The following is a 57,671-nucleotide window of genomic DNA, read 5'->3' on the forward strand; positions in this document are numbered from 1 at the left end:
GAGCAATTAACATTTGAGCAGGTAATATCTGTCTCCTCTTATAACTTTATATTAGAAGCTCTTTTCTATGCAGCTTCATATTAAATTGGTATAACAAACAGCTAACACAGAATAAAAAACTTGAGAAGAGTTATCTGCTAAAATATAGTCAAAATGTCTAAAATAGTCAAATTTGCTATGCAGACCTACACTCTCACAGATGCTCGTAACAAACACGGTGAGGTTTTTGATAAGGCTGCTACTGAGCCAGTTCACTAACCAAGCAATCACGGCCTAGTCATGTGATTATTTCAGCCGAGAGCTACCAAAAATTAATTAATCGGCTGGAAGATTTAGAGGATATGGTTTTCGGTCAAGCTGCTGAAGTTGCTCTGAGTTAGTCCAAAATGATTGGTACAGATGCTTTTACATCTGCATTAGAGCATTTAGCTAATGGCGAAGCTTGATGGGCTAGCAACTGTTCTTGATTTTCTGAACGGTTTACAGCCTAAAATAGCAGCACAGATTGCAAAAAAGGTTTTGGCTTTGAATGTTGAGCCTTTACCCGCTGATAGTGAGCAGCTATCTGGTTATCAGGGTTTATATCGAGTTGATAGTGGTGAATATCGAATTGTTTACAGGTATTTTCTTGATCAAAATTTACTAGAAGTGATTTTAGTCGGTAAGCGCAATGATGATGTCTACAAAACATTAAAGCGTTTACTAGCATAAACTTCTGTTTTCATTAAAATGCTAAAATCGCTCCAGCACAAATGCTTTCAGGCATATTTGATGACTTTCGACCTTCCCGACTCTCTGATTCTCGATACAGCGCTTTCAGTATCTGGACTAACTGACTATATCCGCTTGCTGTTAGAGCAAGATGAACAATTGCGGCAAGTTTGGGTAACTGGCGAAGTTTCCAGTGCTAACCATCATCGTAGTGGGTTATTTTTCACGCTGCAAGATACCGATCGCACCGCCGGAATTAAGTGTGTAGTATGGAATAGCCAATTGCCAAAACTCGCCCAGATACCCGTTCCCGGTGAGCAGATAATTATTTTGGGTAGTATTCGCCTATATCCGCAACGGGGAGAGTATCAGTTATCAGTTTGGCAGACTCTACCTGCTGGTGTTGGTTTACAGGCGCTGCGCTATCAACAACTAAAAAATCGCTTGCTGGCTGAGGGGTTGTTCGATGCTCAAAGAAAGCGATCGCTCCCTATCCACCCCCAAACGATCGCTGTCGTCACTTCACCAACGGCTGCTGCTTGGGGTGATATTCAAAAAACTCTCAAGCAAAGGTATCCAGGTTTACACGTTTTATTTTCCCCGGCTACCGTACAAGGTGAACAAGCACCGGAATCTATAGTCAAAGCAATTGAGCGGGTGGAAAGAGATGGACGCGCCGAAGTGCTAATTTTATCGCGGGGTGGTGGCGCGGTGGAGGAATTGGCTTGCTTTAATGACGAACGAGTGGTGCGATCGCTGGCTAGTTGTTCTATACCGATAATTACTGGTATTGGACATCAACGAGATGAATCTTTGGCAGATTTAGTTGCAGATGCTTGTGTGCATACACCCACTGCGGCGGCGGAAATGGTTGTACCAGCCCTTTCAGAGTTGTATACTGAGCATCGGGGGCGAGTTGTGGCTTTACGTGAAGCGGTGCATGACTCTTGGGAAAATGCTGAAAATAAACTGCAAGGATTGCAGAATCGTTTGCGACGTTTGCGGTTAGATCGGCAAGTGCAGCAGGAGGTGGAAAAGCTAGCTTGGAAGCGTCAGCAATTGGTGCAAATTACCACGGGGCGATCGCAGCAAGCAACGCAGCATCTAGAATTATTGCGGCAAAAGTTGGCTAGTCTTGACCCGAAAGCGGTGTTGCAGCGTGGTTATGCGGTGGTGAGAAGGGAAGATGGGGCGATCGCTCGTTCTGCGGGAGAGTTGGCTGTGGGAGAAGATTTGTTGATTCAGTTGGGGCAGGGTGGGGTTAAAGTGAAGGTTATGGAAATGAAGGATTAACGAACCACAGAGGCGCAGAGGACACAGAGAGTTGAATGGTTAAACGTAAAAGTGCTTCTAGTTCTGAGGAAGGTTGGAATTATGAGGCGAAGGTTATTGAAATAGAGGGAATTATCGCTGGTATTGAGGCGGGTGAGTTGGAATTGGAAGAGGTTTTTGACCAATTTGCTAAGGCTGTAGAGTATTTGCGTCAGTGCGAAAGTTTTTTGCAGCAGCGACAGCAGCAAGTGGATTTGTTGATTGAAACTTTGAGTGATAAGTAGAAGTTAGAGTCTGCTGGCTTAAATATTTATATCATGTCCGCTTGATTGCTTATTAAACCCGAATAACCCCACCCCGCCAAAGCTATGTTTTGGATTAAGTGGCTTATCTTGGGCTAAGGTAAAAATATTATCTGAAGAAAATTTGCTATTGCAGATTTTGGAAAATGGAAATCACGAAATCATTGTTTTAAACGATCAAAAGAACAAAGGCATTTGTCTTTTAGAAGAAGAATATTTTTGGAAAATGTATATATTATCAATTTAGAAAAAATGTCACTAATCCTTATCAAATTAGTTTGTTGAGAATGCCTTTGGTAGTAGAGTAGGAACAATTATTAATAATATTAAAACTGCGGCTCGTGGTGCAAATCACGGCTAAAAATGGATTCGTAGACGAAGTACCAGGAGCACCTCAATGATTAGAGACATAACTAACGAAATAAATTCAGCTTTCTCCTGTTCATTAATTTGGGATCGAGATAAATTCTTTACGTATTTAAATCAGCTTTCCCATTCAATTCAAGGAGGTATTTTGGACTGGGATGAATATGCTGGTGAAAACTGGGGAAGAGTCCTAATCCAAGAGGAACCTATTATATACTTCTACAGAAACTCCCCCTTAGTTTTTGTTCAAGAACAATTTCGAGATGCAGTCTTAAAATACAGCGATTTGCATTGCATAGTCTTTTCTAATCCAGATGAAGAGAGTTATTCTCTTGACGCAAAGTTTTTTGAGCAATGGTCTAAAGGAGGTTCTAAAACAGGAGGATTAAAAAATAACTCTTTGTCAGTTAGTGACATATGGTGGGCAACTGTACTGTAAATCTGCTTTAACTTCTCCCACTGTTTATAGCTTTTCCTAATCAAATCAGGTACATCATAGCCCCCTCCTCGCTTGCGGGGAGGGGGTTGGGGGTGGGGTTCTTGTATCTCACTCAACTGAGAAGTGCAAAAAGGACATAAACTTTTTGATGGTAAAGCGAAGCATAAGAGGTGGTTATGGCTAAATTTCTTTTTGTAACAGACTTAGATGACACGCTTGTATATCGCACCGTGGGCGATGACAGCGCTTTACCAGAACTAAATCAACTGCTAAGTCAACATCGCCAAGAATACGGCACTAAAATCGTTTATTCTACCGGGCGATCGCCTGTACTTTACAAAGAACTCCAAGCTCAAAAAAATCTTTTGCAACCGGATGCCCTTGTTCTTTCTGTAGGTACAGAAATCTACTTAGATGGTAGTGATACTCCAGACTCAGGTTGGTCAGAAATCCTTTCTCCGGGATGGGAACGCGAAACTGTATTATCTATAACTAAAAAATACCCAGAGTTAGTTCTGCAACCAGATTCAGAACAGCGTCCCTTCAAAGTGAGTTTTTTCCTACAACAAGATTCATCTGCAAATGTTCTACCACAGCTTGAAGCCCAGTTGCAGAAATATCAATTAAATGTAAAGTTAATCTACAGTAGTGGGATTGACCTTGACATTGTGCCCCATAGCAGCGATAAAGGTCAGGCAATGCAGTTTTTACGCCAAAAGTGGAAATTTGCAGCAGAACAAACAGTTGTCTGTGGTGATTCAGGTAATGATATTGCTTTATTTGCTGTAGGCAACGAACGGGGAATCATTGTGGGGAATGCCCGAAAAGAGTTACTCCAATGGCACAATGAGTATCCCTCTGACTACCACTACCTGGCTTCATGTTTTTGTGCAGGTGGAATTATCGAAGGATTAAAATATTTTGGTCTCTTAGAATGATTAGTTATCTAAAAGGTATAGTCGCTGGTATCCAAACAATTGGCGCTAATCGCGTCATCCTGACTCTGGAAGTGAATGGCTTGGGGTATGATTTGCAAGTTCCCCAACGGTTAGCAAACCAGTTACCAGAGTCGGGAGGAGTAACGCAAATTTTTACCCATTTCCAAATTCGTGAAGAAGTGCCGTTACTATATGGCTTTGCTTCGCCATCCGAACGCGATTTATTTCGCCAATTGCTAAGTGTGTCTGGTATTGGTGCAGCCTTAGCGATCGCACTATTGGACACTCTGGAACTACCAGATTTAGTCCAAGCGATTATCGCTGGTAATACACAAATCTTAATTCAGGCTCCTGGTGTGGGCAAGAAAATCGCCGAACGTATCTGTTTGGAACTAAAAAGCAAATTAGTCGAGTGGCGCAAATCAGCCGGGTTCTTCGTCGCCACAGGTGGCCCAGCACCGGGAATTCTTGAAGAAGTGCAAATGACTCTCTTCGCTTTGGGATATACTGCCCATGAGGTCAGTCACGCCCTGCATGTGGTGAGTGAAGACATTGGATTACCCAAAGATGCCTATGTCGAAGATTGGATTAAACAAGCGATCGCTCATCTCAGCAGCGAACAAGTTTAATAGTCATTTGTCATTAGTCATTTGTCATTAGAAAAACAACTGACATACTCCACTCCTAACTCCTAACTCCTAACTCTTAACTCCCCTCATGCCCACTGACCCTTATGCTTGGATAGAACAGTCCTTAGCAACAATTCATCAAGCAGATTGGTATCGTTCAGTACAAACAATCCACGGTCTTCCGGGTGCAACTGTGGTTTTAGCTGGACAAGAGGTAATTAATTTTGCCAGTAATGATTATTTGGGACTTGCAGGGGATCAGCGATTAATCGCAGCCGCGATCGCAGCGATCAAAGAGTTTGGCACTGGTAGTACTGGTTCTAGATTACTCAGTGGGCATAGAGAATTACACAGGGAATTAGAACAGGCGATCGCATCTACCAAACAAACAGAAGATGCCTTGGTATTTAGTTCCGGGTATCTAGCCAATTTGGGTACAATTACCGCTCTGGTTGGTAAGCGTGATTTAATTTTATCTGACCAGTACAATCATTCCAGTCTGAAAAATGGAGCAATTCTCAGTGGTGCAGCAGTTGTGGAATATCCGCACTGTGATCTTACAGTCTTAAAAACCCAGTTGAGTCAACAGCGCCAAAACTACCGACGCTGTTTGATTCTGACTGATAGCGTCTTCAGCATGGATGGCGATTTATGTCCAATACCCGCACTGTTGGATCTCGCTGATAAATTTAGCTGTATGCTGCTAGTTGATGAAGCTCATGCCACTGGGGTGCTAGGAAAAACTGGCGCGGGATGTGTCGAACATTTTGGATGTACCGGAAAGCAGTTAATTCAAATTGGCACATTGAGTAAAGCCTTGGGTAGTTTAGGCGGGTATGTGGCGGGAAGTAGCGCCTTAATTGACTTTTTACGGAACCGCGCACCCACTTGGATTTACACCACTGGGCTTTCACCTACTGATACGGCAGCGGCCTTAGCAGCAATCAAGATAGTGCAACAAGAACCGCAACGCCGTGCCCAATTGTGGGAAAATGTACATTACTTGAAAAATTTGCTGCAACAACAGTTACCTAATCTAAAATTGCTGCGATCGGAATCACCCATATTATGTTTTCAATTGTCCAGTGCCACAGATGCCCTTAAAGCTGGAAAACAGCTAAGAGATGCTGGGATTTTTGCCCCAGCAATTCGTCCCCCCACAGTCCCCACAAGTCGGATCAGAATATCTTTAATGGCAACTCATGAAGCAGCACATATTGAAAAATTGGTAGCAGTGCTGAAAGATATCTGTTAACTCGTGAGTTTCCAAATACAGCATTTTATTAATTTGTAGGAGATTCTCTGAGTGATCCTACTCTGCGGTAACGTTTAAATTTAAACCCTCAATTGCCACGATTTTACGCAAAACTGTATTAAGTAAGTGGGCTTGAACCACATCTGTCGTAAGGGCACAGCAATGCTCATGCGTGTCAACTAAGCCCAAACCCTTTTAAAACCTCGTTTACAGCCAGAGGCTGGAAATGCTTTTTCATTGCGGCTCTGCCGCAAGTCTTGAGGCGGAGCCTCACATAGGCATTCCCAGTCTCCGACTGGGAACGAGACAAACTATAAAAGCTTTGTCTAGACTGGTTTTTACGTTAAGTTGACACGTATGAGTAATGCTGTGCCCTTACTGCGTGGTCTATTTACCTGAAAATAGCCGTAAGTAAGTGGGCGTCAATATTAAAGGTTTCTAGTAAAGGCTTCAGCCCGGAAAATATGACTGGAGATGATTACTACGAGCCAATTTAATTAATTTTATATTGGGTAATATAGTTTGATTTATTCTTGCCCACTTACTGATAGCAAGGGTGCATCTCACTCACTTTTGTAAAAATATCCTTAGACCTAACGAATGGAATTCCCGCACCAGTTGCTTCAAGTTGCGGATTTTTGGCTTTCAATTTTTACAAATCAAACAGGATTGCTATATATAAAATTAACCATAAATTTTTACCTTTCATAGTACATTGTTGAGAAATTAGCTTCTAACAAAAGGAGTTTTTAAAACTAAAAAAAAATCTATCTGTGGATAAGTTACTAAAATTTACAAACTAGCTTAGGGTATGTACAGCCTCTGCAATAAGTATTGCTTCTTCCAAGACATTTCATGCCCTATATTCATTATTCCCAGTTACTGCGTTACGGCATTGTTGTATTAATTGTCGTACTTGCATTAGTGCTAATGTTGATACTAGACCCCTGGTTAAGCATGAATGGAACTCCTTTTCTGCTGTTTTTTAGCGCTGTAATGGTGAGTGCTTGGTATGGTGGTTTGAAGTCAGGGCTGTTAGCAATCGGCTTGTCTGCGTTACTGAGCGATTACTTCTTTCTCCCCACAGCTTATCATCTGAGTTTTGACTTATCCAATTTTGTGCGAATTGGGTTGTTTGCATTACAAGGATTGCTCTTTAGTATCCTATGTGATGCATTAAAGACTGCTAAAAGACGCGCTGATGAAAATCTCCAAAAACTGAGAGTTAGTGAGGAGCGATTTCGATTAGCGTTAAGTAGTTCAGATATCGTGGTCTTTCAGCAGGATCGCGATTTGCGATACCAGTGGATTCATAATCCTCAAGGTCTAGATACTACTGAGGAAATGTTAGGTAAGTCTGATGATGAAATATTTCCAGTTTTAGTAGCAGAACAATTGAGGGCGATTAAGCTGAAGGCACTAGAAACTGGTGTTTCAACCCGTGAAGAGGTTTATCTAACAATTTCTGGAGAAGACCGTTACTATGATTTGCTGGTTGAACCACTAAAAAATGCAGACAATAGCATTCAAGGTGTTACTTGTGCGGCTGTGAATATTACCGAGCGCAAGCAGGTAGAACTAGAAAAAGCCACATTGCACCAGGAACTCCAGCAAGCTATTGGGCAAAAAGACGAATCCCTGGCGTTACTCAATGCTTGGCTTACTAGTTCACCAGTAGGGCTGGCTTTTCTCGATACTGAACTGCGCTACATTCATGCTAATGAAGCCCTTGCCGCTATCAACGGTGTACCTCAAAGTCAACATATTGGCCGCACCATTAGGGAAGTACTACCGGAATGGGCTGGGCAAATTGAGCCTGTATTTGAGCAAGTGATGCAAACTAGGCAGCCCTTGCTTAACCAAGAAGTTAGCGGTGAAACTTATCCGCCTGGTATATATCGTTATGGTCTTGTCAGCTATTATCCGGTGTGTTTACCGGATGGGCAGTTGTTGGGAGTAGGCATTAGTTCAATTGATATTACGCAACTGAAACAAACTGAGCAAGCACTGCGGGAAAGCGAAGCGAAGTTTCGCAGCGTGGTTGAGTCAAACATGATTGGTATTGGCTTCTGGGATAGAGACGGCAGCATCATAGATGCTAACGATGCCTTGCTGAATATGGTGGGTTATTCTCGTGAAGAATTAGTTTCTGGAAAACTTAACTGGCAAAACTTGACTCCTACAGAATATCTGCCACTTGATGAGCAAGCACTGACTCAATTTCAAGACAGCACCTTTTACACACCCTATGAAAAGGAATATATCCGTAAAGATGGCTCACGCTTGCAGATTTTGGCAGGTGGTAGCCATTTTGAAGGGACTGTAAATCGAGGAGCTTTTTTTGTTCTAGATATTACAGAACGCAAGCAAGCTGAGGAAAGACTCGGATATATCGCTCAAATTAGTAGTTTATTCTCTACTTCGCTAGATTATGAACAAACCTTAGAACAGATTGCCAAAATCTCAGTTCCCCAGCTTGCTGATTGGTGTAGCATTGACATTTTAAATGAAGATGGTTCCATTCGCCGCTTACCCATTGCCCATGCAGACCCATCCAAAGGAGAGTTGGCGCGTAAACTTGAACAGTATATCCCAGATCCCAAGGGTGCAAATGCGTTGGCTTTGCCCACCTTCGGCATCGCTAAGGTACTGCAAACTAGGCAACCAGAATTAATTTCAGAAGTATCTGACTCGCTATTGGTGGCGACTACTCAGAATCACGAACACTTAGAACTAATTCGGCAAATCGGGATCAAGTCTTTGATGATTGTGCCTTTAATCGCACATCAACAAATACTCGGCTGCATCACCTTTGCCACAGCAGAATCAGAGCGTCACTACGATCGCTCTGACTTAACTTTAGCAACAGATATTACCCATCGTGCTGCCTTAGCAGTGCAAAATGCCCAACTTTATCGAGATATCCAGCAGGCTTTTGTCCATTATGCCGAATCTCTATCTCTTCTAGATGCGCTACTAGGAGCTGCTCCTGTTGGTGTATGCTTTTTGGATCGGGAACTCCGATATATCCGAATTAATCAAGTTTTCGCTGACATTAATGGTTTGACTATAGAAGAGCATCTAGGACGCAAATTTGGGGACGTGTTGCCAAAAATGGCGGCTGAGTTTGAGCGACAGTTACAGCGCGTGTTGGATACTGGAGAACCCCTGGTAAATAGGGAAATTAGCGGTGAGACAAGGGGACAACCCAAGCGTTACGGCTGCTGGCTAGGCAACTATTACCCAGTCAACAACGCAATGGGTGAAACGGTAGGAATTGGAATTATTTTGGCCGATGTGACAGCAGCAAAGCAAACAGAAGTTGCCTTGCGGGAAAGCGAAGAAAGGTTTCGGGCAATGTTTAATCAGGCCGCTGTTGGCATTAGTCTAGTAGCGTTGGATGGACGATTTATTCAGGTTAATCCTGCCCTATGCGAGATTACTGGATATAGCCATGAAGAGTTAATCGAGATCAACTTTCAGGAAATTACCCACCCTGACGACTTAGAAGTTGATTGGGAGAATTCTCGGCGAGTTTTGGCAAAAGAAATTAGTGGTTATTCTTTGGAGAAGCGCTACATTCGCAAAGATGGTTCGATTGTTTGGGTAAACCTAACTTCATCAGCAGTTTGGGATGCTAAGGGACTTGCAAAGTATGTATTAGGCATTATTGAAGATATTAGCGATCGCAAACGAGTTGAAGCCACACAAAACTTTTTAGTCGAAGCTAGCACCTTATTAGCTGCCTCATTGGATTATGAAATCACCTTGGAAAGTGTGGCGAATCTCGCAGTTCCTACCCTAGCTGACTGGTGTATTGTAGATGTTTTCCAGGCAGATTGGTCAAGTAAACAAATTGCGATCGCAATTGCCGATCCCACAAAACTAAATACTTTAGACGAAATTCGACGGCGTTATCGACCCAAAAGCAGAGCCAAACATCTGATGCAGCAGCTACAGTTGGGAATATCTGTCTTTTATCCCGAATTATCTGAGTCTCATCATGTACAGATGGCTCAAGATGACGAACATCTGCAATTGCTGCGAAGTCTGGGTATTCATTCTCTAATGGTGATTCCAGTTCGTTCCCGTGGGCAATTGTTTGGAGCAATCTCTTTTTTTACAGCCGAGTCAGGTCGCTACTACCAACAAACAGACTTGGCTTTAGCAGAGGATATTGCTCGTCGGGCGGCGACAGCCATCGACAACGCCAGACTTTACCAGGAAACTCAACAAGCAAAACAGGCGGCTGAACGGTCTGTCAATCGCACAGTACTTTTACAAAGAATAACTGCTGCCCTCTCCGAAGCCCTAACTCCCCAACAGGTAGCTGATGTGGTGGTGAACCAAGGAATTGCCGCCTTGTCAGCCACTGCTGGTTCTGTTGTCTTACTCGCCGGAGGTACTACCCTGAAAATTGTGCAAGCAATTGGCTATCCGCAATCAGTCATAGATACCTGGGCAAGTTTTCCGATCACTACACCTAACCAAATAGCAGAAACAGTCAGAACTAGGCAGCCGATTTTTTTAGAAAATTTAGCAGCCATGATTGCTAAATATCCCAACTTAGCAGATGTTGTGACTCTCACAGGGAATAATGCCTGGGCTTCCATTCCCTTGATAGCAGAAGGCAAAATAATTGGGGCACTAGGATTAAGCTTTGCCACTGCCCAAATATTTAACGAAGAAGACCGGGGATTTATATTGACAATTGGGCAACAGTGTGGACAAGCGATCGCCCGCGCTCAACTTTACGAAGCCGAAAAGACTGCCAGGGCACAAGCTGAGACAGCCAACCGGATTAAAGATGAATTCCTCGCTGTCCTTTCCCATGAACTCAGAACTCCGCTGAATCCGATTTTAGGGTGGGCAAAGTTACTCAGAACTCGCAAATTTGACGAAGCCACTAGAATCCGGGCTTTGGAAACAATCGAGCGGAATGCTAAGTTACAAACTCAACTGATTGGAGATTTACTTGATGTTTCGCGGATTTTACAAGGTAAAGTCAGGTTAAATCTGTATGCAGTGGATTTGAAAGTAGCGATCGCATCTGCACTAGAAACGGTGCGTTTAGCAGCAGAAGCCAAATCAATTGAAATAAAAACGGTACTGAGTAATGATATCGGCAAAGTTCTCGGCGATAGCGATCGCTTGCAACAAGTGATGTGGAATCTCCTCTCCAATGCCGTTAAATTCACACCCACAGAAGGACATGTAGAAGTGCATCTAGAGCAAGTTGGCTTAGATGTCCAAATTCAGGTGATTGATACAGGTAAGGGAATCAACCCGGAATTTTTGCCCTACGTATTTGATTACTTCCGACAAGCAGATGCCAAGACAACCAGAGTATTTGGCGGACTGGGATTAGGACTAGCAATTGTGCGTCATTTAGTAGAACTTCACGGTGGTACAGTTCAGGCAGAGAGTCTGGGAGAAGGACAAGGGGCTACTTTTACAGTCAGGCTACCTTTACTCAAAAATTCTGAGTTGCGAGTCAGCAGTGATGAGGCTTCTGAACCAGAACTCACCACTGAGGACACATTACTTGCTGGAGTACAAATTCTGCTTGTGGACGATCAAGCTGATGTGCGAGAGTTTTTTAGCTTTGCACTGGAACAATATGGAGCGACTGTAACGGCAGTTGAATCAGCAACCGAAGCGCTGGAAACATTAGCCCAATCAAAGCCAGATATTCTTTTAAGCGATATTGGAATGCCCTTGATGGATGGGTATATGTTGCTGCGCGAGGTGAGAAAATTACCGCCAGAGCAAGGTGGACAAATTCCCGCGATCGCTTTGACTGCTTATGCTGGAGAAATTAACTACAACCAAGCAATGGCCGCAGGATTTCAAAAACACCTACCCAAACCCGTCGATCCTGTAGAATTAGCTACAGCGATCGTTAATCTCATTCCGCACAATCAACCTTGATCTGACTTTTCACGTCAGAAAAACCAACGCGAAACCTAACCCCATAATACAACACGGCGTAAATAAACCACCCATTCCAAATTCATGAAACGCATCAGCTGTATACCTGTTTGAATTTTTATTTGCTCAGTCTTGGGAACGATTTCGAGGAAACAGGTAGGCGATCGCAGCGTAACCCGAAAGACTGAGTAAACCAACCAAAAAAACAGCCAGAATAAAAGTAGACATAATGTTATACTCTCTGCATTTCCAAAATCTCGACATCCATCAAAAAAATAAGATTTCGGATACTTTCAAATTAGCAATTGGGTATGACACAGCCGTGACTACCTTATGTCAATCCTTAACAGAGCAGTATTGGATGGCGTTGAGAGCAATAAATTCCAACCCGCTGCCCCTTGCCCCCTTTGCCTCAGATCAAGCTAAAGGCAGGAAAAACCGAAACGTACTACCAACTCCCAAGTCACTTTCTACCTGAATCTGACCGCCTTGTAGTTCAATCAAACGACGGGAAATAGTTAAGCCAATACCAGTGCCTCCCGAATGGCGATCGCGCGATTGGTCGGCTCGCCAGAAGCGCTCAAACACATGAGGCAAATTTTCTGGAGCGATCCCAATACCTGTATCCATAACCGCAATCCAGAGTTGAGATCCTTCAATCCCAGCATGAATGGTAATTAAGCCTTCAGTAGTATAACGCACTGCATTACCTAGCAGATTAACCAATACCTGTTCTGTGCGGTCAATATCTGCCAATACAGGAGGTAGAACAGATGGACATTGTAAGAGCATAACTGGCCCATCTTCTAACAGTTGGTCGGTAAATTTCTCTACTAATGACTCTAACAACGGACGCACATTTACCCGTTGGATATTAATTGGTAGATAACCAGCTTCTGCTTTCGACAGTTCTTGTAAATCGTTCACTAACCGCTCTAAACGCCTAGTTTCTCTAGCTAAACGCCGATATATTTCAGGAGACGCTTCAATTTGTCCATCAGCCAGTTCTTCCAAGTAACCGCGCACAACTGTTAACGGTGTTCGTAGTTCATGGGTCATGTCTCCAATCACTTCTCGCCGCCGCGCTTCAACCCCTTCTAAACTAGCTGCCATCCGGTTGAAACTAGCACTCAGTCCACTGAGTTCTGGAATGTCAGACACAGGTAGTCGGGCATCCATCTGACCAGCAGCAAATTTTTGAGTGATTTGTTCCATCTCCGTCAATCGCTGCATAATCCGTATGGACACCCAGTAACTCAATCCCCCGGCGGCGGTGGTGCCGACTAAGACTGACCAAATAGTGCTTCGCTGCCAAGCAAGCTCAAATCCTGCAACCAATTCAGTACGGACATCGATTAAGTCGAATCCCTGATTTTCTAATCGCTCCAAATGCAAGACAAACAAGCGGGGAGAAGAGATTTTGCTGATGCTTACCAGACTAGCTACCCCCACGAGCATTACTACTAAGTGGGAGAAAAATAGGCGCGTTCTCAGCCCCATCTTCATAATATTTACGCTATCGGAGGATCTTCAAATTTATAGCCAACCCCAACAACAGTTTTAATAAAAGTAGGATTTGCCGGATCAGGCTCAATCTTTTTTCGCAACCGAGCTACATGAGTATCCACCACTCGTTCATCGCCAAAAAAGTTATCTCCCCAAAGTTTATCAATTAGTTGAGTGCGGTTCCAAACTCGACCAGGATTACTGACAAAGGTGGTTAGCAAGTTAAATTCTAGGGTAGTTAAGTCCAAAATTTCAACTTCCTGAGAATTCAGCTGACGACTGGCAGTGCGCTGATCTACATCGACAATAAAGTGTTGGGTACGATTGACTTGATTTTGTCCCCCTTGGCGGAGACTACGCCGTAATAGTGCCCGCACCCTAGCTACCAACTCTCTGGGGCTAAAGGGTTTAACCATGTAATCATCAGCACCAGTAGACAGACCAATGACGCGATCGATTTCTTCACCCTTAGCCGTAAGCATCAAAATGTAAGGATCTTTTGCACCTGGTTTCTGGCGAATTCTGGCACAAACTTCTAACCCATCCAAACCAGGAATCATTAAATCTAGAATGATTAAATCAGGTGGTTGCTCCTGAAACATCCGCAAAGCATTTATGCCATCGCGGCTAGTGCGGCAAAAAAATCCTTCTTTTTCTAAAGAGAGTTCGATCAAATGAGCAATTTCTGGTTCATCTTCAACTATTAAAATATCCATTTAAAGATTTGAATTTGACGACGTGCGATAACTATAGCCAAGATGAGAATCTTTTTGAATGTGTACTTTAATACTATCGAGGTCAATGAAGCAGTCAGCAACATCAATCAAGCTTTCACTAGTGGACGTTTGCAGACTGACCACTTCCACTCGAACTCCCATTCTACTGACAGCGTTTACAGCATAGGCTAAATCTCCATCCCCACTGACTAAAACCGCAGTATCATAATAAGGAGCTAAAGTGATCATATCTACAGCAATTTCTACGTTCAAATTTGATTTTTTGAAATTCTCTGCTGCCAAAACGAGTTCTTTTGCCACTACACGATAGCCATTACGACGCATCCACAATAGAAAACCCTGTTGCTTTTCATTGCTGATATCAACCCCAGTATAGAAGAAAGCCCGCAACAGTCTTGAACCGTTGGTTAAATGACAAAGCAATTTAACGTAGTCAATTTCTATGCCGAGTTGCAAAGCTGTATGAAATAGGCTTAAGCCATCAATAAAAATAGCAACTCGGCCACGATTAAACCTATTGAAAATCGAACTATCAGGTGCAGTATCTTGCATCTTCTTAGTATCTTTACCTTTGACAGCAGCATCGCTCAAATTTTGCCCTTGCCAATGTGGTTTAGCTTTGAGAACTTTAGTTTCCTTAAATTCATTTCTTTGTTTGCTAAAATTAGTTATAATCATTGATACCTCTGATTTTAAAGCTGGAAAGAGTTTTGAGTAAATTGTCTATAGTATAGTCTTGGCTGATTTATAACCGCTTCTCAATACTCCTTTTTTAAAAAATGGTGTAGCCTTAGCTGACTTAATCCAACATTCCTTGAATAGTTGGCATTAGGAGATGATTATTTTGCTCAACTACTGGTACAAACATTTACAATAAATCCTATTGCTAGGTGTATATTTACCATCGCTACTGACTGCCTAAGAGGTTAAAAACTTGGGAAGCATTCTTAACCTTTTGTGGGCTACCACGCCCAGACAATTCAGTAATGGTTGTGAACCTGTAAGCTAGATACTGTTTTAGTCTTGCATTTGAAAGGTGGTAAGTCTTTTTCTTGCAAGCCCTGTGTCTTCTCCCAAAGGGAGATGCCCCGCGAACAGACGGGGTTTGTGACCTATCTATATTTTATTTTACCTCTCTATTTTGATAACTTTACAGCCAGAAAATTGAGATTTACGCAGGCTAAGGACACTAAAATACTTACAGAGTTAGAAACATTATTGACGAAAATACCAGATTCCCGACTTCATTCAAAAGTCGGGAATCTCAATCTTAGCCTTTAGCTAACTTATTCTTAGATGTGTAGTAAACCTTACTACCAATATCAGGTACAAAATGGCAGATGATAGATGAATTCCATAATGACTTCCAAATCGGTTCTTCCGATTTATGGAAATATTCACCCATCACTGGTTTTATTGCCTCAGTTGCCTTCAGCAAATTGTAGTGAGGGATGTTAAGGAATATATGGTGAGCAACATGAGTACCGATATCATGATGGATATGATTGATCAAACCATAATTACGGTCAATGCTAGAAATTGCGCCTTTCAGGAAAGTCCAATCTTCTCCACGATACCAGGGAAGGTCTGACTCAGTGTGGTGCAAGAATGTCACTAAATCTAGCCAAATTACGAACACAAGGTAGGGTACAGCGTAATATTTCAGCAACCACATCCAACCCCATTGGTAGGTAAGGAAACCGAGCAAACCTACCATGCCAATCAATAGTACAGTACTAGTGATAACATCCCATTTTTCCGATGGTTTGAAAAGTGAACTACTGGGCAAAAAGTGGGAGCCTTCCTTATTAGGAGAACGCTTAAATAAATACAGAGGATAAGCCAATAGAAAAACATAATATCTGCCGATCTTTTGGGCTAAAGGCATCTCCTCATATTGTGATTCTGTCACAGGATACCAGCTTTCATCGTTATCGATATTGCCAGTATTTTTATGGTGGGTTCTGTGGCTAATCCGCCAACCATGATAAGGAACAAGTATTGGTGTGTGAGAAAGATGTCCAATCAAATCATTGAGCCATTTATGCTTAGAAAAAGATTGGTGTCCGCAGTCATGTCCTACTACAAATAAAGCCCAAAACATCGTTCCTTGCATTAACCAGAAAATCGGGAAGAAAAGCCAAGAATCCAGGTAGTAAGCAACTGCATAAAGCAGACCGATAATCAGAATGTCACGGAAGAAGTAAAAAAGTGATTTTGTCACATTTGGTTGAAAGCATTCAGCAGGAATTGCAGCTTTTAAATCCTGAAGAGTGAAAGGTAATTTAGTCTTATCCTCAGAGGTTTCACAGCCAGGAGGATTATTGAAGGCGATAGTATTTGATTGCACTGGATTCTTTTGTTGGATATAAATCGGAACTTTATTTGAGAGAAGATGATCTCACTTCTAGGATGCCCACAAAATTAGCGATCGCTAACAGACAAGAGGATAATTTCTGACAATTTACCTAAAATTTTAGTCAGTAAACAATTGCCAGATTTTATTTAAACACAGCATGATAAACGCTCTCGTCGGTGCAAGAGCGTGAGTCTAATCACAGCGATATTTATCGATCTGTGTAATATTCATTAAAAGTCTTATAGCCAACATCATTTGTGTACAATTGACACTGGCCTGTAATCTGCTTCATTAAAGACCAAGAAAACTGACACTCATCATGGAGATAAGGCTGCCAATTTTCTTTGATGCTGCTGTAAGCTAGCCGCAAATTATAAGAAGGAATCGCAGTGGAAATATGATGAGGGACATGAACATTGATATCGTGGCACAGGATTTCTACCCAACGGGGATAATCGCAATGGATAGTGCCAAATAGCTGTGCTAGAGCCTCATTCCACTTGTTCGCTGTCACAAAAGGAACATCTGCGGCAGTATGGTGAACAATAGTAAAAGTACTCATCCAAAAATGGTAAATCATCCAGGGTACTAGCCAAAACTTGACAAATCCCCAGATACCAGTTGTGGCGATCAGAATCGGGAAAGCGATCGCTGCAAACACAACTACTACAGCCACAGAAAGCTTGATACTCGATTGGTCTTTAGTTTTGAAGTTCCGCCAATCAAAATGCACCACAGCCCAATGTCCAATGGAACCTACCCACCACAAGCGTTTACGCATGAACAGTTCAAAAGCAGACTGCCGGGTTTGATCCCAATTTTCAAAAACTTGCGGTGTGATTGGATGCCAAGCGTTGTCCTCATCCACTTTGTTGGTATGAGTATGGTGATAATTATGCTTAATGCGCCAACTGTGAAACGGGTAAATTAACGGCATCATGAAGAAATGCCCCACCAAATCGTTTACCCAACGACGTTTGGCAAAAGACCTGTGACCACAATCATGAGCAATTACAAAAAAACCTGTTAAAGCAGTGCCCGTAAAAATCCAAGCTAGGGGCAAAAGAAACCAAGGAGTGATAATCAGGCTGTAATAGCCTAAAGCAACTGCCAAGACACTGATTATTACTTGTGTCCAGGCTTTGCGACGGTTCTGCTGAAAACATTCCCGTGGCAGGGTTTTGACAATATCTTTGAGCCTCAGATCGGAATTACCAGGCTCGTCACTTACTTTCTGGCTGTTAATTATTGATGTAGTCATGAACACCTGAAAAACAACAAACTCCTCCACCAAGTCACCAAAAAGCAACTGGCCACAAACTATTTTTCATATTAGCGCTTCGGATTATAGCAATCTAACGGACACAAGCGCACCCGTAAATAGACTTTTGAAAAGTGAGGAGTTAGGAGTCATGAGTTAACAGTTTAAATTCTTAACTCACGTCTGATGTTAATTAGAAACGCTCCTTGTCCGGTAAGGATTTGTGGGTCTACCTCCTGTACAGACGCGATTAATCGCGTCTCTTCTAACTAATTTTCGTTGGGGCTAACTTGACATTAGTCGCCAGACCAACTGCTTGCAGCAATTGAACAGTCATCCACGTTAAATCGATTTCCCACCATTCCAGCCCATGACGAGCTGAGTATTGAAAGGCATGATGGTTATTGTGCCAGCCTTCACCGAAAACTAGTACGGCTACCCACCAGCAATTAGTCGATCGATCACCAGAATCATAGCTCTGATAGCCAAATTTGTGAGTGGCGCTGTTCACTAACCAAGTGCAGTGGTAAACCCAGACAATCCTAACAAAAATTCCCCAAACAACGAACGGCCAGCCACCCAGAAGCAAAAGCAATACACCCAGAGCAACCTGGATCAAAATGAAATATTTTTCTAAAAACTGATAAACTGGGTCTTCGGCAATGTCTTTGGTGAAACGAGGAACATCAGCGTGAGCGGGACAGTAGTGAATCAGCCAATCCATGTGGCTCCACCAGAAGCCTTTATTAGAATCATGGGGATCAGCGTCAGTATCAGAGTGCAAATGATGGATACGATGTGTTCCTATCCACTCAATTGGGCCTCCTTGACAGGAGAGTGTCCCGAAGAAAACTAGGAGATACTCTAGCCACTTGGGAGTTTGAAAACTGCGGTGGGTAACAAGGCGGTGAAATCCCAGAGTAACGCCTAAACCACCAGTTATCCAATACAGCAAGAAACCCACACCAACTGCCGTCCAGCTAAAGTTACCAGGAACAAAGGCAAACAAAGCGCCGATATGCAGTCCAATGAAAAACAGGGTATTAACCCAGTTAATTTGAGGTTTAGTTGAAGTAGCAATTGTCATGCATTAACCTGAATTTGAATTTTCCAACCTAGTCTGTGGGATCTAGAAATCCGCATATCTATAATTTTATTTTGAACGAGGAACTGATGAACAGCTTAGAACAGCTGCGGCAAGCAGAACAGGCACTATTAGAAATTTTTTCTGGAATTGACGCTCAGGTCAAGCATAATCTAAAACGGGTGCTGGATGCCTTTCGTAATCACCGTGTGGGCGCACACCACTTTGCGGGTGTAAGTGGCTATGGTCACGATGATTTAGGACGAGAAACTTTAGATAAAGTTTTTGCTGAAGTTATGGATGCCGAAGCTGCGGCGGTGCGAGTGCAGTTTGTTTCGGGAACTCATGCGATCGCTTGTGCTTTGTTTGGTGTCCTCCGTCCTGGAGATGAAATGTTAGCAGTAGTTGGTTCTCCCTACGATACGCTTGAAGAAGTCATTGGTTTACGGGGTCAAGGTCAAGGTTCCCTTATCGAGTTTGGCATAAAATACCGACAATTGGAGCTAACCCCCCAAGAAACTATAGATTGGCAAGCAATAAGTACTAGTGTGGCTGAAAACACGCGTTTAGTGTTAATTCAGCGTTCTTGTGGCTATTCTTGGCGTCCGAGTTTATCAATTGCCGATATTGAAAAAATTGTCCACTTAGTCAAACAGCAAAACCCGAACACCGTTTGCTTTGTAGATAACTGCTATGGCGAATTTATTGAAACCAGGGAACCTACAGCCGTAGGTGCTGATTTAATCGCAGGATCATTGATTAAAAATCCTGGTGGCACCATTGTCAGCGCTGGCGGTTATGTCGCCGGTCGCGCCGACTTAGTGGAAGCATCCGCCTGTCGCCTGACTGCTCCCGGTATCGGTAGTTATGGTGGTGCGACTTTTGATCAAAATCGTCTCCTGTTCCAAGGCTTATTTCTCGCGCCGCAAATGGTCGGAGAGGCGATGAAAGGGACTTATCTTACTGGTTATGTATTTGACAAACTCGGTTATCCAGTGAATCCTGCACCCCTGGCTCCCCGTGGGGATGTAATTCAGGCAATTAAACTCGGTTCTGCCGAAAAGCTAATTGCTTTCTGTAAAGCCATACAACAGCATTCTCCCATCGGTTCCTACTTAGATCCTGTTCCAGATGAAATGCCGGGGTACGAGAGCCTGGTAGTAATGGCTGGGGGGACATTTATTGAAGGGAGTACTTTGGAATTATCAGCAGACGGACCAATGCGATCGCCGTATGTGGTTTATTGCCAGGGGGGAACTCACTGGACTCATGTGGCGATCGCCTTAGAGGCTGCGATTGATGCAGTAGGAAGCAGTGGTTTATAATCATAGCACATATTCCGCACCGCATGAGGTTTATTGAGAAATTAATGAAAGCGATCGTATTACTTATTTTGTGACAAGTCAGAACGTGATTCTTATTTATCCTCTTTATCCAATTTGGTAGAGATTAGGATAAATTTAATTGGAAGATTGGGGCTTTCTCTGCTGAAGCTTCTGGATTTTGTAAATAATTTTTTTGTACTTATCTGTTGCTCCTTGTTTTTTGTAAAGACTCGCTGCTTTCTGATAACTTTTAATTGCTTCTTGTTTATTTTGTAAGTTATTCTCATAAACCAAACCTCGATTTTTGTAGGCTTGATCTGAGTCAGGAGAGAGGCGAATAGCTTTGGTATAGTCGTCGATTGCTGCCTGGGATTCTTTTAGAGAAGATTGAGCATCACCACGTTTTATGTACGCATTAACATTTTTAGGAGCAATTTGAATAGCTTGGTTATAATCTTTAATTACTGCCTGATAATCTTTGATTAAATGGCGGTTCTGACCACGTTTTATATAAGCGTCAACATTTTTAGGAGCAATTTGAATAGCTTGGGTGTAGTCTTTAATTGCTATTTTATAATCTTTGAGTGAATAGCGGGCTTCACCACGTTTTATATAAGCGTCAACATTTTTAGGAGCAATTTGAATAGCTTGGGTATAGTCTTTAATTGCTGCTTTATAATCTTTGAGTGAATAGCGGGCATCACCACGTTTGATGTACGCATTAATATTTCTGGGAGCAATTTTAAGAACTTCAGTATAGTTTTCTGATGCTCCTTGGTAATCTCGTTTACCAAGCTTATCTTGTCCCTGGGTTAATAAGTTATTGACCTGCCTCTCTGGTGAAAAATTACAAAATCCTAATAACGCCGCAACTCCAATAACACTAGCAGCGATACCAAGTGAGAAAGTCGGTACATTTCTACCTCGAATAATTCGGTTTAAAGAGTGGTTGGAAATCAAACGGTTGATAGATGCAAAAAATTCAGCTTTTTGTTGTTCTTGAATCAGTTGTCGCTGTCGCTGATCTTCTTGTATTTTCTCGACTTCTTCCCTAATTTTTTCAACAATATTTACAAATGCATCATCCTGTCTTGGCCAAAACCTACTAGTTATAGGTTCACCATTATAAGGTAAACACTGTAGATGCCCGAATCGTGTAGCTTGCCAGTTATCAATTGGGCGGAGTTTAACAGGGATTACATAGGCTTGTCCAGCGTTCTGCCGTTTCATCGCCCACCTCGTAATGTTCTTACAATCATCTGCCGCCAAAAAGTCTGGACTAACTAGCAGTACAATCAGTTGAGATGTATTCAGGTGTTGGTAACTTTCCTGTTTCCAGTCTCTTCCAGTCAGCGTTTGACTTTTATACCAGTTTATAATGACTCTTAGTGGTTCCAAACTACTAAGATGCGGTTCTAATTTTTCCCGCAGTTTTTTATCATCACGAGAGTTAGAGTGGGCAAAAAAAAGTTTTATAGTTCTAGTAGATGTCAACAATAAAGACATAAAATCAGATTTACGTAGCTTTTATGCGAAGACTTTCAATATCCGTATTTAATGTGATTCGGCTGATATTTGATTGACTGCTTCTGCAAATTCCTCAGCCATTTTTACAAATGCTTCATTCTTATTTTTCCAAAATCTACTGTCGTTTATAAATTTACCATTGTTGGGTAAATACTGGAGGTTGCCAAGCTGAAAATTTACCAATTTTATACTCTTCCAACTGGCAACAGGAATAAGTAGAATGGGAATAACATTAGTTCCTTCTGCATGGCATCTTTCTATTGCTTCTTTAACCTCAGAGCGGTGGTAATACCCCAGAAAAGTCGGACTAATAAGTAGGAGAATTATATGGGCTGAATTCAGTTTTTTCTTAATTTCAATATTTCTAGTTTTTCCTGGTCTTATTTTGCTTTTATCCCAAATATTAATATCGCCTTGTATCTCCATATTATGGAGACATTTTTCTACTAGATCATTTCGGAGTTTTTCATCTTGTTCAGAGTAATATAAAAAAACTTGGATGGCTTCACCGCTTGATAGTACTTCACAAGTTGGATGTACTTTTACCTGGGATATACTATCTGGGATTATTTTTGTATGAGAAAGCGATTGCAATTCCGGTTCAATATCATTTAACTGCTGATCAATATCGTCTAACTTAGCCTCTTCATATTGAATCTGCTTTTCTAGTTGAAATTTTACCGCCGTCCCTACCTCAATAGCCCAATCCGCTCGTAAGCACTTTAATTTTTCACTTCGCAGTTCCCACTCAGCATGAAGCGTCTTCCACCGTTGCTGCAAGCGCTGCTGCTGTTCAGGACTCAAGCTTTTAGCCATTTTGGATGTTAGATTTTAGTTTTTGTATTAATCAGACATGACATTTCAGACTAGTAGAAATACCGTCTTAAATAATTATATAAAATTACTTGTCAATAAGTGACGAGAGAATAGGACTTTGGCATAGCGTTTAAAGGAGCGATCGCATCCTATCAAACTACCAAGTGACTGCTAGCTAGCTGATACATGTTCATCTGGCAAAAATCCCCCCAACCCTCCCTTACAAGCAGAATTGAGGGAATCAAGTATTATTAACAATACCTTGTCCTAAAGGACACGCTACGCGAACACCAATTTCCGAGGCTGAGTTGGTGTATTAACTCTTTTTTCTCCAAGGCTTGGCAAAAACAATAAGTCCTAAAAATTCCTTCAAGGTTTCCCGCAAGGTTTTTTAGCGTATTACCTGTAGTATAAGGAGTTTGAGACTCCAAGCTAGTACTTCTGTACGCCACTTTGCCGTTTATAGTCAGCCGAAGGGCTGACGATAGACGCACCTGCCCCAGTGGCTGGGCGTGATTTCAGGACTCGATCTCAGTGCATTTCTGCTGTCACCCCAGCGTTTGCAGCGATCGAGTCCAGATCGGCGATCGTTTCTGGAGTCAGCTCCAAAGTCGCGGCTTTAAGATTTTCGCGCAGATGCTCGACCGACGACGTGCCTGGAATGAGCAAGATATTAGGGGAGCGCTGAAGCAGCCATGCAAGCGCAACTTGCATGGGTGTAGCTTTCAACAAGGCTGCGGCTGCTTCAAGTGCTGAGGATTGCAGGGGCGTGAACCCACCAAGTGGAAAGAATGGCGTGAACGCGATATTGAGCCGTGCAAGTTCGTCGATCAGCGGATCATCGTCGCGGTGCGCTAAGTTGTATTGATTCTGGACGCAAACAATCTCAGTGATCGACTGAGCCTCTGCGAATTGCTGGGGTGTGATGTTGCTGAGACCAATATGGCGGATAAGACCCTGACGCTTCAGGTCAGCAAGTACCGTAAGGGGTTTTTCGATGAAAACTTCAGCCGATTCCTGTTGGTCTGGGAGGCGGAGATTGACGACATCGAGCGCTTCCAGTCCAAGATTTTGAAGATTATCGTGAACGGCATCAATGAGTTCCTTGGGCGAGAGGGCTACTTGCCACGATTTATCCTCGCCCCGGCGAGCTCCTACTTTAGTGACGATCGCTAATCCCTCTGGGTAGGGGTGCAATGCCTGCCGAATAATCTGATTGGTAATGTGGGGACCGTAGAAATCGCTGGTATCGATGTGATTGATTCCGAGCGCAACAGCTTCGCGCACAACAGCAATGGCGGCGTCAACATCGCGTGGGGGTCCCCAAACACCAGGCCCCGCGAGTTGCATAGCGCCATAACCCATACGCTTGAGAGACATTGAAGTGCCTGGGAGTGTAAAACTGCCGCCAAGGTTCGTTTGATTAGTCATCTTGTCTTTCCTTCAGTGTTTTTGAATGTGGCATACATTGATAATTAGCTCTATCAGTTTCATCTTTTCTTAGTACCATTCGACTATGGGTATTTTATTACGAGTTTGTACCTTACTAAACTAGATAACAAGTCAAAGTAAGCCTTGCGATCGCCTGACATTTTGGGCAATTGTTTCTCAGCTGCAAAGCACAGTAAAAAGGGGAACAAAAATGTTGTTCCCCTACGAAGGTTCTATATTTCATGCAATTGCAAGCGGCTAGAAATTTTTAGCGATCGCCAAATTTAAGATAACTGCAAATCAGCTTTCATCTCGCCCGTGAACTTGAGCGGGTGGACTGGTTGCCTCAACAGCAGTGAATGGTTCTAAAATTTTATAGGTGTGGCTGGCTCCTTTTGGTACTACCCAAGAACTCCCAGACTCTAGTAAAATCGTTTGTCCTTCAATATGTAATTCTGCACGACCAGTGATTACATAACCAACAGTTTCATATTCTCGCGCTGTTAGCTCTTTAGGTTCGTTCGGTTGCTCATTCTCCCACAGGCGCATGGAAATACTTTTACCTGATGCAAGATATTTTTGACCAAGTTCACCTTTAGGGGAATGGTTAGAGTCTACTTTAATAATGGTTGTATCAGACATATTTTTTGCCTCTTTTAATTTTAACTATCAAGATAAATACTCGAATTTACCTGATTTTGAGACGCGATAATTATCGCGTCTCAGTAACTGCTTAAAGCTTGTTAAACAATGTATGAGTCAAAAATTTAGACTCAAAATTTGCTGCTTCTATCTCTCAGTTGTTTGGTAGGAGGATTTTGGTAATAACCTTCTTTATCTCCAGCTTTGTTTTTTGCAGGATCAAAAAACTCTTTTGTAGCTTTAGGAGCTTTTTCATCCAAGTTTAACTTTTCGCGGATATTATCAGCAGCGCTTTTTAATGGATTTTGAGCGTTTCTTATTTGGGTATCGTTTTTAATTTCACCTTGATCATTTGGGGTTATTTTATAATAAGTCCCTTCTGGAGTCTTAACATCAGCTTGTGCTACATTAACGTAGCTAAAAGCCTGACCCAATAAAAACATAAATCCTACCAGAAAAACTACAAGGATTTGGGAGATACGAATATTTTGCAGCCATGAAATTACTCGATTCATAAAAAACCTCAATTGCATTATGTTGGGTGTACAATTCAAAACACTGAATGACTATTCAGCATTCAGGGTTTTAAGAACAACTTTGATGCAGCTATCCTTTTTTTGTTGAAAAATATGATACCCGTGGGGTATTTCCTCTAAGACTACAGCGGGAGCATCCCTCTTTGGCGAAAACATCAAATAGCGAGTGTTCCGTTGAGGTAAGCACAACGAACAGAAAGTACTGAATTAACGTTGTCAACTTTCGACTGCGCTCCAGAAATTTTCATCCTTTTACCAAGAAGCATAATAGCAGATTCCACTGCTCCAGAACCTACAAAACAGACTTCTTCAGCTTGGCAATAGCCGTAGTTGACAATTCTTTGGCGATGGCGCTCTAGATAAGCACAAAAATTCTGTGCTTGCTTACCTTTACAATTGGTAAACAAAGCCTGGGTTGCTTCCACCTGCCCTTGCCACAATAGCACTTCAGCTTTTTTCAGCCGCTTTAAGAAACCACCAACTTTATATAGATTTTCTTTGAGATGAAACCAATCTAAAATTTCCCACCTTTGGTTGGCGATGTCTACGACGGGCTTCGCCTACGCAAACTCTCGAACTAAATTCCATACTCTTTCATGACCATCTCCTAAACATACAAGTGGGTCGATCAAGGGTTGACTGTTGAGGTAATCAATCAATGATTGATTTGAGTCAAAAAACGCACCATAGTATATGCCTTGTAAATGCACAGCTTTATAGTCTCGCCAGTAACAACCTTCTTTTGGTTTTCCCCGTAGTCGAACTTTTCCCCCATTCACACTTACTTCTGAGACGGGTTCAAGTGCTTGTGGCAATTGCAAATCTTGCCAAAGCACTAGTCGTTGCTGAGTTGAGTGATCCACGGCTACCCCCGTCAATGCCTCTATCTCGGCTTCGGCATTTTGATATGACTCGTTTGCAGACAGTCGTAAGCAACATTTTTCTAATAAGGGACTGAGTTGACTACGTGGCTTCAATCCTAATCGTTGTGCTTGTTTGGTTTTCAACTTCAGCACCTCCACACAACTTTTTACTCTTCGGAGTTTACCTGTTTTGGTTCCTGTTGTTTGTTCAATAAAAAAAGGGCGATTTCGGGACTAACTTATTCTAACATCTGAGTTCGCACTGTTTTTTCAATGCTTTCAAGGTCGCTTAGTTTACTCTTGTCTGTCTGTTCATATAGCAGGGTTGCTAGTTCTTTTAAGCAGGCTTGTAGACGTGCTTGTTTTTCGAGGGTCATGTTTTGGGCGGTTTAGGTATTTCCCTACATTCTCCCAACAACTGGTATATTTGCCAAAGAGGGATGCTCTTGAAAGGTAAGTAGCATCGCCACTAACTAATGCAGTTGGCTTTGCTAGTTTATTACATTCTGCAAATGCAGGCATGATTTCTTCTAGTGAAAGTCTGCCAAGTCCGACGATCGCAAACCCCAAGCGTCGCTCAGGGGGTAATGCAGTTGGTGGCCCCCCTGTCTCAACTTCGGTTGATGCAAAGATGGGCGGAAACTGAATCTGAGGCGGCAAGGGTCCTTTGCGTGGCGTTGGTTGCTGAGTTGGCACTTGAGCAGCAACCTCTTCGCTTATACTACCAATTGCGGTGGTTGAAATGGCTCCTAACCCAGCAGTAGTTAGAATCAGACGACGAGAAAATTTTCCTTTAAACAATTCAGACATCGTGGTTCTTTAATGATGAAATTTTGGACTGATATCAAGTCCGCTTAAATAAGTTATTGTTACCGTCGCTCTTAGTACAGCATTCGATTAATTTGTAGCAAATTAAATTTGGCAATAGGTTGCAATGTTAATGTGTCCTCCTGCAATGCCAATGCATCCTCATACAATACCAATGCGTTGGCTGCATTGTTAATGCGTTCCCCTGCAATGCCAATCCACGCCGATACAATCGCAATGCGTTTTTTTGCAATGCAATGCATCCCCATACAATCCCAATGCGTCAAATGGCACTAAATTAAGATACAGCCCTTGCCCTAACTGTTTGACTGGTTCCCAGCCTTGAGACTGGGAACTCATTCTCCGAGGCTCCGCCTCCTCTTTCTTGATCAGAGGCAGCAGCCCTCTCGGAATACATTCCCAGTCTTAAGACTCTTAACGAGGTGACACCTTTGGACTTTTTTTAGTGCCATTTGTTAATGCGTCGGCTGCATTAACAATGCTACGCTTTTACGCAAAACTGTATTTAGCGTTCTCGCAGGGTAGGGAGGCAATTCTAAAAACCCTGCGATCGCGCCGTTTCACTCGCAATTAACTAACTACGTGTAATTTGCCGGACATCATATTACGGGGTACTGCTTGGAGTTGAGGTACTGCTTGGAGTTGGGGTACTGTCTAAAGTTGGGGTACTGGTTGGAGTTGGGGTACTGTCTGAAGTTGGGGTACTGGTTGGAGTTGGGGTACTGTCTGAAGTTGGGGTACTGTCTAAAGTTCCAGGACTAACAGGACTCTCAGTTGCTTGCACAGACTTAGCAGGTGGAGTTTCCGATGTATTTTTATCTTGTTGAGTAGTTGGTGTGCAACCAGTCGCCAGAGATAAAGCGATCGCCACTAGACCAGTAGAAAGTATTTTGAAGTTGGACATAATCAATGTTCTCCTTGGATAAAACTATATCTTGCAACGTCGGGGACTTCTAACAAATAAATTATCTAATATTGTGGGGTACACATCTTGCCATTGATGTCAATTTCAGCGCAAACCTTTTTAAAACCTCGTTTCCAGCCTCTGACTGGAAATGCACTTCAATTGCGGCTCTGCCGCCAGTTTTGAGGCGGTAGCCCTCACATCAGGCGTTCCCAATCGGAGACTCTTGACGAGATAATCTATAAAAGCTGCTTATAGACTGGCTTTCACGTTAAGTTTGCGATTGCTGATTGCGTAGATAAAACTCTTAAAGATAGTATTAATATTTACCCCAACCAAGCTGGATTCATTGCTGTACTATCATTTTGGGTTGTAGTCTTATATCGTTCGTACTGCCCTTTAGCTGCTGCCTCACGGGTACGCCCCAATAATGCTGTAACTTGTGCCTGATCCATTGGTTTAAAGGTGCGGACTGCTTCAAACGCCTGATCTAAAATTCTCATGCTGTCAATGCCCGTAATTACAACTGAGGTTGGCAAATTCATGGCATAGTGCAGGCACTCGATCGCACTGACCGTGTTGCTTCTAAGAATGTAAGACTCCCCGATCGATTTCATTGCCAGCACACCAATGTTGTTTTTCACTAACACAGGTAAAACATGATGTTCAAAGCTTCTAAAATGAGCATCCATCACATTCAAGGGCATCTGCACAGTATCGAAATGGAAACCATTTTGTGCAGCCGTTTCCAGCATCTGAAGGTGAATCTGAGGATTTTTGTGTCCTGTAAAACCAATATAGCGAATTTTGCCCGCTTTCTGCGCCTCGACAACTGCTTCCATTGAGCCGCCAGGAGCAAAGACGCGATCGGGGTCTTCAAAGCGCAGTATTTCATGATGCTGCAATAAATCAATGTGATCGACCTGCAAATCTTTGAGCGATTCATCAATTTGCATCTTAGCAGCGCCTTTGGTGCGACCGTCGATTTTTGTCATTAGGAAAACCTTTTGACGATAACCATCTTTAAGAGCATTTCCCATCCAACGGTGGCTACGACCGTTATTATAGTCCCAAGAGTTATCCATAAAGTTGATGCCGCGATCGATAGCACTGCGGATCAGCTTGATACTTTCTTGCTCCTCTTCAATTTTTCCAATGTGATAGCCACCCAAGCCAATTACAGATACTTGTTCTCCGGTGCGTCCGAGATTGCGATACAACATTTCGCCGCGTCGAGTTGGAGTGGGTAAACTTTGGGCTAGCAGTTGAGTATTTTCATCAACAGGTTCTGTTTGGGCTAAAAGCGGCTGCAAAAATCCTTCCGAAACTACAAGTCCTGCCGCTACTAATCCCGAAGCAGAAGCAGTTTTTAACAAGCTGCGTCTACTGATCTCCATAATTGTCTCCTACAAATAACAACAAGAATGAGCCGTATAGTATCACGACAATCTGGCACAGGGACTCTAACTAAGGTATGTTTTGAAACATACTTCGTAAGAGGCATTCACAATGCAAGCCGATGCATTCATAATGCAAGCCGATGCACTCACAATGCAAGTTGAGGCATTCACAATGCAAGTTGCTGTATTCCCAATGCAAGTTGAGGCATTCACAATGCAAGTTGCTGTATTCCTAATGCAAACTTAGGCATTGGCAATGCTTACTTTTTGTTTAAACTTGCCCGATTTAAAACTTTATCTTACTGATAGATTTTTAGTTGTAATGGGTACATTAAATATATGTATCCTATATTAGTAAATACATTTATGACTATCCAAGATACAACACGCCGTTTGCGCCCTCAAATCATTAGTCAAGATATTGGCTCATTCCACGGTTTGCAAACCGTCAGCACCTACAACACGACTCGTGCTGATGCTTCAGATGCTAAGTTACACGAAGTTTATCAGTTGATGTTGATTTCTCAACAAACTGAAATTGAGAAACTAGCTTTATACCGTGCTGCTTCTGATGCTGCCCGATTAGGAGAATGGGAATTTCATAATGCTGTATTAGCAATGAAAGAAGTCGTGCGCGGGCAATATGGTTCAGATAGCGATCAAGCTCAAGCCGTGGGACTGAAGAAAAAATCAGACCGCAAGCGTCCTTCCCGCAAAAAGCTAGTTGCGTAGGCGTAGCCCACCGCAGGTATCGCCAGTTAATAAACTTTGATTGAGTCTAAAAACGAGCGATCGCAATGTCTACAAAAGTTTGTCTAATGTAATTGGCAAATCACGGATGCGCTTACCTGTGGCATGAGAAACAGCGTTAGCGATCGCCGCCGCAGTTCCGGTAATCCTAATTTCACCAATTCTTTTAACACCAAGCGGGTTGATATGTGGATCGTGTTCATCGACAAACAACACCTGAATATCGGAAACGTCTGCATTCACTGGTACGTGATATTCAGCTAAATCGGCATTGACAACACGCCCCCGATGAGGGTCTGTTACCGTGTGTTCCATTAACGCCATGCCAATACCATAGACAATTCCACCGATCAGCTGAGTGTTGGCTGTTTTAGCATTGAGTACACGTCCAACGCCAAAAGTTCCCACCCAGCGCGTTACTCGCACTTCGCCCAAGTCAGGGTCAACGCGCACTTCGGCAAACTGCGCTCCAAATGCGTGCATTGAAAACTTCTTTTGTTCCTCTCCAGGCTTGGCATCTGCACGCGCTTCGATCATTTTCATTCCATGCCGTGCCAAGATTGCCTCATAAGTTTCGCTTGCTGACAATTTGTTTTTTAAGAAAAAGCTGCCATCTTGGGCAATCACATCCTCAGCGTTTGAACTCTAAAGCGGCCGGCGTCTTACAACAAACCTCACTTGTTTACTCCATTCTGTTTTTGTTGGTAATAATATTGAGTAATTCTCTTGATTTAAATTCTTTATAGAAAAGTACTTTTTATGAGAAGCATTTTTCTCAAAATGACATTGTTAATAGAATACAATTTCATCTTGCGATCGTCTCTCTATCAGAAGATTTATGCCATAAATATCATTTATAGTTAAAATATCAAATCTAAAATTAGCATGGTGAAAGGAAAAGAGGAGCGATCGCCCCAGCCTTTAAGCTAAGGCGAAAAGACAAATCACCCGAATGTGCCGCCCTTTATAGAAGAAAAGGGGAGCAATGCCTACGCTCATCAAAAGCAGAATCAGAAAAAATACTCCAGCACTCAGATGGATCAACGGTTAAGAGTACTCATGTCAGGGTAGCGATCGCCTGCTGCTATATCTTTTGGTGCAACTGCTTCAATTCGATTCAACTCTTGTTCAGTCAGAGTGATTTCGGTAGCTGCAATATTCTCCTCCAAATAAGTACGGCGTTTTGTACCAGGAATTGGCACAATATCTTCTCCTTGAGCCAAAAGCCATGCTAGTGCAAGCTGACTAGAAGTTACTCCTTTTTCGGCGGCAATTGCCTTGACTTGCTCTACTAATTGCAGGTTCTTATAAAAATTCTCACCTTGAAAGCGAGGAGAATTTCTTCGATAGTCATCAGGTGCAAGATCATCAGGGCTGGTGATTGCACCTGATAAAAATCCTCTTCCTAATGGGCTATAGGGAACAAACCCAATTCCTAATTCCCGCACAGTCGGTAAAATTTCATCCTCTGGGTCACGAGTCCAAAGAGAGTATTCTGTTTGCAGTGCAGTAATGGGGTGAACTGCTACAGCCCGTCGAATCGTGGCAGGAGCAGCTTCGGAAAGCCCTAGATAGCGCACTTTTCCAAGCTTGACTAACTCTGCCATTGCCCCGACAGTATCTTCAATGGGTACGGTTGGATCTACACGATGTTGATAATAGAGATCAATCACTTCAACTCCCAGGCGTTTTAGCGAGGCATCGCAAGCTGTGTGGACATATTCTGGTCTGCCACTAATCCCTTTCCAACCGCCGTCTTCAGTGCGGACATTGCCAAACTTGGTTGCTAATACTACTTGATCTCGGCGATCTTTAATTGCTCTGCCTACTAGTTCTTCATTGGTAAACGGCCCATACATATCAGCAGTATCAAGGAAATTTAGCCCAAGTTCTAATGCCCGATGGATAGTAGCGATGGCCTCAATTTCATCACGACCACTATAAAACTCAGACATTCCCATGCAACCAAGTCCAATACTTGAAACTTTCAAGCCTTGTTTGCCTAGCTTTCTGGTTCTCATAAAATAATCTCCTAGTCAGTAATTGGTGAGAGAAAATTAGGTCTTTCAGCATTATGCCTTTCCCAAACAAAAAGTCATCTATTATCAGAAGTATTTACGAGCTATTTTCAGCAGTAAGGGCACAGCATTGCTGTGCCCCTATGACAGATGTGATTCAAATAGTTGAATTCTGCTGTAAATCTTATGAGATGACAATTTTAGGCTAAAATTCTTTGAGGAATGATAATGTAGCCAGTGGTGCGACACCGAATAGCCCGTCGTAGACATCGCCTAATACGAGGTTGCGTTGTTCTCCCCAATACCACCAATAAGCAGCAACATAAGCGCAAATTAGGCTATCTAGTTTATCTTCGGTTGCTTTGAGGGCTGCGCCTGTAGGTGGGATATTTCAAGAGTAAACGAACCGCAGAGGCGCAGAGGACGCAGAGGAGGAGAGAAGGAGGGGAGGAGATCGAGAAGATAATTTTGGAGTTTGATTAGTTCTAGGCGGCGCTCATTCAGACGCCCTTTTTTGTATTTGAGGATGCGTTCTAAGTTGAATAGGTTAACGATTGCTGGGTGGGGAAAGACTTCTATTTGATATCTGCCAAGTTTTTGCGGTTCAATGGTAGGTGCGTGTGCAAAACCGCGTGATTCTAATTCTAAGCCAAAGTTGATGGTGCGATCGGCGAAGGGTAGGTTTTTATTAGCTGGGTAGCATCCCGCATGATATTTGCCAAAGTGCTTATGGCTGAGTTTGTCGGCAAGGCGACTCCCGCTAGCGTTGGGTATGAGGGTAGGTGCATCTACGGCAATAATCGCTGGTTCGTCTGGTTGTACCCTCAGATCGATCCAGGTGAAGATGTCTGCAATGGCTTCTTTGCGATCTAAATCAAGTAGTTGCAGTTGTCCATCTATCCATTCTAAGCAGCATAATCCACTTGGTTGCGATCGCCAGCCTAAATCAATGCCAATAAATTTCATGGTCATAACACGAATTTGCGATTATTTTGGCATTTTGCGGCAACAATTCACCTAAATTTATTTGCCAAAAATCGGGGAAATAATCTTATAATCTGGAAAAGTTTGTCTTAATTTATTTTATCTGGCAATAAGTTAATCAAGATTATTCCAATGCAGATTTTATTTTTACATCCCAATTTTCCCTCGCAATTTCGCAATCTAGCGACAGTTTTAGGTAAGGATAAGAATCACAAAGTCGTCTTTGGAACAAATCGTCGTGAAGGGGAAATACCTGGCGTTTATAAGGCTCTTTACACTCCTTCTCGTGAAGCTGCTCCCCAAACCCACCACTATGTTCGCAACCTAGAAAATGCTGTTCTCACCGCCCAGGCTGTCTATCGGGTGGCAGAAAAATTAAAAGCCGAAGGTTTTTTTCCAGATATAGTCTATGGTCATTCTGGTTGGGGACCAACTTTATTTATGAAAGATGTTTTCCCTAAAGCCGAATTATTGTGTTATTTCGAGTGGTTTTACCATGCTTACGGTTCGGATGCAGATTTTGATCCCAATGAACCACTTAATGCTGATGATCAATGCCGCATCCGCGTAAAAAATGCGCCGATTTTGACTGATTTATATAGCTGCGATCGCGGTCTTTCTCCGACCAATTGGCAACGGCAGCAGTTTCCTAAAGAATATCATAACAAAATCACTGTACTTCATGATGGTATTGACACCAAATTTTTTGCTCCCAAACCTGGCGCAAAGTTAGTTTTACCAAGAATAAATCTTGATCTTTCCCATGTGGAAGAGTTGGTAACTTATGTGGGACGGGGGATGGAACCTTATAGAGGTTTTCCGCAGTTTATGGAAACGGTGGCGCTAATTCAGCAGCGAAGACCTAAGTGCCATGTAGTAGTTGTGGGCGAAGATCGGGTTGCTTATGGTAAAAATCTCCCTGATGGTCAGACTTATAAACAATTAATGCTAGAAAAATTATCTTTAGATTTATCGAGACTGCACTTTACAGATAGGCTTCCTTATAATGAATACCTTCAGGTTTTGCAAGCTTCTTCTGCTCATATTTATTTAACCCGTCCTTTTGTTTTATCCTGGTCAATGTTAGAAGTAATGGCAGCAGGATGTTTACTAGTAGCTTCTAAGACTGCGCCAGTATTGGAAGTCGTACAGGATGGGGTAAATGGATTGCTGGTAGATTTCTTTTCTCCTCATAATATTGTTAATAGGGTTGAAGAGGCGCTGAATAATCCTCAAGAGATGAACGCAATTCGGGCAAATGCGCGAGAGACAATTATCAAGCGTTATGATTTGGCAAAACTGTTACCACAGCATTTACAATGGATGTTCGCTGGTAAAAGTTCTAATAGTTTGAAAAAGCACTCACCCTCTAAAGGATTTGGCAGAAATTAGATGACATTAGTCATTAGTCATTAGTCATTAGTTACAACCAACAAAAGACAAATGACAGAAAAATATAAAAGCGATATTTAAAATGCGAATTATTTTTACCATTGCCCATTTTTTCAAACCTAGCAATGAGGGTCGTCATGCTTCGCAGCGCAAAGACCCACAACCGCGCTTGGAGGCGTTAACTAAAAGCCTTGTCGCCTTACACCAATTATTTGGCAAATCTCAAACTATCATCAATATTGCTCAACGATTAGCTTTTCCTGCTAATCAGCCGCAGTCTCACGAACTAGATATTGTTATTTGCACAACCAAGGATAATCATCTTCTGAATCAGCTTCCCTTACCATCTCATTTATATAAGCATCATTCTACTGATATTGAACCTCTACTTTTAGGGTTTGAGTGTCAAGCTATTCTGCAAAGTTGTCTCAGTCAGTATGATTACTACTGCTTTCTTGAAGATGACCTAATTATCTATGATCCTTGGTTTTTTATAAAATTAAACTGGTTTACCCAACAAGCTGGTGAATTAAACTTGCTCCAGCCAAATCGTTATGAAGTTTCCCCACACGGGTTAGTTCAGAAAGCTTACATTGATGGAGATTTAGCTTTACGAGTAACGGCTCCCTTTCAAAATGTGCAAGAGCAACAGGAACTCAATGGTACAATTATGAATGCACCAATTACCTTTCGTCGCGCCCTCAATCCTCACGCAGGTTGCTACTTTTTGAATGCAAATCAGATGGCTCATTGGGCTAATCAAACTTATTTTATCGACCGAGATGTTAGCTTTGTTGGTCCTCTAGAAAGTGCTGCTACTTTGGGAATTATGAAGACATTTCGGATTTACAAAACCTCACCGGAGCAAGCCAGTTTTTTGGAGATTCAGCACTTTGGAACAGGATTTCTGGGGTTAATTGGAAAACAAGTGGGTTTAGCAGAGAAGTAAGACTAGAAGTAGAAGTTTTATTGAAGTATTAAGGTATAAGGTATGACATTTTGAAGTGGGGAATGTGGGATAGATAGGGAGCATCTCAATGAGTGTAAAAAGCCTTGTAAAACCTCACACCAACCCTCTCCGATGCTTTGGAGAGGGAACAAGAATCTTGTTTCTCATCTGGTATATTTGCAAAACTGAGATGCTCCCGATAGATATAACCAATTACAAAGATTTGGAAAATATTCAGGTTCATATTAAGCGCAAGCATAGTAAAGCCTCAAAATCTTATCTAGATGTTACTTTTAACTATAAAGATGGCATTTTATGGGAAGGATATCAGAGGATATCATTTTGGCAAGCATCAACTTTATTTTTAGTGTTAATAGCAATATCAGTTAGATAAGGAATAAGCGCGTAGCCAATGCATTCTGCTAAACGTGGTGGTACAGCATTTCCAATTTGCCACATAGCTTTTTTCATAGAACCTTCAAAAATAAATGAATCTGGAAATGTCTGTAATCTTGCCATTTCACGCGCTGAAATAACACGGTTTAGATATGGATGAATATGAGTACCACCGTGATTTTCTTTAACAGTCATACTTGGTTTACCAGGATATTGTCGTTTGAAAGCATCAACGTATTTTGTATATAAAGAACCACCAGGAGGCACTTTAGCAATTCGTTCCATATACTCAGGTGAATGCTTTGTCCACTGATGGTTTATCTCTGGTATTGGGGTATATGCTGGTAAATCGGAAATAGCTGATTCAATAGGTTTATATTCTTCAGGTAACAACTTAGCCTTGGGATAGGGATTTGCCATTCCAAATCTGTTAGCTATAAAGATAGCTCTTGGTCGAATTTGTGGCACTCCATAGGCAGCAGATTCAAGAATTGCAACAGATATATTAGGATAACCAATAGATTCAAAAGCTTCAATAATTGCTTTTTTTACATCTCCGTTTTGGATAGTCAGAATACCTGGAACGTTTTCCATAATAACATACCAAGGACGTACTTCTGAGACAACACGCACAAATTTATAAAATAAACGATTGCGGGGATCTTTATGGTCACGTTTTCCTGCTACTGAGAAACCCTGACAAGGCGGTCCGCCTATAACAAGATTTACTTCAGGTAAGCCGATTTCTTGTAGCCAATTACGGGAATCAAACTGTTCGATATCTCCACAAAAGTGATGACATTGTGGAAAGTTATTTTTATGGGTAGCAGAAGCGATTGGGTTGATTTCAACGCTAGCTAAGGGTTTAAATCCAGCTTGAACTAGTCCTTGTGTTATTCCCCCTGCTCCACAAAACAGATCAATGAAGGTGTAATTAGATGCTGTATTTGGTACAGAATTAACATCAATGAATATTTTGTATGGATCGGAGTCATTTTGATCTAATTCTCTTTTGATACGTTCATAACGTCCTAATTTTGGTTTTTTTTGCTTTATAGTAGAGTGATTCTCCTCGTTAGGAAAAAAAGAAAGTTGGGTTCCTTGCATTTTTTGTTTGATATTGATCTGCTTCTAATTGCGCTTTCACTTGATGACGGAAGCTGAAGAAGTGTTCACCAAAGCTCAATGCTACGAGGTAATCATACAATCAATGCGGTTTCTGGAGAGCGATCGCAACCAACTGCCAGCAGAAAAACCCAACGAACCAAAGATGTAGGGGAGTTCATCTGCTCGGCTAGGGTGTATCTGCCACCATTAATAAATATTTGGCCAACGATATCATATATCAGATCAATTCCGTATTGTCTCTTCAACAATATTTTTATATGTATGTTAACATTTATTACATTTTAGTGTAAAAAAACTAAAAAAATCCATTTTTATACTATATTAACCTTATTTTAATGCTTGTTAGGAGTTATGACGATGACTAGTAGTACCCTGCTGCAAGAAATAGAAAAGTATATCCCGATTGTGGGAGATATAAATATCAAGAGTCCATTAGCATACCAAGCAACTCGTGGGGTGGTTGAGGTAGTCAACACAGTCCAAATGGCAGTAGCGGAGGCTTATATCAACGGATTAGAAGTTCCTGATTCAGTTCTAGAATCGCTTTTCGATACCTGTATGCCGATTTTCTTTCAGTATTTACCATCCCTCCTGGCACCGTATGAATGGGTATTAAAAGAAACTGATCATCTCGCCGAAGGATCGCGGGAACTAATGAAAATTCAGTACGACTTGCCTCAAGCCATGCTGAATACTATGTTATGGGACGGGAAAGTTATTTATCCTAAGTACAGCATGGGATTGTGGGAAAAAGGAGCATTAAACCTTGAGCAATCCCAGATGCACATGATTGATGATCTGATTGAAAAGTTCGACATCAAGGACGGAGACAATATCTTAGACTTTGGCTGCGGGTGGGGATGTGTTCCTAATTATATTCTTTCTAAGTTTCCCAACGTTAAGTTTACAGGTCTTAATTTGAGCCATCAGCAATGTGAATATATCCGCCACAAAATGCAAGATCCTGACAGTTATCTCAGTTCAGATCGCTTTACCCTATATGAAGGTGATTTGAATAATGCAAATTTCGAGACAAAGTTTGATAAAATCCTCTCGATTGGTGTTTTTTGTCATGTTGGTAACTTAACGGGAGCCTTTAAAAAATTAGCTTCGTTTCTGAAGGATGATGGCAAAGTTTTTATTCACATCATCACAGTCCGCATCCCTAACAATATGTCTAGCGTTTACACTCACAAATATATTTTCCCACACGGTCGGTACTGGAATTACGATGCAGTTCCCAGCCATCAACAAGACCTCAAAACAATTCAAAAATGGTATCTTAATGGCTCTAATTACTCTAAAACACTAACTCACTGGTTACGAAATTTTGACGACAACCAGGCAACAATAAAAACATTAAACTATGGCATGGACTATGCCAAGTTTCGCCGGATATGGAGGTTTTATTTGATCTGGTTTATTCGCAATTTTGCTTGTTGTGATGGAGAATATAATGGTAATGGTCAATTTTTAATGGTTCATGCTTAACCGGACAAAGGTAGAGTTTTGCCTGTTAGGGGTTGAATGGCATAGTCGCAATTGTCAACCAGAATATTAGACGGATGTCTCCACTTCAGCTTTGAACACTGAGTTCTGACAGTTTTGGTTTCTGGCGCAAGCGAGAAGTTCTGTTTCAGAAGGCACTCTAATCTTTGACGCTAGCTTCAAGAATTCAAGCATTTTGATGAACCAAAATGTTGGGTCTAGAAGATAGGCAACCTGGCCTTCTCGCACGGTTATGCCATGTCGGGCTGAGGACTGGAATGCATGATGAAGATTATGCCAGCCTTCACCCAGGGTCAGAAACGCGACGAGCCAATGGTTTCGACTGTAGTCGTTGGTTGTGAACGGTTGCTCGCCCAGTATGTGACTGAGTGAGTTGACGGTGGCGACACAGTGGAAAAGGATAGTCGTGCTGAGGAAAAAAGCGCCGAGATATTCAGTTCCGCCGATGTAGTAAGAGATAGCACCGAGAGCAATGGTAGGAATGAAGTGCAAACGGTCAACAATCTTCAAAACCAGATTACTCTCAACATCGGTGGGAAGCTTCGATGGAAAAAACTGTGAGGAGAATAGCCATCCAGCTTGAGACCACCAGAATCCTTTGATTCCCTTGAAAGGCATATAGGGGGAATGAGGATCTTTTTCCTGGTCTGAGCATTGATGATGGGCTACGTGGTGAGCTTTCCACCAACTTGGCCCCATCTGTCCGGCTGAAGCAGCTATAATGCTTCCAACCAATAGAACTGAGGTTGGAGCCTGGTAGCTCTTGTGGGTGAGTAGCCTATGATAGATGCCAGTAGTTGCAAGCATTCGTATTATATATAAGAACACAGCCCACAAGGCAGCACCCCACGATAAGCCAGTAACAATAATGAGTAGTGATCCTAAATGACTCACCACGATCAAAGTAGGACCTAGTATGTAAGAAATAATCGTGAGTTGAGAGTACTGCTTCATTAGTGTTCTAACGTCCTTAAGCTTCAAAATAGAAATGCACCAAATCCTCGCCGCAGTTAAGCTCGCGGATAGCAGAATGCCCACTGTTGCCAGCGTTAACACCACAAGCATATCTTGGCACAATTCGCTTCATTGGAATATGAAAAACAGCTTCAAACACAAGCGATCGCAAAAAAGCAGTAAAATTGAGTTCCTTTGTGAGCTTTGTTAATGCATCGACTTTTTATTTACCGAAAAATTGGGTAAAAGCCCCGTCATAAAGGACGGCTTTATATTATATTTCCTGAGATATTTGATAATCTTATGATAGATATGTTCTTATAAGATAAGTAAAACAAGAAAGATATTCATGCTAGTTTTTGAGTTCAAGACCTACGGTAAAGCCTTGCAGTTCCAAGCAATTAATGAGGCGATCCGAACGACTCAGTTCATTCGGAATAAAGCTATCAGATTGTGGATGGACGGGCAAGCTTCGTCATGGATTGAACTTTCACGGCATTGTGCATTATTAGCTGCATTGTTTCCTTTTGCGAATAAGTTAAACTCAATGGCTAGGCAAGCCGCAGCAGAACGAGCATGGGCTGCTATCTCTCGATTTTATGACAACTGTAAGAAAAAGATATCTGGCAAAAAGGGATTCCCCCAATTCCAGAAAGACTGTCGGTCTGTTGAATATAAATCATCAGGCTGGAAGCTTGCAGATAATCGTAAATCGATAACTTTCACCGATAAAAACGGTATTGGTAAATTAAAGCTAAAAGGCACTCGTGACCTACATTTTTATCAAATCAACCAGATAAAACGAGTGAGATTGGTAAAACGTGCCGATGGCGTGTACGCCCAATTCTGTGTTGATGCAAATCGGACGGAGAACACGCAACCAACTCATCAAACTGTTGGTTTAGATGTCGGGTTGGAGAGCTTTTATACCGATTCACTTGGAAACAAGGTTGAAAATCCTCGATTCTCTCGAACTCTTGTACGCAAGATGAAACGGTCACAAAGACTGGTTTCTCGCAAAGTTAAAGGTTCTAGCAATAGACGCAAAGCACGGAATATATTAGGTAGAGTTCACCTCAAAATAAGTAGACAGCGCAAAGACCATGCATTGATTTTGGCAAGGTGCGTAATCACATCAAACGATGTAGTCGTCTATGAAGATTTGAGGATTAAGAACATGGTCAAAAATCATTGTTTGGCGAAATCAATCAATGACGCTGGATGGTATCAATTTAGAGTTTGGTTAGAGTATTTTGGGAAAGTATTTAAGAGGATTACTATTGCGGTAAATCCCTCATATACCAGTCAGGAATGCTCTAACTGTGGGGTAATTGTGAAAAAATCACTATCTACTCGCACACACGTCTGTCAGTGCGGTTGCAATCTAGATAGAGATCATAACGCCTCTCTAAAGTGCGATTCGTTCAGTCGAAACCGAGCAATCGGGGGATGACTGGCTTCTACAGGGTAATCCATAAGGATTGAGTTCGCACTTTAATCCCTTGTAGATGACAACTTCATAACCTTGCAGGTGAGCGCTGGTACCCTAGAAAACGTCAAGTCCTGTCCTCCAGACGTAGGAGTGAAAGCATATCCCCCACTGTAGAGACTAGCCCTCAATCGGTGAAGCGGGGATAAAAGCGGAAAGAGCTACCAGCCTTAAGGTGGTGTCCCGTGAGCAAGTTCCTATGGATAGCAAATGCGAAGTCATTGTTTGAATCACCGTTAAGGCGAACCAGTGAAATTAGGCTTTATGCACTGGGAGTCCCAAAAGGGCAGTAGAAAAGGGTGGTATGAGGATTTGAATCGACATACCTACGTCACCCCAAAACTCGGTGAAGAGATGACATCCTAACGGAACCAACAAATGGTTTAAAAGGCAAAAAGGTAAATGCGCCCACTGTGATAACTACTTCAAAGATGGAGATTCGATAGAAGTTGACCATACCATCCCTAAATCGAAAGGTGGAAAGGATTCATATAATAATTGGCAACTACTCCATCGACATTGCCACGATAAAAAGACTGCCTTTGATGGTAGTCTCGGTAAAAAAAATGTAGCTGAAATACTGCTAAACCTAAGCCACCTTTAGAACCAGACTATTAGCCTGGGGAAAATATAAGTTGGTAATGACGTACTGATGACAACAGCCGTTTTACTGAGGAGCGGAATGATGGGAAACTATCACGTTCCGTTTTGGAGAGCAGTGGAGGGGGCAACTCCTTCACTGACTTTAATCATTCTTAATTTAGGATTGGGTACTGTAGGGCATACAGGAACCTTTGCGCTAGCCCAAAGTTGGGCGCGGGAGGATTCCCGCGTCAACCTTTCCAAGACAGACGCAAGCAACTCTTTGGGAGAAACGACCTCTACTCGTGCTGGAGAAATCCTGCACGAGCAAGTTGTCTCGTAGATCAAAGAATCCCCGTGCCTTCTCCCAAGGGGAGACGCAAGCGCGAACAGGTCCGGAAGTGTCAAATCTCTCATTCCCTAACGGCGAGTTGACCTGGAAAATGTCAAAATTAAATGAGTTTTGCGTAGGCGCATACTCCTACGAAGAAGCAAGCTACGCGTAGTGTCTGGTAGAGTTGCGACTTGTTGCCAGACATCGCCACTTGAGATAACGCGGATTTGAGATAACTAAGTTGAAATTTATGGGCAAGCAACGTGTTCTTTCTGGAGTTCAACCAACCGGCAATTACCATCTAGGTAACTACTTGGGAGCCATTCGCAACTGGGTAGAAGGTCAGAGCGAATACGAAAATTACCTTTTTGTGGCTGATTTGCACGCGATTACAGTGCCACACGACCCCACACAGTTGGCAGCTGATACCTACACCCTTGCTGCTCTCTATCTAGCTTGTGGTCTTGATTTAAATCACTCCACTATTTTTGTACAATCCCACGTTTCGGCCCACAGTGAACTCACCTGGTTGCTCAACTGCATTACACCCCTAAACTGGCTGCAAGATATGATCCAGTTCAAAGAAAAGGCTGTTAAACAGGGAGAAAATGTGAGTGCAGGCTTGTTGGATTACCCAGTGCTAATGGCGGCTGATATTTTGCTTTACCAAGCGGATAAAGTGCCAGTGGGTGAAGACCAAAAGCAACACTTGGAATTGACACGGGATATTGCAGCTCGGTTAAATCACCAATTTGGTAAACCAGATCAACTAGTTCTGAAATTACCAGACCCTTTGATTCGTAAGGAAGGGGCAAGGGTGATGAGCTTGGCGGACGGTACACGCAAAATGTCGAAGTCTGATCCTTCAGAATTAAGCCGGATCAGTTTGCTAGATTCACCAGAACAGATTCAATACAAGATTAAGCGTTGTAAAACCGATCCGATTCGTGGGCTGACTTTTGATGATCCCGCGCGTCCAGAGTGTAATAATTTGTTAACGCTGTATACATTGCTTTCTGGTAAAACGAAGGAAGATGTAGCAGTTGAGTGTCAGGATATGGGCTGGGGACAATTCAAGCCATTGTTGACAGACACAATTATTGAGTCCCTAAAACCAATTCAAGAAAAATATCAGGTGATAACGGCAGATAAAGGCTATCTAGAATCTGTGTTGCGGGATGGAGGGGAGAAAGCTAGGGCGATCGCCAATCAAACTTTATCACAAGTAAAATCTGCTTTGGGCTACTCTCTCCCTCTATAAGTTTTCCCTTTTAGGTGTGATTCGCTATACCATTTAAGAAATTGAAATTCTTAATTTTATGCATCACACCCATAGCCGGACAGCCTTCAAGAGAGCTGTACAAGCAGGTGAATTTCTCGTTACTGCCGAGGTAGCACCACCAAAAGGGGGAGATCCAGCGCACATGATTCAAATGGCGGCGACTCTTAAGGGAAGGGTTCATGCTGTCAATGTTACTGATGGTAGCCGCGCCGTGTTACGGATGTCTTCGTTAATGGCGTCGGTGATTTTGTCACAAAACGGTATAGAGCCGATTTGTCAAGTTGCTTGCCGCGATCGCAACCGCATTGCTTTACAAGCTGATTTGATGGGCGCTCATGCTTTGGGCGTACATAACATTTTAGCTTTGACTGGCGACTCAGTAAAAGCAGGCGATCATCCAGATGCCAAAGCTGTGTTTGACTTGGAAGCTGTGCGACTGCTGCAACTGATTCGGAAGATGAATCAAGGCGTTGATTGCAACGAGAAACCTTTGACTGATGGAGCGTTAGATTTATTTGTGGGTGCAGCAGTAGATCCGCAATGTAAAAGTTGGTCGGGTTTGCAAAGTCGATTTGAACGTAAAATCGAAGCCGGAGCGCAGTTTTTTCAAAGTCAGTTGATTACCGATTTTGATCTGCTAGAAAAGTTTATGAACTTAATTGCTGCTGGCTATAAAAAACCGATTTTGGCAGGGATTTTTCTGTTGAAATCGGCAAAAAATGCCCAGTTTATTAATAGATGTGTTCCGGGTGTAAATATTCCCCAACATATTATTGATAGATTAGCAAAAGCCAAAGATCCTTTTGAGGAAGGGATAAAAATTGCCGCCGAGCAAGTGCAAATAGCGCGGCAATTATGTCAGGGTGTCCACATGATGGCGGTGAAACGGGAAGATGCGATCGCGCCAATTTTAGATTTGGCTGGGATTGCTCCAGTTAATCAGTTGGTATCCAAATAAATGAGATAACGCATTTTTTATTAAAGCAGATGGTAACAACCATTTGCTTTTTTTAACGCCGAATCAGACGCCTAGATTTTTCACGGTATCTGGAAAACCTCACTTCTAGAGGAGAAAGACGCGACTACAGTACGCAGCGTCTAAAATTTAACTCTAATTCTTCTGCTTAACTTTTCGTTACATAATTAGAAATTTTCCCGCCTACTTACTTATGCTGAAGTGTCTCGTTGGCTTTGCAAAAGCTTGGGAAGCGTTAGGGAAGGCTTGGGAAGCTAGTAAAGATGCTAACGGGTCAGGGAAGGTTAGAGAGTTAGGGAAAATTGGGAGAGATTAGGAGGTTAATGTCTAATGACTGATGTCCAATAACTTATAAAACCCTGCTATCGATCAACGCAGTGTTGAAATAGCAGGGTTTACGTAGGGTTATCGGGGGCGGAGGTTACTTTGATTTTTTGACTGCTAGTTTAAATTACTTGCTTTCTTAACTGCTTCCTTTAACTCTTCAAAGGTAATACTACCGTCTTTGTCTGAATCATACTGTACTAGTAACTCCTGGGGACTATTGGTATTTGTTTCTGATGAGATGATTGCACTTAAGCCAGGACTTAAAAAAAGATCATTAATGGAGACTTTGCCGTCTTGATCGCTATCTAAGGTATTAAAAAGAGATTGAAGCTCTTGCTCGGTTGCCATAAGTTTCTATCTGAATTAGTTTTTCAATTTAATATCTCAAAATCTTGACAAAGACGCAAGGACAGTTAAGACAGTTAAGGTGTACTCTGTGATACAGGGACGTTACTTGAATATTGCGCTTTATCTTTGAAAACACTGTGCTGTATATTGCTTAAGCAAAGCGTGCAAGATATTCAGTCAGATAAGTTTATTCTCTTTTTACAAACCTACACCTGAAACCAAGCAGTCAATGCTACTGCCAAAGCATCCGCAGCATCATCTGGCTTGGGAATATCATCTAAATCTAACTCCCGAGCCACCGCCTCTTGCACTTCTGACTTATCAGCATTGCCATAACCTGTTAAAGCTTGTTTAATTTGAGCGGGAGTAAACTCTACGTAGGGAAGACGACGCTGACCCAACACCAAAATGAGTACACCCCGTGCCTGTGCAACGACGATTGTATTTGACATTCGATAGAAGAATAGTTTCTCGATCGCCACCAAATCCGGTTGCAACTCCTCCATCAGGGTGTGTAAATCATCAAACAAGGTACATAGGCGCTGCCCCATTTCTACATCTGCTGACGTTCTGATTACCCCAAAATCTAGCATATTTACTGTAGTCTCTTGCACCTTGTGAGAAATTTGTGTGCAGGTAATTGCCCCAAATCCTAAAATTGCCAGCCCTGGATCTAATCCTAAAATTCGTTTTTCCATTAAATTCACTTTTACCAAGCCAGGCTATTGTTTAACTAGAAATATTGGCAATTTTCACGACTTGCTCTTAGTCTAATAGGATTGACAAATATAATAGTTCCACGCCTGGTGTTTTAAACCAAGTGGTATAGGTTTTCTGTTAATTATTGTTTGTAGCACTGCTCCAAATCAGGTATGTCAATTGGTTTTCTCAGACAAGCCCTCAACGCCCTGCAAAAGCAGTCGCGCTCTCGTACTTCCTATCGGGTTAACCAGTGGTTCAAATGGTTATCCCCTGGACTATCGGTAAAACGTTGGTTGTTGATCAGTGTTGGAGGTGTACTGCTAGCGAGTTTGGGGTTAGCTATTTGGATTAAGCTGACCCCAATTTTTTGGATGATCGAGTTGTTTAGGAGTTTTCTGGGAGTAATCACCAACATCTTACCCAACTATATCAGTGGGCCTTTGGTGCTGCTTGGCGGCTTGCTGTTAGTGCTTTGGGGGCAAACTCGCACCGTAGGCTCAATTACTAAGGTACTAAGAGCAGAAGGCGGAGAGGAACTCATTGATGTCTTGCTCGCTCATCGTCGATTGTACCGAGGCCCGAAAATAGTGGTAATTGGTGGTGGTACGGGACTTTCTACGTTGTTGAGGGGACTAAAAACCTACAGCGCTAATATTACTGCCATTGTCACTGTCGCCGACGATGGTGGATCTTCTGGGCGGTTGCGTGAAGAGTTTGGAGTGCTACCACCAGGGGATATCCGCAATTGTTTGGCTGCACTAGCAGATGAAGAAAAGTTATTAACAGAATTGTTTCAATACCGTTTTCGGGCTGGAGATGGGTTAACGGGTCACAGTTTTGGCAATTTGTTTTTAACGGCAATGAGTGATATTACTGGAGATTTAGAACAAGCAGTTGCAGCCAGTTCCAAAGTGCTAGCGGTACGGGGACAAGTACTACCAGCAACTCTCAGTGATGTTCGCCTCTGGGCAGAATTAGCCGATGGTCGTCGCATTAATGGGGAGTCTAGCATTCCCAAAGCTGGCGGTAAAATTGTTAAAATTGGCTGCATTCCAGCTAATCCTCCGGCGGTGCCAGCAGCTATTAAGGCACTTAAAGAAGCTGATTACATCATTATTGGCCCAGGTAGCCTTTATACTAGCCTGATTCCTAATTTATTAGTACCAGAAATTGCCGATGCGATCGCTCAAACAGATGCCCCCCGTATTTATATCTGCAATATAATGACTCAACCAGGAGAAACTGAAGGCTACACTGTTGCCGATCACATCAGAGCAATTGATGCTGCTTGTGGGCAAAGACGGCTATTTGATGCTGTGCTAATACACAACAAATCCCCCTCGGAGCAATCACTCATCCGCTACGCCCAACAAAACTCGCATCCCGTTTTCCTGGATAGAGAAGCCGTAACTCAGCTAGGGCGAAGGATTGTTCCAGCTAATGTTTTGTATGAAGATGAAACGGGTTTTGTACGTCACAATCCGCAGAAATTAGCACGAGTGTTATTGCGGTGGTACGGTAGAGCTCATCATGGTAGGTAGTCATTAGTCATTAGTCATTAGTCATTAGTGAATAAGCAATCCCTCATGCCCCATGCCCCATGCCCAATGCCCCATGCCCAATGACTAATTATGAAAATTTTTCTTGCAGATACAGAGGCGACGCTACTTTTAGGTATTACTCTTGGTGAATCCCTGACCCCTGGCAGTGTAATTTTACTAGAAGGTGATTTAGGTGCTGGTAAAACTACCCTAGTTCAAGGTATTGGCAAGGGTTTGGGAATTGCTGAACCCATTGTCAGTCCCACTTTCACCCTGATTAATGAGTATACAGAAGGACGCCTCCCCCTTTACCACCTGGATTTATATCGCTTAGAACCACAAGAAGTTGCAGCCCTAAATTTAGAAAGTTACTGGGAAGGTGTTGAAGTCATCTCAGGAATTGTGGCAGTTGAATGGGCAAAACGATTGCCCTATAAGCCAGATAGTTATTTAAGTGTGAGTTTGACTTATGGGCATGGGGGCACTCGTCAAGTCGAACTTATACCATTCAATTGTGCCATTAGCGAAGTTATTGCCGCGATTTAAGCTCATCTCCTGACTTACAGCTATTTTCAAGTAAATAGACTACGCGGTAGGGGCACAGCAATGCTCATGAGTGTCAACTTAAGCGCAAACCCTTTTAAAACCTCGTTTCCAGCAAGAAGGCTGGAAATGCAGATCAATTGCGGCTCTGCCGCTTTTCAAGAGGCTCCGCCTCTAGAACGGCATTCCCAGTCGGAGACTCTTAACGAGACAATCTAAAAGCTGCTTCTAGAAAGGCTTTCAGGTTAAGTTGACACCAATGAGCAATGCTGTGCCCTTACGACTGATGTGGTTTAAATACTTGAATTTTGCTGTAAGTACAAGGGATTTCACTTTTTTGATCACAACACTAGAAAATTTCTACAAATAGTCGAGGAAGAACTCTACACTCGTCCTATCTGCCACTACCACGCTCACCACTGTCAGTCCCTAACATTGTTATCTAAACCAAAAATAAATGAAAGAATTGTTCAACAGCAGATATATTGCAACAGAGCCAATGTAAATAAACTGTTGTTGGATTAAATGAGAGTTTTTACAGAACTTAGTCAGCTTGGTTGAACCAGATTAGTTATCTACTGTCATTCAGAGATCCAATCGAGATTATTTAGCAGCGAAAGCTAGTAGAGAAAAGTTAAATAACAATAAAGTTCTGTACAAGTCGGTCGTCTAACTTTCCTTACACTTAGTATTCCCAAGTTAGGTTCACAATCTATACAAAAGAAGAAACTAATTTATGAGTTTTAAAAAAAAGTTTAAATAATTTTATTTAGCAAATAATTATTCTATTTACATCTGTAATTAGCGCTGAGATCAAGGAAATTTTAAATAAAAATATCTCGTATTTTCTACGTTGATTGTGTGTATAAAATGCGAGATATTTTATCCTCTACCAATCCGATTTTATTAGTGAACTAATAATTAAGGACTTTAATCCTTATTTTCTAAGCACTAAAGTCCTTACTAAAAACCCTTCATTACTAACTTGACAAAGTACTAGTTATCTCTAATGAAAGAGGCGATCGCCTCTTTTATCGGAAAACCGGAGTCGTCTCTGGTATAGTAAGTAAGCCCTTTATCAATGAATGCAGAGGTAGTATCTATTAACTGCTGAAGAACCTCCGCACTAGTGTTATCTATTTCTTCACTGATTTTTTCCGCTGTAAATCGGTTTTTTCGATCTTCTGGAGCTAATACAATCCGAGGATCTTTATAAGTTTCTTGTGGCTTGGGTTTAAATGTCTCATTTAAGTCAAACTGAAGACGTAAGTAACGTTTAGAATCGTATCCGCCCATGATTTGTCGGGAAATTGTACTACCAATCTCAGATGTAGGTTCCATAAAGATATTAGTAAGATTTTTTGCCCAGTCGAAGCCTCTCCATTTACTTATTTGCTTATATTGATATGGTTCACCAGTTTGACCTGTGCCAATAGAAAGGATAGAAATATCTTCCAATCGCAGATTATCCAGTTTATATTTTTGCTTGATTGTTGGAGAGACTGAAGACTGACTAATCCTCATAACTAGACTCAAAGCTGCCAGAGACGGGTTGTTAGCAGAAACTCCTCCATCAATGTGTGGGAATTCCCAATCACCAAATTTTTCTTTATCTACAGGTTCTAATTTATATGGTGGGAAAAAAGTGGGAGCTGAAGCAGAAGCGGTACATATCTCCCATAAATAACAGTCATCGTACCATCTGTCTCCTAGATCGGGATGACAATTTGTAAAAAAGGTTGTATTACGATATAGGGTATCGTAAGCAAGAATCAAAATAATCGGTTTTTCAATATCCTTTATTCTTGTGGATTTATACGCATCTTTGAGAACGCTAATAATTCCATCATGAGAATATTTAGGTGGTGAAAGTACATTCAAAATGGATTTTATGAGCGGCGGTAAGTTTTTGTAGCGGTCTTTTCTCTGCTGCGGGAATATATCTTTCCCCCGATCTCTATACAGTTTAATTAGTTCATCACTGTTTTTTCCAAGACCAATACCTCCTGTTAATATTGAACCAGTAGAAGTACCAGCAACCATGTCAAAGTATTCGTGTAAAAACTTTCCTTTCCCCTGATTTATAATTTCTTGCTCTACTTGTTGAAGTATTCGGGCTGCAATGACTCCACGAATACCGCCACCGTCTAAAGCCAAAATTTTGAAGGACATAGCAATTTTCCTTGATTATTTATTTTGATGTGTAACTATTTGTCTACTACATAAGCTTAAATAAATATTTGCTACAAGAAAGTTAAAGCTTGACCCCGCACTTGCGTATTTACCTGGCCTTTGTCATAAACTATCTCACCGCCGACAATGGTGGTTGTAGCCCAGCCGGTGAGGTTCCAGCCTTCAAAGGGACTCCAATGGCATTTGGTTAAAAGTTCCTCGCGCCGGACTGGACGATATGTGTTTAAATCTACAAGCACTAAATCGGCATCGTAACCAGGCGCGATCGCTCCTTTATTGGGAATACCATAAGCTACAGCTACAGCTTTGGACATCCAGTTCACAACTTGAGCTACAGTACACTGTCCCTGCATTGCCGCAGTTAACATCAAAGCTAGAGAAGTTTCTACTCCAGGCATTCCCGAAGGACTATTGGGGTATTCTTGAGCTTTCTCTTCTAAGGTGTGGGGGGCGTGATCTGTCGCAATGAAATCAATCACGCCATCGCGCAAAGCTTGCCAGAGAACTTCGTTATCGTGGGGCGATCGCAAAGGTGGATTCATCTGTGCTAAGGTACCAATCTGCTCATAAGCGCTAGTATTCAACAACAAATGCTGTGGCGTTACCTCTGCTGTCACCCAACTAGGTTTCTCCTGACGCAGCAAATCAGCTTCTTCGGCAGTTGACATATGCAGAATATGCAGACGACGTTGATATTTTTGAGAAAGTTTTAATGCCAGTTGAGTTGCAAGCATTGCCGCTTGATTATCTTGAATTTGCGAATGAACGGCGGGATCATGAATGTTGGCAAATTCTTGGCGGCGTTGGTTGATTCTAGCTTGATCTTCGGCATGAACGGCAATCAAGCGATCGCCTTTAGCAAATATTGCAGAGAGTGCTGTTTCGCCATCAACCAGCAATTGACCATGCATCGACCCCATGAAAATCTTAATTCCCGGTGTTGGCTTTGCCAAAAGTAAATCTGGTAGATTCTCTGCTGTTGCCCCAATAAAAAAGCCATAATTAACCAAGCACTTTTGTGAGGCACGTTCTAACTTATCGTCTAAAGCCTGCTGTGTCGTTGTCAGGGGGCGTGTGTTGGGCATTTCTAAAAAAGAAGTGACTCCGCCTTTAGCACAGGCACAACTGGCGGTGAACAAATCTTCCTTGTGTTCTAGCCCAGGTTCGCGGAAATGCACCTGCGGATCAATAACTCCCGGCAACAAAGTTAACCCTTCTGCGTCAATTTCAGTGGCTAGTGCTGTTTGGGAGATTTCTGGCGCAACTTCGACTATTTGGCGATCGCGCGTCAACACATCCCCAATCATCAGTTCACCATTGGGTAAGATTATCTGAGCGCGGCGAATCAGTAAAGTTTTTGGAGATGACATAGGGATAAAGAATTTAAAATGGGGAAATGCAATCTTGGCAAGTATCCTGGCTATCGAATCAATCTAAATTCAAGCAACGGCAGCTTATGTGTTATGAAGAACTATGCTTTTAGGTTAAACTGAGTCGCGATCGGAGTAACCAATTTTTGCCGCGCCTAAAAAAAAGTTTATTTTTAATTTATGAAAAAACCCGTCAATCAATTTTGGATTTTAGATTTAGGATTTGGGATTAACCGTATCCTAGAACACCAATTCTGTAATCCTGGAAGAACCTCTCCCCCAACCCCTCTCTGTTTCGGAGAGGGGAGTTTAGCTAATCTCAAATCTACAATCTAAAATTGGTAGTCAAGATGCGAACATGACTAGGAAATTAAAGTTTTCCCGTTAAGATTAACAGATAAAGTCTCACTAGGCGAGTTAATTACCTAAATTTTTACTTCAGTTAAGTAATTTCATGCAAAATCAAGTGTCTGATAACAACTCTAGTCAACAACCTGATAATTCCTGGATCGCAGAGCTAGGTAGAACAATTGTATTGAGCATTGTTCTAGCTCTGGGAATTCGTACCTTTGTTGCTGAAGCACGCTGGATTCCTTCTGGATCGATGGAACCAACTCTGCATGGTACGCCCAACCAGTGGGAAGCAGACAAAATCATTGTCGATAAATTGAAGTATAAATTTGCTGACCCGCAACGGGGAGATGTCGTAGTATTTTCACCTACAAAAGAGCTACAAAAAGAACAATATCAGGATGCTTTTATTAAACGTATAATTGGCCTACCTGGAGAAAAAGTACAACTTAAGGATGGCAAAGTTTATATCAACAACAAATCCTTGCCAGAATCTAATTACCTAAGTTCTGGGCAGAGTACAGTCATTGATGTTTGCCAATCAGGGCCACAGCCACCTTTTTTAGCAAAACCCCAGACTATACCAGCCGATTCATATTTAGTACTAGGTGACAATCGTAACAATAGTTATGATGGTCGCTGCTGGGGTCTTGTCCCCCGCCAGAATATTATTGGACGTGCTGTACTTCGCTTCTGGCCTCTAAATCATATTGGCGGAATAGATAAATCGCCACTATATCCGTAATTAACAATATTACTAAAGTGGATAATTGACACTCCTCGTCCTAAAGGCGCGTTCGCCTTAGCGTCTCGAAGAGAGGATTCTTGGTTCTCCGAGGCCACTTAAAACTAGATACCTTGCAGTTTCTAGCCCAATTGCTATGATGCCTTACCTAGCAAAGATTTTATTGTATCCAGTTAAGTCACTAGATGGTGTTGAAGTTGAAAAGGCTAGAATTATTGCTAGTGGGGCACTACAGCATGATCGCGAGTTTGCCATTGTTGATGATCAGGGTAGATTTGTCAATGGCAAGCGTCATGCTAAAATCCATTTACTAAGGGCGCAATTTGCACTTTTAAATAGAACTATCTCGTTGCAAATCCCAGGCTGCGACTTACAAAAAATTTTTCATTTGGATCAGGAACGGCAAGCATTAGAAGCAACTTTGAGTGATTTTTTTGAGTTTGCTGTCACATTAAAGCAAAACTCTCTGATGGGTTTTCCTGACGATACATTTTCACCTGGCCCAACGGTAATTAGTACGGCAACGTTGGCAGAAGTAGCTTCTTGGTTTCCGGGTTTAAGTGTAGATGAAATGCGCCGTCGGATGCGTGCCAACATCGAGATTGATGGTGTACCAGCATTTTGGGAAGATCGGCTATTTAGTGAACAAAGTAATTTAGTCTCCTTTCAAGTAGGAGATGTGCAATTTTTTGGGGTTAACCCATGTCAGCGTTGTATAGTGCCAACACGCGATTCTTACTTAGGGAAAGCTTACCCAAACTTTCAAAAAATCTTTGCTACCCAGCGACAAGCAACTCTGCCAAATTGGGTTGCTTCATCGCCTTTTAATCACTTTTACAGATTGAGTGTCAATACCCAATTACCCCCATCCTCAGCCGGAAAAATTTTACAACTTGGCGATGAGGTTGAGATACTTCCACAACAAAATTAACATTTATTTAAAATAAAAAATACTAAGTAAATTTTTGGGGATTTTTTTGTTCTTACTCTCTCTAGGAAATTAATTATGATAACCAAAAGAAAGCCGAGACATCCTGGTATTTTGATTAAGCGTCAATATTTAGAACCTTTAAAAATGACCAATACTCAGCAAGCTGAGATTTTAGATGTTTCACGTAAAACAGTTTCAGAACTGTAAGCAGGCTCTCAGGTTCGCAAACCTCATAACTGGCTAATAGCTTTGATCGTCTGTAAAACTCTCTAGCACTATGTGAGTTAAACTATAAATATAAGTATTTCGGTGAAATCGGTTAACAAATTTCAGGGTAATTTCAAAGAAGCATTTATTATTCTCAATAATCATCCGCCTAGCTTTTAATAATAATGCATTTTAATCAAACTAACCATCATAAAAGAAATATTTTGGTAGTCGATGATACCCCAGATAATTTGCGGCTTTTATCGGCGATGTTGACTGCACAAGGTTTTGAAGTTCGCAAAGCCTTAAACGGTAAAATGGCACTAACTGCGTGTCAAATGGTTTTGCCAGATGTGATTTTGCTGGATATCAATATGCCAGATATGAATGGCTATGAAGTTTGTCAACAACTAAAAGCTGATCGTAAAACTTGTGAAGTCCCAGTAATTTTTATTAGCGCCCTGGATGATGTTGTAGATAAGGTAAAAGCCTTTGATGTTGGTGGTGTAGACTATATTGCAAAACCTTTTCATGGGGCAGAGGTTGTGTTGCGAATTGAAAATCAGATTAATTTACGTTTGCTCCAAGTTAAACTACAAGAAAAAAACTTTTTACTCCAAGAGGCTCTTAATAACTTGAAAATAGCCCAAGTTAAACAGATTCAGAACGAAAAGATGGTGGCGCTGGGGCAGTTAGTGGCTGGGTTAGCTCATGAGATTAATAACCCGATCAGTTTTATCTACGGGAACCTCAAATATGCTGGTGAATATGTGCAAGACCTAGTAAATATGATTGAGATATATCAACAGGAATATCCCAAACCCACACCAAAAATTCAGCAAATAGCTAAAAATCTAGACCTGAATTTTATAATTAAGGATGTGCAAAAGCTGATAGGTGCAATGTATAGAGGATCTGATCGCATTCGGGAAATTGTATTGGCGCTACAACACTTTTCTCGGCACGATGAAGCAGAGATGAAGCCGGTAAATATCCATGAAGACATCGACAACACTTTGGTGATGTTACAATATCGACTCAGGGAAACAGCAGACCGTGCCGCAATTGTTCTAGTGAAAGATTATGGTAATTTGCCTCTAGTTACTTGTTATACAAGTGAACTAAACCAAGTATTTATGCATCTGTTAAATAATGCTATTGATGCAATAGAAGAAAGAGTGGGGAATCAATCTTCTACTCCCCAAATTCGGATTCATACAGAGGTGACAGACTTGAATATGGTCAAAATTGCGATCGCTGATAATGGCACTGGTATAAAAGAGTCGTTGCGATCGCGTTTATTTGACCCATTTTTTACCACAAAACCTGTGGGTAAAGGTAGTGGGCTAGGATTATCCATTAGCTATCAGATTATCGTGCAAAAACACCGAGGAAATATTACCTGTACCTCCTCTGTTGGGCAAGGAGCAGAGTTTGCGATCGAAATTCCTATAAAGTAACCTGAGCCTGAAATGAGAATATTTATAACTATGTTAAGAAATATAACGGAGAAACTCCCCTTGAGCAGCACGAGCGATCGCTTGTGTTAAATCTTCTTGAGTTTGACGTAAAATCGTCTACCAGTGTGCTTGCAAAAATTGGATATTTTTTAGTTGGAAGTCCCTAAATTAGGAAATCCGGATTTTTTCTTGATTACAGACTACTATTTTTAGTCACATAAACGCATAATAGAAAAGTGACTGATTTGTTCGCCCCTTTACAATCTCTCAAAGAAGGTCACTGGTTCAAGCTCATCTGCGGAGCCAGCTTCCAGCATTTGCCGGCAGTCAGAAGTTTAACGTTAGCCTATACTTTGGCGGGCGCTGACTGTATAGATGTCGCAGCTGATCCAGCAGTGATTGCAGCAGCGCAAGCAGCGCTACAAGTAGCCAGAACTCTTACTAGGGATGCCCAAAAGCGAGGCTTTGACTACAAAGGCAACTCACCCTTTTTGATGGTCAGCCTGAACGATGGAGAAGACCCACATTTTCGGAAAGCAGAATTTAATCCTACTGAGTGTCCTACAGACTGCCCTAGACCCTGTGAACGGATTTGTCCGGCACAAGCAATCGTGTTTAACAGTATAAAATCAGATTTTTCGGGAGTATTATCACAAAAGTGCTATGGCTGCGGTCGTTGTATACCAGCTTGTCCATACAATATAATTTATACAAATTCATATATGTCAACGCCGGGAGCGATCGCGCCATTGGTAATGTCAACGGGAGTAGATGCCGTAGAAATCCATACAAAAGTTGGGCGGTTGGCAGAATTTGAGCAATTATGGCAAGCAATTTCACCGTGGACCGATCAACTAAAGTTACTAGCCATCAGTTGTCCCGATGGCGAGGGAATGACTGACTATTTGAGAGCAGTATATCATCTGATTGCCCCACTCAAGAGTGCTTTAATTTGGCAAACCGACGGTCGTCCGATGAGTGGTGATATTGGCGATGGCACTACAATAGCCGCGGTGAAATTAGGGCAAAAAGTTTTGGCAGCTAAATTACCGGGATATGTGCAGTTAGCAGGCGGCACTAATAGCTATACCGTTGCTAAGTTAAAGGCAATGGGACTGCTCAACGATTTTAGATTGCCGATTTTAGATTTTGGATTAGAAGATGCCAATCCCCAATCTAAAATCCAAAATCCAAAATCCAAAATTTCTGGGGTCGCCTACGGTAGCTACGCCCGTGTACTGCTGTCACCGATTCTCGAACAGTTAGAGAATAAGGAGGTAAGTAACACCAATACAAAGACGACTGGTAGCCTAGAAGAAGATAATACATTACTTTGGCAAGCTGTAGAACTTGCCCATTCTCTCGTTTCCCAGATCAAGTCACAGCAGGAGCGTTAATCGCTCGTTACGGAAAATTACCCACGGCGGATTCTCCTGCACGTAAATGTCCTCGCTATCTCTAAAAACGTCACCATAGAAAGCATGACGATTACAGACGATCTCCAAAAGTTATTAGACATTTTGCCCGAAGACCTGCAACAAGCACTAGAGAGTCATCCCAAACGAGATAGTTTAGTAGAAGTGGTCTTGGATTTGGGTCGTCGCCCAGAGGCTCGCTTTCCCAATCAAGCTGAGTATCTGAGCGAAGTACCCGTTACTCAAGAACAGATAGATGATTGCATTCAACGAGTCGGAATCTTTGGCGGAGATAATCGGGCAGGAATTGAGCAAACTTTGCATCGGATCAGCGCTATTCGCAACCGCACGGGTAAGATTATTGGCTTGACCTGTCGCGTTGGTCGGGCGGTATTTGGAACCATTGGCATGATCCGCGATTTGGTAGAAACTGGTAAATCGATTCTCATGCTGGGGCGTCCAGGCGTGGGCAAAACTACTGCCTTACGGGAGATTGCCCGGGTTTTGGCGGATGATCTGCATAAGCGAGTGGTGATTATTGACACCTCCAACGAAATCGCTGGGGATGGTGATGTTGCTCACCCCGCCATTGGTCGCGCAAGGCGGATGCAAGTGGCTCATCCAAATCAACAGCATCAGGTAATGATTGAAGCAGTGGAAAACCACATGCCAGAAGTCATTATCATTGATGAAATTGGCACGGAACTGGAAGCTTTAGCGGCTCGTACCATTGCGGAACGGGGTGTACAGTTGGTGGGTACTGCCCACGGGAATCAGATCGAAAATCTGATTAAAAACCCTACTCTGGCTGATTTAGTTGGGGGTATCCAAGCTGTGACGCTGGGAGACGATGAAGCGAGACGGCGAGGCTCTCAAAAGACTGTTTTGGAGCGTAAAGCCCCTCCTACCTTTGAAATTGCGGTGGAAATGTTGGAACGCCAACGCTGGACAGTACACGAAAGCGTTGCTGACTCAGTAGATAATCTGCTGCGGGGGCGTCAGGCTACTCCACAAACGAGAACCGTTGATGATCAGGGCAAAGTCGCTGTTACAAGGCAGTTAGCTGTTGTCAACGGTCGCGGTGGACATTTAGCGACAGTGGAGGAATCTTTCCCACAGGCGCGACCGTCTAATGGCTCTAATGGTTGGCGTTCATCTGGACAAATGGTAGCACTGCCGCAATTGCCAGTAGAGCGGGTAACAGGACGCAGTGAGTTTGACCGTTTGCTGGATGAATCTTTCAATTATTCTGAGAGCATTGATTTGGATGCTGCTACCAGACAGCCCGGCCCCAATGGTGAAGATTTGCCACTACACGTTTACCCCTATGGCGTTAGCCGCCACCAACTGGAACAGGTAATTAGTGTGCTAACTTTACCCGTGGTATTGACAAAAGACATAGATAGTGCTGATGCAATTTTAGCACTGCGATCGCACGTCAAAAACCACGCCAAATTACGCCAAATGGCCAAAGCTCGTCATGTACCCATCCACATGATTAAGTCCAGCACGATTCCCCAAATTACCCGTGGTTTGCGGCGGTTGCTAAACATCGACGACCCGGAGATGGCGGACGACCGAGAACTGCAACTGTTTTTGCACAATGGTAGCGATGATGAGATGGATGCCTTGGAAGAAGCTAGACTTGCTGTTGAGCAAATTGTGATTCCGAAAGGACAGCCAGTGGAGTTATTGCCGCGTTCTCCCCAAGTCCGCAAAATGCAACATGAGTT

General features: G+C 42.3%; 50 protein-coding genes and 3 pseudogenes (1 of these 53 running past the window's edge). 27 read left to right on the forward strand and 26 right to left on the reverse strand.

The window, feature by feature from the left end; all coding sequences use genetic code 11:
* Positions 1-432 precede the first annotated feature (432 nt).
* The 8 genes from V7K31_RS27075 (at position 433) to V7K31_RS27110 (ending at position 11,843) form a co-directional block, all read left to right on the forward strand.
* A complete protein-coding gene (locus V7K31_RS27075) occupies positions 433-711 on the forward strand; it encodes a type II toxin-antitoxin system RelE family toxin (RefSeq protein ID WP_335098566.1) in 279 nt (92 codons plus the stop codon).
* A 60-nt stretch (positions 712-771) separates the two neighbouring features.
* A complete protein-coding gene (xseA, locus tag V7K31_RS27080) occupies positions 772-2,004 on the forward strand; it encodes an exodeoxyribonuclease VII large subunit (RefSeq protein ID WP_335098568.1) in 1,233 nt (410 codons plus the stop codon).
* Between the two features lie 35 nt (positions 2,005-2,039).
* Positions 2,040-2,267 (forward strand): exodeoxyribonuclease VII small subunit, encoded by a 228-nt coding sequence (xseB, locus tag V7K31_RS27085; RefSeq protein ID WP_335098570.1) that lies wholly within the window; start codon positions 2,040-2,042, stop codon positions 2,265-2,267.
* A gap of 415 nt (positions 2,268-2,682) precedes the next feature.
* Complete coding sequence (locus V7K31_RS27090; RefSeq protein ID WP_335098573.1) at positions 2,683-3,090, forward strand: hypothetical protein; 408 nt, start codon at positions 2,683-2,685, stop codon at positions 3,088-3,090.
* A 176-nt stretch (positions 3,091-3,266) separates the two neighbouring features.
* Positions 3,267-4,028, forward strand: a complete 762-nt coding sequence (locus V7K31_RS27095) for a sucrose-phosphate phosphatase (RefSeq protein WP_335098576.1) — start codon at positions 3,267-3,269, stop codon at positions 4,026-4,028.
* Positions 4,025-4,657 (forward strand): Holliday junction branch migration protein RuvA, encoded by a 633-nt coding sequence (ruvA, locus tag V7K31_RS27100; protein WP_335098578.1) that lies wholly within the window; start codon positions 4,025-4,027, stop codon positions 4,655-4,657. Before V7K31_RS27095 ends, ruvA begins: the two co-directional genes overlap by 4 nt.
* 88 nt (positions 4,658-4,745) lie before the next feature.
* A complete protein-coding gene (gene bioF / locus V7K31_RS27105; RefSeq protein ID WP_335098580.1) occupies positions 4,746-5,912 on the forward strand; it encodes an 8-amino-7-oxononanoate synthase in 1,167 nt (388 codons plus the stop codon).
* Positions 5,913-6,767: 855 nt separating this feature from the next.
* The gene (locus V7K31_RS27110) at positions 6,768-11,843 is read left to right on the forward strand and encodes a PAS domain S-box protein (RefSeq protein ID WP_335098583.1); all 5,076 of its coding nucleotides are present in this window, start codon (positions 6,768-6,770) and stop codon (positions 11,841-11,843) included.
* 417 nt (positions 11,844-12,260) lie between these two features.
* Here the strand turns inward: V7K31_RS27110 and V7K31_RS27115 are convergent, their stop codons facing one another.
* The 6 genes from V7K31_RS27115 to V7K31_RS27140 form a co-directional block, all read right to left on the reverse strand.
* Entirely contained in the window at positions 12,261-13,349 is a 1,089-nt protein-coding gene (locus V7K31_RS27115; RefSeq protein ID WP_335098584.1) for a sensor histidine kinase, read from the reverse strand.
* A 5-nt stretch (positions 13,350-13,354) separates the two neighbouring features.
* Complete coding sequence (locus V7K31_RS27120) at positions 13,355-14,065, reverse strand: response regulator transcription factor (protein WP_335098587.1); 711 nt, start codon at positions 14,063-14,065, stop codon at positions 13,355-13,357.
* Positions 14,066-14,764, reverse strand: coding sequence for a LabA-like NYN domain-containing protein (locus V7K31_RS27125; protein WP_335098589.1), 699 nt, complete (start codon positions 14,762-14,764; stop codon positions 14,066-14,068). It abuts the gene before it with no gap.
* Positions 14,765-15,356: 592 nt separating this feature from the next.
* Positions 15,357-16,436 carry a fatty acid desaturase gene (locus V7K31_RS27130; protein ID WP_335098591.1) on the reverse strand — a complete coding sequence of 360 codons (1,080 nt, stop codon included), beginning with the start codon at positions 16,434-16,436 and terminating at the stop codon, positions 15,357-15,359.
* Positions 16,437-16,653: 217 nt separating this feature from the next.
* Positions 16,654-17,706, reverse strand: coding sequence for a fatty acid desaturase (locus tag V7K31_RS27135; RefSeq protein WP_335098593.1), 1,053 nt, complete (start codon positions 17,704-17,706; stop codon positions 16,654-16,656).
* A gap of 265 nt (positions 17,707-17,971) precedes the next feature.
* Entirely contained in the window at positions 17,972-18,793 is an 822-nt protein-coding gene (locus tag V7K31_RS27140; protein ID WP_335098595.1) for an acyl-CoA desaturase, read from the reverse strand.
* A gap of 86 nt (positions 18,794-18,879) precedes the next feature.
* On the opposite strand from V7K31_RS27140, the gene V7K31_RS27145 reads away from it, so the two are divergent.
* Positions 18,880-20,115 (forward strand): methionine gamma-lyase family protein, encoded by a 1,236-nt coding sequence (locus V7K31_RS27145; protein WP_335098597.1) that lies wholly within the window; start codon positions 18,880-18,882, stop codon positions 20,113-20,115.
* 135 nt (positions 20,116-20,250) lie between these two features.
* Here the strand turns inward: V7K31_RS27145 and V7K31_RS27150 are convergent, their stop codons facing one another.
* From V7K31_RS27150 to V7K31_RS27195, 10 genes and pseudogenes are all read right to left on the reverse strand, one after another.
* A complete protein-coding gene (locus V7K31_RS27150) occupies positions 20,251-21,621 on the reverse strand; it encodes a tetratricopeptide repeat protein (protein ID WP_335098599.1) in 1,371 nt (456 codons plus the stop codon).
* 48 nt (positions 21,622-21,669) lie between these two features.
* On the reverse strand, positions 21,670-22,458 hold the full coding sequence (locus V7K31_RS27155; protein ID WP_335098601.1) for a toll/interleukin-1 receptor domain-containing protein: 789 nt from the start codon (positions 22,456-22,458) through the stop codon (positions 21,670-21,672).
* A 531-nt stretch (positions 22,459-22,989) separates the two neighbouring features.
* Positions 22,990-23,889, reverse strand: a complete 900-nt coding sequence (locus V7K31_RS27160; protein ID WP_335098603.1) for an aldo/keto reductase family oxidoreductase — start codon at positions 23,887-23,889, stop codon at positions 22,990-22,992.
* A gap of 300 nt (positions 23,890-24,189) precedes the next feature.
* The gene (locus tag V7K31_RS27165) at positions 24,190-24,531 is read right to left on the reverse strand and encodes a cupin domain-containing protein (RefSeq protein ID WP_335098606.1); all 342 of its coding nucleotides are present in this window, start codon (positions 24,529-24,531) and stop codon (positions 24,190-24,192) included.
* A gap of 131 nt (positions 24,532-24,662) precedes the next feature.
* A complete protein-coding gene (locus tag V7K31_RS27170; protein ID WP_335098608.1) occupies positions 24,663-25,046 on the reverse strand; it encodes a hypothetical protein in 384 nt (127 codons plus the stop codon).
* A 176-nt stretch (positions 25,047-25,222) separates the two neighbouring features.
* Positions 25,223-26,307 (reverse strand): annotated as a pseudogene (locus tag V7K31_RS27175) (ISKra4 family transposase).
* Positions 26,243-26,740 carry a hypothetical protein gene (locus V7K31_RS27180; protein WP_335098610.1) on the reverse strand — a complete coding sequence of 166 codons (498 nt, stop codon included), beginning with the start codon at positions 26,738-26,740 and terminating at the stop codon, positions 26,243-26,245. The pseudogene V7K31_RS27175 and the gene V7K31_RS27180 overlap by 65 nt, the downstream one beginning before the upstream one ends.
* A gap of 71 nt (positions 26,741-26,811) precedes the next feature.
* Complete coding sequence (locus tag V7K31_RS27185; protein WP_335098612.1) at positions 26,812-27,000, reverse strand: hypothetical protein; 189 nt, start codon at positions 26,998-27,000, stop codon at positions 26,812-26,814.
* Between the two features lie 362 nt (positions 27,001-27,362).
* The gene (locus tag V7K31_RS27190) at positions 27,363-27,662 is read right to left on the reverse strand and encodes a hypothetical protein (RefSeq protein WP_335098614.1); all 300 of its coding nucleotides are present in this window, start codon (positions 27,660-27,662) and stop codon (positions 27,363-27,365) included.
* A 326-nt stretch (positions 27,663-27,988) separates the two neighbouring features.
* Positions 27,989-29,059 (reverse strand): aldo/keto reductase, encoded by a 1,071-nt coding sequence (locus tag V7K31_RS27195; RefSeq protein ID WP_335098616.1) that lies wholly within the window; start codon positions 29,057-29,059, stop codon positions 27,989-27,991.
* Between the two features lie 112 nt (positions 29,060-29,171).
* Between V7K31_RS27195 and V7K31_RS27200 the strand changes: the two genes are divergently transcribed.
* Together V7K31_RS27200 and V7K31_RS27205 are read left to right on the forward strand one after the other, a co-directional pair.
* Positions 29,172-29,309, forward strand: coding sequence for a hypothetical protein (locus V7K31_RS27200; protein WP_335098618.1), 138 nt, complete (start codon positions 29,172-29,174; stop codon positions 29,307-29,309).
* 119 nt (positions 29,310-29,428) lie between these two features.
* Positions 29,429-29,794 (forward strand): hypothetical protein, encoded by a 366-nt coding sequence (locus V7K31_RS27205; protein WP_335098620.1) that lies wholly within the window; start codon positions 29,429-29,431, stop codon positions 29,792-29,794.
* Positions 29,795-29,863: 69 nt separating this feature from the next.
* On the opposite strand, the gene V7K31_RS27210 is transcribed toward V7K31_RS27205, so the two are convergent.
* The 3 genes and pseudogenes from V7K31_RS27210 to V7K31_RS27220 form a co-directional block, all read right to left on the reverse strand.
* On the reverse strand, positions 29,864-30,439 hold the full coding sequence (locus V7K31_RS27210; protein ID WP_335098622.1) for a xanthine dehydrogenase family protein molybdopterin-binding subunit: 576 nt from the start codon (positions 30,437-30,439) through the stop codon (positions 29,864-29,866).
* Between the two features lie 413 nt (positions 30,440-30,852).
* Positions 30,853-31,833, reverse strand: a complete 981-nt coding sequence (locus V7K31_RS27215; protein WP_335098624.1) for an aldo/keto reductase — start codon at positions 31,831-31,833, stop codon at positions 30,853-30,855.
* Between the two features lie 197 nt (positions 31,834-32,030).
* Positions 32,031-32,796: pseudogene (locus tag V7K31_RS27220) on the reverse strand (DUF429 domain-containing protein).
* A 150-nt stretch (positions 32,797-32,946) separates the two neighbouring features.
* Here V7K31_RS27220 and V7K31_RS27225 point away from each other — a divergent pair.
* Together V7K31_RS27225 and V7K31_RS27230 are read left to right on the forward strand one after the other, a co-directional pair.
* A complete protein-coding gene (locus V7K31_RS27225; protein WP_335098626.1) occupies positions 32,947-34,206 on the forward strand; it encodes a glycosyltransferase family 4 protein in 1,260 nt (419 codons plus the stop codon).
* Between the two features lie 82 nt (positions 34,207-34,288).
* On the forward strand, positions 34,289-35,155 hold the full coding sequence (locus V7K31_RS27230) for a calcium-binding protein (protein WP_335098629.1): 867 nt from the start codon (positions 34,289-34,291) through the stop codon (positions 35,153-35,155).
* A 327-nt stretch (positions 35,156-35,482) separates the two neighbouring features.
* Here V7K31_RS27230 and V7K31_RS27235 read toward each other — a convergent pair whose 3' ends face one another.
* On the reverse strand, positions 35,483-36,658 hold the full coding sequence (locus V7K31_RS27235) for a DNA cytosine methyltransferase (protein ID WP_335098632.1): 1,176 nt from the start codon (positions 36,656-36,658) through the stop codon (positions 35,483-35,485).
* A 92-nt stretch (positions 36,659-36,750) separates the two neighbouring features.
* A complete protein-coding gene (locus tag V7K31_RS27245) occupies positions 36,751-36,927 on the reverse strand; it encodes a hypothetical protein (protein WP_335099182.1) in 177 nt (58 codons plus the stop codon).
* Between the two features lie 109 nt (positions 36,928-37,036).
* Here V7K31_RS27245 and V7K31_RS27250 point away from each other — a divergent pair, with 109 nt between their 5' ends.
* Complete coding sequence (locus V7K31_RS27250) at positions 37,037-38,170, forward strand: SAM-dependent methyltransferase (RefSeq protein WP_335098634.1); 1,134 nt, start codon at positions 37,037-37,039, stop codon at positions 38,168-38,170.
* Between the two features lie 66 nt (positions 38,171-38,236).
* On the opposite strand, the gene V7K31_RS27255 is transcribed toward V7K31_RS27250, so the two are convergent.
* Positions 38,237-39,142: an acyl-CoA desaturase gene (locus V7K31_RS27255; protein ID WP_335098636.1), complete on the reverse strand. Its 906-nt coding sequence runs from the start codon at positions 39,140-39,142 to the stop codon at positions 38,237-38,239.
* Positions 39,143-39,491: 349 nt separating this feature from the next.
* Here V7K31_RS27255 and V7K31_RS27260 point away from each other — a divergent pair, with 349 nt between their 5' ends.
* The 5 genes and pseudogenes from V7K31_RS27260 (at position 39,492) to V7K31_RS27280 (ending at position 43,787) form a co-directional block, all read left to right on the forward strand.
* Positions 39,492-40,595, forward strand: a complete 1,104-nt coding sequence (locus V7K31_RS27260) for an RNA-guided endonuclease InsQ/TnpB family protein (protein ID WP_335098638.1) — start codon at positions 39,492-39,494, stop codon at positions 40,593-40,595.
* 451 nt (positions 40,596-41,046) lie between these two features.
* Positions 41,047-41,235, forward strand: a pseudogene (locus V7K31_RS27265) (HNH endonuclease); the annotation flags it as partial.
* A gap of 48 nt (positions 41,236-41,283) precedes the next feature.
* A complete protein-coding gene (locus V7K31_RS27270) occupies positions 41,284-41,556 on the forward strand; it encodes a hypothetical protein (protein ID WP_335098641.1) in 273 nt (90 codons plus the stop codon).
* Between the two features lie 241 nt (positions 41,557-41,797).
* Complete coding sequence (gene trpS / locus V7K31_RS27275) at positions 41,798-42,808, forward strand: tryptophan--tRNA ligase (RefSeq protein WP_335098643.1); 1,011 nt, start codon at positions 41,798-41,800, stop codon at positions 42,806-42,808.
* Positions 42,809-42,866: 58 nt separating this feature from the next.
* The gene (locus V7K31_RS27280; protein ID WP_335098645.1) at positions 42,867-43,787 is read left to right on the forward strand and encodes a methylenetetrahydrofolate reductase; all 921 of its coding nucleotides are present in this window, start codon (positions 42,867-42,869) and stop codon (positions 43,785-43,787) included.
* A gap of 459 nt (positions 43,788-44,246) precedes the next feature.
* On the opposite strand, the gene V7K31_RS27285 is transcribed toward V7K31_RS27280, so the two are convergent.
* Both V7K31_RS27285 and ruvC read right to left on the reverse strand, forming a co-directional pair.
* Entirely contained in the window at positions 44,247-44,480 is a 234-nt protein-coding gene (locus tag V7K31_RS27285; protein WP_335098647.1) for an EF-hand domain-containing protein, read from the reverse strand.
* A 206-nt stretch (positions 44,481-44,686) separates the two neighbouring features.
* Entirely contained in the window at positions 44,687-45,178 is a 492-nt protein-coding gene (gene ruvC, locus V7K31_RS27290; RefSeq protein WP_335098649.1) for a crossover junction endodeoxyribonuclease RuvC, read from the reverse strand.
* A 174-nt stretch (positions 45,179-45,352) separates the two neighbouring features.
* On the opposite strand from ruvC, the gene V7K31_RS27295 reads away from it, so the two are divergent.
* On the forward strand, positions 45,353-46,723 hold the full coding sequence (locus V7K31_RS27295; protein WP_335098651.1) for a gluconeogenesis factor YvcK family protein: 1,371 nt from the start codon (positions 45,353-45,355) through the stop codon (positions 46,721-46,723).
* A gap of 90 nt (positions 46,724-46,813) precedes the next feature.
* On the forward strand, positions 46,814-47,269 hold the full coding sequence (gene tsaE / locus V7K31_RS27300; RefSeq protein WP_335098653.1) for a tRNA (adenosine(37)-N6)-threonylcarbamoyltransferase complex ATPase subunit type 1 TsaE: 456 nt from the start codon (positions 46,814-46,816) through the stop codon (positions 47,267-47,269).
* 993 nt (positions 47,270-48,262) lie between these two features.
* Here the strand turns inward: tsaE and V7K31_RS27305 are convergent.
* Both V7K31_RS27305 and V7K31_RS27310 read right to left on the reverse strand, forming a co-directional pair.
* Positions 48,263-49,438, reverse strand: coding sequence for a patatin-like phospholipase family protein (locus tag V7K31_RS27305; protein WP_335098655.1), 1,176 nt, complete (start codon positions 49,436-49,438; stop codon positions 48,263-48,265).
* A gap of 71 nt (positions 49,439-49,509) precedes the next feature.
* A complete protein-coding gene (locus V7K31_RS27310) occupies positions 49,510-50,829 on the reverse strand; it encodes a dihydroorotase (protein WP_335098657.1) in 1,320 nt (439 codons plus the stop codon).
* Positions 50,830-51,283: 454 nt separating this feature from the next.
* Here V7K31_RS27310 and lepB point away from each other — a divergent pair, with 454 nt between their 5' ends.
* The 6 genes from lepB to V7K31_RS27340 all read left to right on the forward strand — a co-directional run.
* A complete protein-coding gene (gene lepB, locus V7K31_RS27315; RefSeq protein ID WP_335098660.1) occupies positions 51,284-51,925 on the forward strand; it encodes a signal peptidase I in 642 nt (213 codons plus the stop codon).
* Between the two features lie 139 nt (positions 51,926-52,064).
* Complete coding sequence (locus V7K31_RS27320; RefSeq protein WP_335099167.1) at positions 52,065-52,856, forward strand: MOSC domain-containing protein; 792 nt, start codon at positions 52,065-52,067, stop codon at positions 52,854-52,856.
* 75 nt (positions 52,857-52,931) lie between these two features.
* Entirely contained in the window at positions 52,932-53,063 is a 132-nt protein-coding gene (locus V7K31_RS27325) for a helix-turn-helix transcriptional regulator (protein WP_335098662.1), read from the forward strand.
* Between the two features lie 185 nt (positions 53,064-53,248).
* Positions 53,249-54,523, forward strand: a complete 1,275-nt coding sequence (locus tag V7K31_RS27330) for a hybrid sensor histidine kinase/response regulator (protein ID WP_335098665.1) — start codon at positions 53,249-53,251, stop codon at positions 54,521-54,523.
* Between the two features lie 236 nt (positions 54,524-54,759).
* The gene (ldpA, locus tag V7K31_RS27335) at positions 54,760-55,920 is read left to right on the forward strand and encodes a circadian clock protein LdpA (RefSeq protein ID WP_335098668.1); all 1,161 of its coding nucleotides are present in this window, start codon (positions 54,760-54,762) and stop codon (positions 55,918-55,920) included.
* An 84-nt stretch (positions 55,921-56,004) separates the two neighbouring features.
* Positions 56,005-57,671, forward strand: the 5' portion of a protein-coding gene (locus V7K31_RS27340; RefSeq protein WP_335098670.1) for a R3H domain-containing nucleic acid-binding protein. Its footprint extends 76 nt past the window's final position; only the first 1,667 of its 1,743 coding nucleotides appear in the window; the start codon lies at positions 56,005-56,007; its stop codon lies off the right edge, out of view.

The organism is Nostoc sp., from assembly GCF_036917675.1.
GTDB lineage: Bacteria > Cyanobacteriota > Cyanobacteriia > Cyanobacteriales > Nostocaceae > Nostoc.

Coding starts and splice junctions, on each gene's coding strand:
- V7K31_RS27075 (WP_335098566.1), top strand. CDS start 433: ATGGCGAAGCTTGATGGGCTAGCAACTGTTCTTGATTTTCTGAACGGT.
- xseA (WP_335098568.1), top strand. CDS start 772: ATGACTTTCGACCTTCCCGACTCTCTGATTCTCGATACAGCGCTTTCA.
- xseB (WP_335098570.1), top strand. CDS start 2,040: ATGGTTAAACGTAAAAGTGCTTCTAGTTCTGAGGAAGGTTGGAATTAT.
- V7K31_RS27090 (WP_335098573.1), top strand. CDS start 2,683: ATGATTAGAGACATAACTAACGAAATAAATTCAGCTTTCTCCTGTTCA.
- V7K31_RS27095 (WP_335098576.1), top strand. CDS start 3,267: ATGGCTAAATTTCTTTTTGTAACAGACTTAGATGACACGCTTGTATAT.
- ruvA (WP_335098578.1), top strand. CDS start 4,025: ATGATTAGTTATCTAAAAGGTATAGTCGCTGGTATCCAAACAATTGGC.
- bioF (WP_335098580.1), top strand. CDS start 4,746: ATGCCCACTGACCCTTATGCTTGGATAGAACAGTCCTTAGCAACAATT.
- V7K31_RS27110 (WP_335098583.1), top strand. CDS start 6,768: ATGCCCTATATTCATTATTCCCAGTTACTGCGTTACGGCATTGTTGTA.
- V7K31_RS27115 (WP_335098584.1), bottom strand. CDS start 13,349: ATGAAGATGGGGCTGAGAACGCGCCTATTTTTCTCCCACTTAGTAGTA.
- V7K31_RS27120 (WP_335098587.1), bottom strand. CDS start 14,065: ATGGATATTTTAATAGTTGAAGATGAACCAGAAATTGCTCATTTGATC.
- V7K31_RS27125 (WP_335098589.1), bottom strand. CDS start 14,764: ATGATTATAACTAATTTTAGCAAACAAAGAAATGAATTTAAGGAAACT.
- V7K31_RS27135 (WP_335098593.1), bottom strand. CDS start 17,706: ATGACTACATCAATAATTAACAGCCAGAAAGTAAGTGACGAGCCTGGT.
- V7K31_RS27140 (WP_335098595.1), bottom strand. CDS start 18,793: ATGACAATTGCTACTTCAACTAAACCTCAAATTAACTGGGTTAATACC.
- V7K31_RS27145 (WP_335098597.1), top strand. CDS start 18,880: ATGAACAGCTTAGAACAGCTGCGGCAAGCAGAACAGGCACTATTAGAA.
- V7K31_RS27150 (WP_335098599.1), bottom strand. CDS start 21,621: ATGTCTTTATTGTTGACATCTACTAGAACTATAAAACTTTTTTTTGCC.
- V7K31_RS27155 (WP_335098601.1), bottom strand. CDS start 22,458: ATGGCTAAAAGCTTGAGTCCTGAACAGCAGCAGCGCTTGCAGCAACGG.
- V7K31_RS27160 (WP_335098603.1), bottom strand. CDS start 23,889: ATGACTAATCAAACGAACCTTGGCGGCAGTTTTACACTCCCAGGCACT.
- V7K31_RS27165 (WP_335098606.1), bottom strand. CDS start 24,531: ATGTCTGATACAACCATTATTAAAGTAGACTCTAACCATTCCCCTAAA.
- V7K31_RS27170 (WP_335098608.1), bottom strand. CDS start 25,046: ATGAATCGAGTAATTTCATGGCTGCAAAATATTCGTATCTCCCAAATC.
- V7K31_RS27180 (WP_335098610.1), bottom strand. CDS start 26,740: ATGTCTGAATTGTTTAAAGGAAAATTTTCTCGTCGTCTGATTCTAACT.
- V7K31_RS27185 (WP_335098612.1), bottom strand. CDS start 27,000: ATGCATTGCATTGCAAAAAAACGCATTGCGATTGTATCGGCGTGGATT.
- V7K31_RS27190 (WP_335098614.1), bottom strand. CDS start 27,662: ATGTCCAACTTCAAAATACTTTCTACTGGTCTAGTGGCGATCGCTTTA.
- V7K31_RS27195 (WP_335098616.1), bottom strand. CDS start 29,059: ATGGAGATCAGTAGACGCAGCTTGTTAAAAACTGCTTCTGCTTCGGGA.
- V7K31_RS27200 (WP_335098618.1), top strand. CDS start 29,172: ATGCAAGCCGATGCATTCATAATGCAAGCCGATGCACTCACAATGCAA.
- V7K31_RS27205 (WP_335098620.1), top strand. CDS start 29,429: ATGACTATCCAAGATACAACACGCCGTTTGCGCCCTCAAATCATTAGT.
- V7K31_RS27215 (WP_335098624.1), bottom strand. CDS start 31,833: ATGAGAACCAGAAAGCTAGGCAAACAAGGCTTGAAAGTTTCAAGTATT.
- V7K31_RS27225 (WP_335098626.1), top strand. CDS start 32,947: ATGCAGATTTTATTTTTACATCCCAATTTTCCCTCGCAATTTCGCAAT.
- V7K31_RS27230 (WP_335098629.1), top strand. CDS start 34,289: ATGCGAATTATTTTTACCATTGCCCATTTTTTCAAACCTAGCAATGAG.
- V7K31_RS27235 (WP_335098632.1), bottom strand. CDS start 36,658: ATGCAAGGAACCCAACTTTCTTTTTTTCCTAACGAGGAGAATCACTCT.
- V7K31_RS27250 (WP_335098634.1), top strand. CDS start 37,037: ATGACTAGTAGTACCCTGCTGCAAGAAATAGAAAAGTATATCCCGATT.
- V7K31_RS27255 (WP_335098636.1), bottom strand. CDS start 39,142: ATGAAGCAGTACTCTCAACTCACGATTATTTCTTACATACTAGGTCCT.
- V7K31_RS27260 (WP_335098638.1), top strand. CDS start 39,492: ATGCTAGTTTTTGAGTTCAAGACCTACGGTAAAGCCTTGCAGTTCCAA.
- V7K31_RS27270 (WP_335098641.1), top strand. CDS start 41,284: ATGACAACAGCCGTTTTACTGAGGAGCGGAATGATGGGAAACTATCAC.
- trpS (WP_335098643.1), top strand. CDS start 41,798: ATGGGCAAGCAACGTGTTCTTTCTGGAGTTCAACCAACCGGCAATTAC.
- V7K31_RS27280 (WP_335098645.1), top strand. CDS start 42,867: ATGCATCACACCCATAGCCGGACAGCCTTCAAGAGAGCTGTACAAGCA.
- V7K31_RS27285 (WP_335098647.1), bottom strand. CDS start 44,480: ATGGCAACCGAGCAAGAGCTTCAATCTCTTTTTAATACCTTAGATAGC.
- ruvC (WP_335098649.1), bottom strand. CDS start 45,178: ATGGAAAAACGAATTTTAGGATTAGATCCAGGGCTGGCAATTTTAGGA.
- V7K31_RS27295 (WP_335098651.1), top strand. CDS start 45,353: ATGTCAATTGGTTTTCTCAGACAAGCCCTCAACGCCCTGCAAAAGCAG.
- tsaE (WP_335098653.1), top strand. CDS start 46,814: ATGAAAATTTTTCTTGCAGATACAGAGGCGACGCTACTTTTAGGTATT.
- V7K31_RS27305 (WP_335098655.1), bottom strand. CDS start 49,438: ATGTCCTTCAAAATTTTGGCTTTAGACGGTGGCGGTATTCGTGGAGTC.
- V7K31_RS27310 (WP_335098657.1), bottom strand. CDS start 50,829: ATGTCATCTCCAAAAACTTTACTGATTCGCCGCGCTCAGATAATCTTA.
- lepB (WP_335098660.1), top strand. CDS start 51,284: ATGCAAAATCAAGTGTCTGATAACAACTCTAGTCAACAACCTGATAAT.
- V7K31_RS27320 (WP_335099167.1), top strand. CDS start 52,065: ATGCCTTACCTAGCAAAGATTTTATTGTATCCAGTTAAGTCACTAGAT.
- V7K31_RS27325 (WP_335098662.1), top strand. CDS start 52,932: ATGATAACCAAAAGAAAGCCGAGACATCCTGGTATTTTGATTAAGCGT.
- V7K31_RS27330 (WP_335098665.1), top strand. CDS start 53,249: ATGCATTTTAATCAAACTAACCATCATAAAAGAAATATTTTGGTAGTC.